The following is a 43,180-nucleotide window of genomic DNA, read 5'->3' as shown; positions in this document are numbered from 1 at the left end:
AACTTGTTTGATTTTAAATACGCTTGGTGGGGAACGATGGTTGTATTGGTCGGTATTAGACTTATCGATTCAATCTGGTGGCGCACAACACAAAAAGGCCATGAATATAATGGCAGGCATGCAACCTTACGCTTTATCAGTGGTACCTTTGCCACAGCCGCGATGTGGTGTGTGTATTGCTTAGGCGTTTACTCCACAGCGGATACCGTTGAGCTAGCCAGTACTATTATTATCATTGCCGCTATGGCTGGCGGTGCTGCCAGCGTGCTTGCCGCCCATAAAAAAACCGCTATGGCATATTCCTTTATCTTATTAGTGCCGTTTTCTGTTGCGCTGTTGCTATCCGATGAAAATTACCGACAAGTGTTAGGTGTACTGGGACTGTCGTTCGGCTTGGTTATGAGCGTAAGCGCAAAAAAAGCCGCGGAATTTACCTCCCAGGCAATTCGCTTAAAAAATGAAAATGCACTGCTTTTGCAGCATATGGAAACGGAGGTAGATAAACGTACCCGAAAAATTTACGAGCTTTCAAACCTAGACCCATTAACAGGCTTGTTTAACCGGACCGCTTTCTTAAATCATTTAAAAACCAGTTTGAATAGCTGTATTGAGACGCATCAGCCCATGGCATTGTTGTTTATTGATCTGGACGGCTTTAAAAAGATAAATGACACCATAGGTCATGACGCAGGTGACCAAATATTGACCCAAACTGCTCGTCGCCTAAAAGAGCACTGTGACGATCACCAATTACTGTGTCGCTGGGGTGGTGATGAATTTTTAATTGCCTTACCCAATACCCAACAAGCCGCAGCAGTTGCGCATTCCAAAACCCTGATAGACGTTATTTCACAGGCTTATCTGTTCGATAATGCCCAGCTGTCGTTAGGCGCAACCATAGGTATATCCCTTTATCCCCAGCACGCCGACAACGAGCTAAAGCTTATTCAACTGGCCGATATGGCGATGTACCATCAAAAGAAACGCGATATCTCTACATCTGGTGTCTTTTCCAAAGAGCTTGGGCGTATATCAACCCGTGAGCAGTATCTTAAGAACGGTCTAGCGAGAGCGCTAGAAAACAAAGAACTTAGCTTATCTTTTCAGCCGATTATGGCCGCTGATAACAGTGAAATATCAGCATTTGAAGCGTTGTTACGTTGGCAAAAAAACGAAGAGCACATTTCGCCAGTGGAATTCATCCCCATTGCCGAGCAACATGGTTTAATTCGAAAAATTGGCACTTGGGTGCTCAATAGAGCCTGTATTGTGGCGGCGTCGTGGCCAAAACCCATTGCCGTGAGCGTGAATGTCTCGGTTAATCAGTTACAAGGCGACGATTTCATTACCATAGTCGAGGAGGCGTTGCTGGCCAGCTCACTTCCCGCCACTTTGCTGCATTTGGAAATTACCGAATCCGTCTTTTCTTTTGATAAAGATATTATGATCGACCGTATAAAGATATTACAAAGTCGCGGCATTAAGGTCTCGATAGATGACTTTGGTACCGAATACTCGTCTTTGTCTGTGATGCAGGATTTGGCGGTTAACACGGTCAAAATTGACCGCTCGTTTATTAGTCGCCTCGACTCGAGCGGACTAGCCATTGTCAAAGCGGTGATCAATATCGCCCGTGCTTTTGACTATTTGGTGGTAGCAGAAGGGGTGGAAACCAAAGAGCAGGCCGTATTATTACAAATAATTAGGCGTACATTTTTCCCAAGGGTTCTATTTTTCTAGACCTATAATCGAAAAAGACGTGATTCAGTTTATCCAAAAGCCTTGTACAAGGTTAACAGACACTGCCACCCCTGTGATGTCAGATTAAAACCAAAACAGGCAAAGCACCTCATCAGCGCTTTGCCTAGTTATTGTTATTCTATTTTCAATTTCGCGCTATACGGTGGCCAACCTAAAGGTTTACCGGCTAAAACATGCAGATGAATGTGGTAAACCGTTTGTCCGCCATATTCATTACAGTTCATGACAGTACGATAACCCTGTTCCGCTAGGCCATGCTCTTTAAGTATTTTCGCCGCAACCCAGGACAGATGACCAACCACTTCACAATCTTGTCGTTCGATATCATTGATGGTGGCTATCGCTTTTTTAGGGATCACTAAAAAATGCATGGGCGCTTGGGGATTAATATCCTTAAACGCCAAAGAAATCTCGTCTTCGTATAAAATATCTGCTGGGATTTCCTTATTGATGATTTTAGTAAAAATGGTTTCACTCATTTTGATACTCCTTTCTCGTCGCAGTTAAGCGAAAACAAACAATAATAGGATCACGCCAAGTAACATGCGATAGATCACAAACGGCAACATACCGATACGTGAGATCCAGGCTAAAAATAAATAAATACACGCATATGCACTAACAAACGATAACGCAGCACCAAAGATCAATGCATTCCAATCAACCGCATCGGGGGCACTGAGTAAATCGAGTGTGGCTAACAAACCCGCCCCTAAAATGACAGGGATAGATAACAGAAACGAGAAGCGAGCTGCGCTTTCCCTATCAAGACCTAACATCAATCCTGCGGTCATGGTTATACCAGAGCGCGATGTACCGGGTATCAATGCTAACGCCTGTGCAAGACCCACAATTAACGCACTTTTCCACGTCATGTCGTATATGTGTTTATTCAATAGGGCTTTTTTATCGGCATACCACAGCAACAAACCAAACCCAATGGTGGTACAGGCAATCACCAATGCTGAACGAGCATATTCTTCAATAAACGCCTTACCAGCAAAACCAAAAATCAAGGCAGGGATGGTCGCAATGATAACCCACCAAGCTAAACGACTATCGTCTGTTTGCTCTCGGCTAAAGCCTGAGCCAAACCAAGCGACAAACATGCGTCCAATATCGTTGCGGAAGTAAATCATTACGGCTAATAAGCTGCCTAAGTGCACAGCCACATCAAAGGCTAGCCCTTGATTTTCCCAGCCTAAAAGCACCGATGGTAAGATAAGATGAGCTGAGCTCGAAATAGGTAAAAACTCGGTAATACCTTGGATAATTGCAAGAATAATAATTTCGGTAAGAGTCATCGGCGATTAGCGCTCCATGTAAATTCAATAGGCCATAACTGTTGTTGAGATTTATCGTATTGCTGCCAAAGAGCAAGGTAACTCTTTTTAACGAGCGGGTGATCAACATCAGGTGCAATTTCCGCTAGTGGCTGCAACACAAACGCATTATAGAGGATCTCCCCACGAGGAAGTTCCATTGGTTGTTGCATAATGACATCGTCGTATGTGAGTAGATCAAGATCCAAGGTACGCGGAGCAAACTTTTTACTCTCTCTCGTGCGTAGGTTTTTCGCTTCGATTTGTTTTAGTACATCCACCACATCAGCGATAGACAACGTTGTAGTGGTTTGAACCACCAAATTATAAAAATTGTTGCCATCAAACCCCACCGATTTACTTTCGTAAACCGATGATAGTGTCAGTTCACCAAATGCGGCATGCATTGCATCAAGACCAGATGTAATGTGCTGTTCTCGATTAATATTACTGCCCACACTGATGAATATATGATGCTGTTGTGCCCCTGCGTTCATTCTTCGTTACGCTCACGGGTAAATTCTACCGCAACGTTTTGCGCGGTAGGCAAAATGTCTGGCTTGCTTAATTTAAGGGTGATTTTTTGCACAGGGAATTGTTTGAATATTTGCCTGATCATCGCCAGAGCTAACGCTTCGATTAGCGCAAATTTGCTATGAGCGGCAACAGCCGTCACGGCATCGGCTACTTCGGCATAGTTCAGGGTATCTTTTACGTCATCACTCGTTGCAGGTGTAGACAAGTCGCTAAATAATACAATATCGACCAGCAAACGCTGCGTCGCGTCCCTCTCCCAATCGTACACGCCTATTAGAGACTGAACCTCTAAGCCTTCAATGTAAATTTTATCCATGAAAGATCCGCGCTGTTATTGGTTAACTTTTAAGGTAATCTTTATGAATTGTACCTCGTTTACAGAACATAAGTACATGACGTCACTTAGCATTTTAATTTTTTGTAGCGCCTATCTACTGGGTTCAATCTCCAGTGCGGTACTGATCTGTCGTTTGTTTGGCCTGCCCGATCCACGAAACACTGGCTCGAATAATCCTGGCGCAACAAATGTATTGCGTATTGGAGGCCGATTTCCTGCCGCTTTAGTCCTCATTTTTGATGTATTGAAAGGTACACTACCGGTTTATTTAGGATACTTTTTAGGATTATCCCCTGTCAGTTTGGGGCTGGTTGGATTAGCTGCATGCCTGGGGCATATATATCCATTGTATTTTAACTTCAAAGGGGGGAAAGGCGTGGCAACAGCCATAGGCGCAATGTTGCCTTTGGGCTGGGAATTATCAAGTCTCTTACTGACTTGTTGGTTAGTAATGATATTTATCAGTGGTTATTCATCGCTCGCGGCGATTGTTTCTGTCAGTCTTGCGCCAGTTATTACGTGGTTTGTTAAACCAGATTATACCCTGCCGGTTACTATGTTATGCCTGCTCATCATCTTGCGCCATAAACAAAATATTATTCGCTTACTCAATGGCCAAGAAAATAAAGTATGGGATAAGGGCAGAACCAAAGAATAGTGCTCAAAACCGTTTCCTTGTTAGCCCAAACCCCACCAAGCATTAGATTGCAGGCAGTTCGTCTAACGACCAACGAGGCTGAGCTTTTGTTGACAAGCCTTCACTTTCACCTGCTTTAAGACGCTGTAAACCAGCATAGGCAATCATTGCGCCGTTATCTGTACAGAACTCTAAACGCGGATAAAATACTGTACCTTGTAGTTTTTTCATCATCAATGCGAACTCGACACGCAATTGCTTGTTAGCGCTTACTCCGCCAGCGATAACCAATCTTTTGAGGCCTGTTTGTTTCAGCGCTCGCTTACACTTGATGGCAAGCGTATCTATTACCGCTTCTTGAAATGCATAGGCAATGTTAGCTTTGCTTTGCTCAGACTGGTCAGAACCGCGGATAGTATTAGCAGCGAAAGTTTTCAACCCACTAAAACTAAAATCTAACCCTGGGCGGTCAGTCATCGGCCGGGGAAATTTATAATGACCGGCTTCGCCCTTTTCCGCCATTTTGGCCAATAGTGGCCCACCAGGATAATCAAGGCCCAGCAATTTAGCTGTTTTATCAAAAGCTTCACCTGCAGCATCGTCCACTGACTCGCCGAGTATTTCATATTGTCCGATACCATCCACTCGCACCATCATCGAATGGCCACCTGAAACTAATAGCGCCACAAAAGGAAATTCAGGCGCTGGCTCATCAAGCACAGGAGCCAGTAGATGTCCTTCCATGTGATGCACGCCTACAGCCGGCACTCCCCAAGCAAAAGCCAAACTACGTGCGACGGATGAACCCACTAATAAAGCGCCGACTAATCCAGGTCCTTTGGTAAAGGCAATACCATCGATATCACTTTGTGTGCAGTTCGCATCCACCAACGCTTGCTTAATTAAAGGCACAATTTTGCGTACATGATCTCGAGATGCGAGCTCAGGTACCACACCACCGTAATCCGCATGCAACTTTACTTGACTATAGAGTTGATGAGATAATAAACCTTGTTGTTCGTCGTAAACGGCGATGCCTGTTTCATCACAGGATGTTTCAATACCAATAACGCGCATAGTAGAAGTGGTGTTCCGAGTTAAGTTAGGCCGCACATTCTACCTTTCCTATGGTGATTTCACCATATTAGAGTGAATAATCCGCGACTAATCCAATATTTCCCATATCGGGTCTTTACTTTGTTAGCTTATATGCTTAAAATTCCGCACCATTTTTAACCGAGCCGGTTATTTTTTGCGCTGGCAGACAAAGTATTTATTTTTGAGGTGAGATTTTAATGCCAATCGTTAAAGTTAGAGAAAACGAACCATTTGACGTAGCGTTGCGTCGTTTTAAACGTTCATGTGAAAAAGCAGGTGTTCTTTCAGAAGTTCGTCGTCGCGAATTTTTTGAAAAGCCGACTTGGGAACGTAAGCGTAAGAAAGCAGCAGCTAAAAAACGTCTTTTGAAGAAGTTGTCTCGCGAAAACGCACGTCGCATCAGATTGTACTAATTCTCTCCTAGGGTGTTTAACGTATTAAACACCCTTTGCAGTTTTATCTTAGTTTTATTTTAAGTATTTCTTCGAGTCGATTTCATGTCTTTGTTAGATGATTTAAAAAATGCCCTAAAAGATGCAATGCGCGCCAAAGACAAAATTAGTCTTAGCACTATTCGCATGGCGTTAGCAGCGGTTAAACAACGTGAAGTTGACGAGCGTATAGAGCTCAACGACAGCGATGTCATTGCTCTGCTTACTAAGATGGTAAAACAGAGAAAAGATGCTGCGAGTCAGTTCGAACAAGCAAACCGTCAAGATTTAGTAACGATAGAACTTGCCGAAATCGATATTTTGCAAACCTTTTTGCCCCAAGCACTAAGCGAAGAAGAACTTAGTGTGTTGATAGACCAAGCTATGGTCGAGTCGCAAGCAAGTGGAATGCAAGATATGGGTAAAGTGATGGCGTGGCTAAAACCTAAAGTTCAAGGTAGAGCTGACATGGGGAAATTAAGCGGTCAAATAAAAGCTAAGTTAGTTTAGCTAGAGCCCTTAAAATAGCCTTTATAGTTATCGGCCCCCACCTAGTTTATTGTAAACAAGCCGCATTTATTTGCGGCTTGTTTGTTTTTACCCAACACGTATAGTGCTGTGTTGCACCATTTCCTGCTTTTACGCGAAGATATTGAGAAGTTGACATGAACGGCCGTATACCTCGTGAATTTATTGATGATCTCATCGCTCGCACCGATATTGTTGAGGTAGTAGACAATCGCGTTAAACTGAAAAAGGCAGGCAGAAATTATCAAGCATGCTGCCCATTTCATAACGAAAAAAGTCCTTCTTTCACGGTAAGCCAAGACAAACAATTTTATCACTGCTTTGGTTGCGGCGCCCACGGCAACGTTATTTCCTTTTTGATGGAATATGACCGCCTCGAATTCCCGGAAGCCATTGAAGAACTCGCTCAATATCACAGTGTTGATGTGCCCAGAGAGAAAAACTCAACCCCTGCCCCCACCGCTGAACAGAAACAACAAAAGGCGGACGATTACGAGTTGATGGAAACGGTATCTCGGTATTTTTCACAACAACTCAAAGTGCATGCCGATAAAGAGCGGGCCATTGATTACTTAAAACGACGAGGCTTAAGTGGTGAGGTTGTTAAGGCTTTCGGCATAGGCTACGCCCCAACCGAGTGGGATGCGGTGCTCAGCACGTTTGGACGTAGCCCGGAAACCCAAGAACAATTGCTTGACTTGAAATTGATCACCCAAAACGATAATCGCCGTCGGTTTGACTTTTTTCGCGAGCGAATTATGTTCCCCATCCGGGATAAACGCGGACGTATTGTGGGCTTTGGTGGTCGTGTATTAGGTGATGGTACACCCAAATACCTCAACTCACCTGAAACGCGTATTTTCCACAAAGGCAATGAACTGTACGGCTTTTACCAAGCTAAACAAGCCCACCGTAACTTGCCCCGGGTCATGATAGTGGAAGGCTATATGGATGTGGTTGCCCTAGCGCAATTTGACATCAAATATGCAGTGGCATCACTGGGTACTGCGACGACTGCCGAGCATATACAAATGCTTTTTCGAACCACGAGTGAAGTGGTGTGTTGTTATGACGGAGACCGGGCAGGACGCGAAGCAGCATGGCGCGCCCTAGAAAATGCCTTACCCTATTTAAAAGACGGCGTAGAAATGAAGTTTTTGTTTCTACCCGACGGTGAAGATCCAGACACCTTGGTACGTCAAATCGGCAAAGAGGCTTTTGAGCAGAAATTGGTTACCGACTCAGTGCCTTTATCAAAATTCTTCTTTGATAATTTACTTCAGCGCCACCATATTGGCAGCGCAGAAGGAAAAGCGGCTTTAAAAGCGGAAGCCATGCCCATGATTGAGCAGATCCAAGGCGATAATCAACGTGCGATATTAACCTCTGAACTGAGCAACTATATGGGCGATCGAAATCGCCACCGGTTAGAGCAAGATGTTGCTAAAGCAAACCAGCATAAAGCAGGGGCAAAACTGGATTTCACGGCGCTTAATAAAGCCAAAATATCGCCGGTTAGAATGATGATCCGTTTATTACTTGATCAACCCGCCATTGCGTCCCAATGTCAGCACGCAAACCCAGCAGCACTGGGCAACATGCAAGTGCCTGGGCTAGATTTTTTAAGCGAACTTTTTCAGTTTTGTCTCACCAAACCTAAGGCGAATACCGCACAAGTATTAGAGTATTTTAGAGATCATCCGCAAAGTAAAAATTTAGCCAAGTTATTAAGCTGGGAATATGCAGAAGAGAACCAGGTTATGGTCTTCAAGGACAGTTTCGCCAAATTACTGGATTGGCATTTCAAGAGCAGAATGGATGAATTAATGTCCAAAGCACGCTTAGGCAATCTCAGTGTAGATGAAAAACAAGAGCTAAATCTACTTGTAAAAGAACAAAAATGACCCAACATCTAGCCCAAGGGTGGTCGAGTCTGCTATACTGGCTAATTCGCTACAGCCTCGAGCCCAAGCAAAGTATTTAGCATATTGAACGCGGTTTACCGTATTCAGGATGCATTTTTAACCCAAATCGAGAAGTGTAAGGTATATGGTGCAAAGCAAGCAGTCACAGATAAAACTCCTCATTGCCAAAGGTAAAGAACAAGGCTACTTGACCTTTGCTGAAGTAAATGATCACCTGCCTCAAGATATAGTTGATTCCGATCAGATCGAAGACATCATTCGCATGATCAACGATATGGGAATTAAGGTGTTTGAAAACGCGCCTGACTCCGATGAGCTTTTGATGCAAGAAAATGCGCCCGATGAGGAAGTTGCGGAAGCGGCAGCCCAAGCGCTAGCTACAGTGGAAAGCGAAATTGGTAGAACAACAGATCCAGTACGTATGTATATGCGTGAAATGGGTACGGTTGAACTACTGACTCGTGAAGGCGAAATTGTTATCGCCAAACGCATTGAAGAAGGCATCAATCAGGTACAGTGTTCAGTTGCAGAATACCCTGAAGCCATCACGTATTTGCTAGATCAGTGGGACATGTTCGAAGCCGAAGAAATTCGTCTAAGTGATATCATAGTTGGTTTTGTTGATCCTAATGAAGCAGACAATATCGCCCCTACTGCTACCCACATTGGCTCTGAGTTATCTGAAGAAGATTTAGATGACGAAGATGACGATGGTGATGACAGCGATGATGAAGACGAAGAAGAAGAAGACACGGGCCCAGATCCAGAAGAAGCTCGTGAGAAATTTTCTGAACTACGTGTGCAATATGAAAAAGCACGTGATGTTATCGCTTCAAAAGGCCGGTCACACGCAAATTCTCGTAAAGAGATTGATGCATTAAGCGAGATTTTTAAAGAATTCCGTTTAGTGCCTAAACAGTTTGATCGCATGGTTAAAAACATGCGCAGCATGATGGATCGCATCCGTGTGCAAGAGCGCATCGTGATGAAACACTGTGTTGTCACAGCTAAAATGCCGAAGAAAGACTTTATTAAAGCGTTCTCAGGCAATGAAACTAGTACTGATTGGTTATTTGAAATTTTAGCATCTAGTGTGCCTTATGCTGAAGAAATTAGAGTTCACCAAGAAGAACTAGAACGTAGTATCGGCAAAATGAATGCCGTAGAGGACGAAACCGGTTTAATCATAGCTGACATTAAAGACATCAACCGTCGTATGTCGATTGGCGAAGCCAAAGCTCGTCGTGCTAAGAAAGAAATGGTTGAAGCTAACTTACGTTTAGTTATCTCAATTGCAAAAAAATACACTAACCGTGGCTTACAATTCTTGGATTTGATTCAAGAAGGTAACATCGGTCTGATGAAAGCCGTTGATAAGTTTGAATATCGTCGTGGTTATAAGTTTTCAACTTATGCTACTTGGTGGATACGTCAAGCAATCACTCGCTCAATTGCCGATCAGGCGCGTACTATCCGTATCCCTGTGCACATGATTGAGACGATCAACAAGCTAAACCGCATATCTCGTCAAATGTTACAAGAAATGGGGCGCGAGCCAACACCTGAAGAATTATCAGAGCGCATGTTAATGCCGGAAGACAAAATCCGTAAGGTATTGAAGATTGCTAAAGAACCCATTTCAATGGAAACACCTATCGGCGATGATGAAGATTCGCATTTAGGGGATTTCATCGAAGACAGCACAATCGTACAGCCGCTTGATTCCGCCACTGGCGGCAGCTTGAAAAACGCGACGCAAGAAGTACTGGCTGGCCTAACCGCGCGTGAAGCAAAAGTATTAAGAATGCGCTTTGGTATTGATATGAACACAGATCATACCCTTGAAGAAGTAGGTAAGCAGTTTGATGTAACACGTGAGCGTATTCGTCAAATTGAAGCTAAGGCGCTACGTAAGTTACGCCACCCTAGTCGTTCAGAGCAACTACGTAGTTTCTTAGACGAATAGTCAAGACATGTAGATATGCTGTAATATTAAAAAACCGGATTTACTATCCGGTTTTTTTTCGCCTGCAATTAATGATTCAACTAATTTTTAGCCAATAACGACATGCCACTTTCAGGCTTCCGGTAACCTTCAGGCTTGCACTAGGTAAGTACTTATTTACATTGGGGCGTACGTTAAATATAAAAAAAGCGGCCTAAGTTATGACGTAACGCCATTAACTTAGCCGCTTTGTAGAACCGTCAGTGATTAAAACTCATCGCCTTTTTTATAGGGGATGTCTTGCTCTAATTTGTCTAATTTTTGCGTAATAGCCAGTGGTGAGCCCGTATTGCGTGCTAACCAGTAATATGCAGTAGGGATAATAAACAGCGTCAGTATCGTTGATACCAACACGCCGGCGAAAATCACCATGCCGATAACCGTTCTACTTTCAGAGCCGGCCCCACTTGCAAACACTAAGGGTAAAGAGCTAAATACGGTTGTAAAGCTTGTCATAACGATGGGACGCAAGCGAAGCATCGCTGCTCTTTTAAGCGCCAACTCGAACTCGACACCTGCATCGCGTAATTGATTAGCAAACTCAACGATTAAAATACCATTTTTAGCCGCGAGGCCTATCAACATAACTAAACCAATCTGACTGTATATGTTCAGGGTCATACCGGCAAAATATAACCCCACAAACGCGCCGACTAATGCCAACGGCACCGTCAGCATGATAACTAGAGGGTGAACCCAGCTTTCAAACTGCGCAGCAAGGATCAAATACACAATAACTAATGCCATAATGAAAATAAATAGGATTGAGTTACCTGACTCTTGATAAAGTTGAGACTCCCCTTTGTAATCAACCGACACGTCCTCAGGAAGTTCAGTGTCAACAATATTGTTTAAATACGCCAACGCCTGACCCACAGTGTAGCCTTCAGCTAAATTCGCGCTGATAGTAATACTACGCATACGGTTGTAGCGATTTAAGCGCGATGAGGTAGCGCGCTCCTCCACGAGCAGTAGATTGTCCATAGGGATAAGTTCGCCCGTTCGAAATGAACGCACATACAAATTATCAATACTTTGTGGGCTGCGATAATCTTCCCGGCGTCCTTCCAGTATGACGTCATATTCCTGACCACGGTCTAGGAAAGTCGATACTCGGCGTTGCCCCAACATGGTTTCCAACGTAGTACCTATATCACTGACCGATACGCCTAAATCGGCAGCACGTTCAGTATTTATATTAACCAGTAGCTGAGGCAGCGTTTCTTTATAATCAGAATCTAATCGCAATAAGTTAGGGTTTTCCTGCGCAATGAGGAGCAGCTTATCTCGCCACCCGACCAGTTCCTCATAGGTGTTACCTTGCAGTACAAATTGTACAGGTCGCCCTACCCCTCGTCCCCCAAGGCTTGAACGCATGATGGCGAAAGCTCTAACGTCTGGAATAACCGACAACTTCTGACTAATTTCATCCATCAATTCAAACGTAGAGCGCTTTTTATCATCTCCGATTGGCGTTCCCACAATCGCAATGCCAGCACTGCCCCCAAACCCAGGCAAGCGCACAAGTACACGATTAGCTTCGCCACTTTCTAAATAGGGCAGTACAATTTCCTCTACCTTCTTCATGCTTTTACTGTTTTCTTTAAAGCTCGCGCCCTCTGCCGACTGAATTTGAATAAAGAAATTGCCACGGTCTTCTTTTGGCACAAATTCACTTGGCAAAATCTCGACCAAACGAAGCAAGCTAGCGACGCTCACCAATATGAGTAACGCCATTAGGATTGGCTGATGAATGGTTTTACCTAGTACTTTAAAATAACCACCTTCAAACTTGGCAAATGACTTGTCCATCCATGCACTTAAACCTGTCGTGCGCTTAGTTTTCTTTAATAATTTAGAGCTCAACATAGGAATGAGCGTTAACGCAGTCACACTTGAAAACGCTACTGCAGCAGCAATTGCTAAAGCAAATTCGGTAAATAAACGACCGATATTACCCTGCAGAAAAACTAGAGGTACGAATACCGCTATTAGTACCAAGGTTGTGGCGATAACTGCAAATCCTACTTCCCGTGCGCCGCGATAAGCAGCCAGCAAAGGCGGCTCTCCCAACTCAATGCGCCTGGAAATATTTTCAAGCACAACAATCGCATCATCAACGACTAAACCGATTGCTAACACTAAAGCTAACAAGGTAAGTAAGTTGATTGAGAAGCCAAGGGCATACATCACAGTAAATGCAGCGACTAATGAAACAGGAACGGTAACCGCAGGAATGAGGGTAGCGCGCATATTTCCTAGAAACACATAAATGACTAACACAACCATAAACATAGCGATGGCTAAGGTCTCGTAAACTTCATTTATTGACGCTTCGATAAAAACGGATGAGTCATAACTAGGCACGATAAATATATTATCAGGCAAAGTTAGCTGAATTTCATCTATCGCCACTTTTGCGGCTCTTGCTACTTCCAAGGTATTGGCTTTTGATTGTTTAGTGATCCCTAAACCGATCATATTAACGCCATCGCCTCGGAACTCGGTTTCGTCGTCCTCGGCGCCCAGTTCTACAGTAGCCACTTCGCCTAAACGAATGAGATAGCCATCCGCGCCAGCTTTAACCGGTAATTTTGAAAAGTCGTCAGGACTCAAATAACTGCGTGCTACGCGTACATCAAAGTCCCGTTGATTTGATTGCACTTCACCTGCGGGAAGTTCGACGTTTTCTGCGCGGATGACCTGCTCTATGTCTGCAACGGTGATGCCTCTGGCTGCCATTGCGTTACGATCAAGCCATACTTTCATCGCGTAACTGCGCCCACCACCTAAACGGACATTTGCCACCCCCTCAACCACAGATAATCGGTCCACTAGGTAGCGATCAGCGTAGTCCGTTAACTCCATGACACTCATGTTGTCACTGCGTAAATTGTACCAAACGATAACATCGTCATCCGATGTTGATTTAGATACTTCAGGGGGATCAGCTTGATCCGGAAGATTGTTCAATGCACGGCTGACGCGCTCGCGCACATCGTTCGATGCCGCATCTATGTCTCGAGAAAGATTAAACTCAACATTGATTGAAGAGCGCCCATTTGTGCTGGTCGACTCAATGTTTTTAATTCCTTCAATACCACTGATGCGATCTTCCAATAATTGTGTAATCCGGCTCTCAATAATGGCCGCTGAGGCACCTGTATAGGTAGTGCTAATTGACACTATGGGTGGATCGACGTCCGGGTATTCTCGCAATGAAAGAAACGTGACAGCAACAATGCCAAACACCACTAAAAGTAGATTAACAACGGAAGCAAAGACCGGGCGTTTAATTGAAATATCTGATAACAACATTGAGATTATCCTTGCGACGTATGCATGGATAGCACGTTAACAACCGAGCCGTCCCGCAGACGAAGCGCCCCTTCAATAACGACCTTATCCCCGACTTCCAAACCAGACGTTATTTGTGCAATACCTGGCTTTCTCAAGCCCACTTTGACTTCTCGACGGACGACTTTATTGTCTTGAATGACGAACACAAATTGCTTGTCTTCAATGGGCACCAATGCGCCTTCTGGCAAAACAAGTGTTTCTAAGATTTCTTTTTGAAGTTTAATTTGCAGCAACATGCCCGGACGAAGCTTTAAGTCTTTGTTGTCAATGATAGCTCGAATTTGAATAGCCCGTGTTACTGGGTCAACCCTAGAAGCGATACTCGATATTTTGCCTTCAAATTTTTGCCCTGGATAGGCAACCGATGTAGCTGAAACCTGTTGACCTTTATGAACACTGGATAAGTGGGATTCCGCAATGCTGAAATCCATTTTAATTATATGTAAATCATCTAAAGTCGCAATCAGGTCACCTGGCATAACGAGTGCCCCCACACTGACCCGCCTCACCCCTAATAAACCGCTAAAAGGTGCGCGTAGTTCTAGTTCATCCAATTGGGCTTTTGCGACTTCGAGCTGGGCTTTAAACGCCTTTACATTCGCCTCTTGCTCATCAAGTAACTGGGCTGATGCGACACTTTGTTGCGCTAGATTATCGATACGCTTCAGTTGACGCTTTGCTTCTTGGAAATTTATATCCAGTTCATTTAGGCGCGCCCGTTCTTCTCGGTCGCTCAACTTAAGCAACAACTGGCCCTTTTTGACTAAATCACCATCATCAAAATTGATTGTTTGTACTATGTCTGATTTTTGCGCCGTTAGCATAACGGATTCATTTGCATTGGCAGTGCCTAATGCTTCTACCGTCACCGGAAATTTCACTTCAATCATGGTATATGCCGTTACAGGCGTAGCGTTAGGTTTACGTTCCTGTTGCTTAGTATCATTGGGCAAGTACAAATAAACTAGCAAGCCACTAACCAAAAGCAATGCGATTAAAATGGGTGAAAATGAAATTCCTTTGGGCATGGAGAAACCTTTTTATATATTAATATTCAGTGTATGTTTTCTACGACTAAAGTCGTTATATGTATTGATATTACGTTAATTTTTTGGCAATTATTCATAACATTTACGCTTTCTTACACTTTTAAAAAAAATCCGCTATTGGGCTCAAAAATAGGTAAATTCACCGCATTTGATGTTAAATACAATCAAAATACAGACTAACAATTGTTACTTAAGATAGTGAAATTTGGATTTTTAGTTACTAGAGAAGTCATTTAACCTAGGCACACATATAATAAAAAGGCGCTCGAGTGAGCGCCTTAGAAGGTTGTACTTGATGTTCTACTTATGACTTAATTCACCGCGCACCCTGAGCGAGTACACATACGTTGCAATAATCTAACGTCGGTGTAATTCACTTGACCATCATCGTTGAAGTCGAAACTTAAATCTATGTCTTGGCGAAGTTGGATAGCTCGTATCAAAGCACGTATGTCTGAAATATCAACGTCCCCATCACCGTCCCAATCACCAGAGACAGCAACGACTGCATTAGCGTTGATTGGACTGTCCTCAGTTTTTGTTCCTACATTGTTTGGCAATGACGACATTGCCTGTAATTGCACTGGACCACCGGCATTATCTTCCGTTACCTCAAGGCTAAAGGTTAATAACTTGGTATTATCAGGGTCTTGCAATCTAAAACATAGTTGTGAACCTGAAACAATGTCAGTCTCAATATTGCCAATTTGTTCCGCTGCGGCTCCTACATAATGAGTCGTTAAACCAGATTTTCCATCTATTGATTCATAACCAATTGAGGTTCCCTGTTGATCCGCCGTAACATGGGTAACATCGTCATAGCTAAATATGATGTCAGGCTCATTACCAACGGGGGCATTGTTGAAGATGACTTGAAAATCAAGATTATCACCAGTTACACCGCCGAATGGGCGCATGTTATCCCATTCAACAATAGTGAAAGGACCTGCGGTTGCAACAGTAATACCCGAGCCATTAGCGGTATCGAGTATCATATCTCGCCAGAATGGAGCGATTAAACCATTTGCTGGATTTTCATCAGGCATCAATTGGTTAACCCAAGGCGTTGCACCCACATCTCCCGTAAAGCTGATAAAACCATCATCCGTTACGCCAAATGAATCATATGCTTGACCCAGTAACGAAGCAGGACTATTAAAGTTTGCCGTTACTGTATCTCCGTCTGCACCAGAGAAGCCGATGCCGAATAAGGCTAAATCAAGGTAACCTGAGCCCTGACCAAAGTTAGGGTTTACGCAAGAGGCATCGTTTGCGTTAGTGGTAACAGAATAGGAAGGTGCTTGGCCTTTAATCGAATCCTGCAACACGCTCCATGTTAACGTACCACTTTCGGCAACCATGCCATCAACCAATGAGCCTTCTACCAGTTTCACTCCGTCAGGTAAGGTTAAGGAAATCTCATACTGACGGTCTGCGTCACTAAAGTTTGGTCCCACTTGTATGGCGTAATCGATTTGATCGCCGGGTACCAGCAATTCTTCACTGCCACCAACCACTTGAACATCATCAGCTGTTCTATCGAGATCAACCACCACTAAACCAAAGCTTCCTGCTGAACCAGCGCTGGCGCCTACATCAAATGCGCCATAGTATTTGTCACCTTCCACTGCATCAATATCCCAGCCAACACGAATGTCAAAGGGGGTAATTGCCGCAATAGAGGATGGTGCATCGACGGTTAGATTATCACCCAACTCGCCATCCACTATGGCTGTAGCGATAGTAAATTCATCGCTTGCACCTGAGGCTGACGCACTCCAGTTTTGCACGACTATCCAATACGTACCAGATAGGGGCTCAACTAGACTGACTTTTTCCAAAGCCGACGCCGTCGCACTGAATGCCACAACCTCGTTAGCTTCAGCTACGCCGTTTTCATTGGCATCACGTACAACAAACAAGTCTAAATCGGGCGATTCAGACGCGGTTATCTCGGCCACTAAATATTTGGCGTCATCGGGTACATTCATCGTGATAACGTGTACACCATCAGCCAAGTCGTCCAGAGCACTTCCATTATCGCTGTCTTCTAGAATACTTGCGGTAGTACTTGTCGCTTTGGTCAATCCATAAGACCGCGCAGTAAAGTCACTTATTTCAACCGCTAAAATATCAGATAACACCCGCGTATCCGCATTCCTGTCAGCAGAAATAGACATCGAGTCCGGAATATTACTGGTTGTAGCAATCACGGCAATGGGCATATGTAAATCAGGTGAAGTATTAGATGTCAGATTCAGTTGCGCGAATAAAAAATCATCTCCGCTTACATCCGCTGATGCTGTTACCGTAATTTCTTGGCTTGCTCCGGCCACGATATCAAATGAAGCAGGGCTTACCGTGACACTGACGCCATCAGAAATACCCACTCCTGAAACAGACCACAGACCATCTTTTGTTGCCGTTACAGTTCTTGTCCAACGACATGCTCCGACGCAGTTATCATCAGCCATACTAGGAATATTGAGTGTTTTGGGATCACCACCGTCATTAGGGTTTGCCGCAAGATAATTGGCGCCAGATTCATCCATCACCAAACCTGTTTGATTAGCTTGGTCGACCTGAATACGGCCCGATCCCATGTCAAACCAATCTGCTGGGGTAACACCATCTTCTTTGCGCATGTTAGTGGTGGCCGTCATCATCAATGCAGAACGAATGTTGTCCGGTGACCAGCTAGGATTAGCGGCCATTAATAATGCGGCAGCTCCGGCCACATGAGGGCTGGCCATCGATGTACCACTTAAAAAAGCAAAATCACTTGGGTCTGCAATATGGCCATCGTGACCAAACTTCTGGTCAGCGGAAGCGGCATAAATACTCACGCCGGGTGCAGCTACCTGAGGGGTAATCGTGCTAATTGATGGGTTGGGCCCTCTAGATGAAAAGTCGGCGATATCATCGCCTTCACTTAAAATTAATTCACCGGCAGAAGGGGTAATGGTTGCCATATGGCCTTCACCACTTGCTAACCAGTCTCGCAGTAATTCAGCTTGGGCTGCATCTATATGGATACCAGGTATCACGTATGCGTCATTATCAACCGTACTGCCACCTCCAGTGACATTACCTAATACAAATCCCTCTGCGCCACCAGCAGCAACATTCTGTGCCTTTTCAACACGTGCAATTGCGCCCCGGTCACACATCACGATTTCTCCGCTAAAAGTACCGACAGGGAAAGGTTGCAAACACTGAGCAGGATCACCGTCAGGATCATTTGTATTCGCAAAATCTCCTGCATACACGATAGAGGCAGTAATGCCAAGAGAGTTACTGTTGCCTGTTAATGTCCCAAGCTCATAGTCACCACCAGTAAATTCGCCAATTTCTTTGGCATAATCTATCTCACGCCCGTGAGTTGACGCAGCGACAGCGGTGTACCACGGGGCATGTTTAGAAGTGGTAGCGGCATCAGGACCTGAGTTACCTGCCGATGTGGCCACAAATATACCGGCATTTCTAGCCGATAGGAAAGCCATATCAACATCACTACTCCAAGGGAAACCACCCCCACTGATAGAGTAGTTAATGATATCAACACCATCTTCGATCGCATTATCTATGCCCGCCAGAATGGCCGCTCCAGGGCAATCCCCGTAAGTGTCGTTTGCATCGCTACGTCCTGGATAACAAATTTGATAAGCAATAATATTTGCATGGGGAGCAACACCAGAAATGCGTGCGAATTCAAACTCGCCAGGGATACCGTGGCTCTCTTCCCCTGCCCCAGGTGTAAGAACAGGTACGTCAAACAATATATTCCCCGCAAAAGTACCTGCGGTATGTGAACCGTGACCACTATAGTCTTCACCATTTCTGGGCAAATTAGGCGGGAATACATCTGTATCACCGTAATCGTCAGTTATTCTGGTATAGCTACGCACACCAATCAGTTTGTCATTGCACATTTCAGGGAAGTTATCTGCACAATCTCCTACATATACCCCTGCACCACGGGGGTTGGAATGATCATAGCCATCATCGCCAACATCGGCAAAAGATCGGCTGTCGGTATTCACACCAGAATCGATGGTAGCGATGACGATACCTTCGCCAAACGTGCCAACACCGCTATTGGTTACTGAACCGTCCCATATATTCGGTGCTCCTATCTTTATCGGCCCGGTATCCGTATCCATTTTGTAAGAGGCTTCGCGCTCAACGCGCTCAACACCAGGAAGTTTAGATAAGGCTTCGGCTTCATCAGGAGTCACTCGTACCGCTACACCGTTTACGCTGTATTTAAATGTATCAACAACACGCAGACTGTTTACTACTCTTGTTGCTCTGCTGATAAAAGTACTCTGTACGCCTTTCAGGTAAGAAACATATGCTTTAACCTCGGGGGCTTCAACATCAAGTTTGGGTGCTTTTTGGGGTCCTTGTACACGAGCGAATGCCGACGTTGCTTTCTTTGGATTTGTGGCCTTAAGATCTTTTATCCCCCCGTCATACGTTGCCACAGGTTGATCGGTTAATCTTACGATATAAACATAGGGTTTATTTTCGATGCCTTTTTCTACTACAAACCTTTGGGCAATGCTTGCTACTGGTTCTTTTTGATTTTTGTTTTTGTTGACCGACGTTGCAGCTACGCTTTTAAGTGCAGATGGCGAAACATCAAACTTTGATATTCCGTCAGCTAACTCACCAGCCGAGTGCGCCGACATTGACATTAATGCTGCAGATACAGCTAAGGACAGTGTATGTTTCATATTATCTCTGATTCCCTGTGGGGGTTAAGATATAACCCACTTATTAGAATTTCATTTGTATAATACGGATAATTATATTGGCTTGATATTTTGTTATCAGGACCAAAAAAGTCAATTAACCCGAACGGGTGTTAACGCTTTTTTAACTTAGATGCAACATAAATGCAACTTGATAGCTTGATTCTGTATTCACTTAATTCCCACCAAATCATATCACTATGTTTACAGCTTAAGATCAGCAGAGTGATCCTGGAGCATATGGGTTTACTTCGTCGAAATACCAAAAGTATTCCCAGTCAGCTAATACGGGATTGAAGGGAAAAAAAGGCGGTTGATGAATAATAACCGCCCTTTCTGCACTTAATAACTTCGCCCTATCTGTGTTCAGGTAAGGCTGCTAGGGATAACGATTAGGCTTAAGCCTTACGTCGCAAGCCAAATAATGCCAAACCTGCAAGCCCCATTAACGCCATAGAGCCTGGCGCGGGTACAGCGATGCTAGCACCAGAAGCACTGGTATCTAACGCTGTTTCTGGCCCGAAATCCGGTGCGAACAAAGAGGTTTGCGCCAAGGAAAATGAAGATTGCCCCTCACTAATAGCCAATAAATTAAAGCTTGCCACTAGATAATCTCCAGCACCATAAATTACTGGCGCAACAAAGTCCTCGAATAGATTAAGCGACAAAAGACCAGAAGAACTTGAATCGACATCCAACCCACTACCTGTAAAAGGGTCGTAGAGTGGAAAGTCAGAACTGACACTACCATCTACATATTCAAAGAGACTGCTATCAAATAAAAATCCTGTAAAAAAGGCCGTAAAGTCTTCTGTAATACCTGTCATATTAATATTAACTGACACCGTATCCCCAACCGATGGGTTCGGATCGCTTAAATCGATATTAATCATATTTGCGTTAGCACTGCCAACAAACATTGCACAAACTAATAAAAGTACTTTTTTCATTCTTATTTTTCCTACTGTTAGTTAATGGGTACAACCTATTAAATAGCGCAACGCGTGCGAGTACACATACGTTGCAATAATCTTACATCTGTATAACTTACCTGACCATCTTCGTTAAAATCAAAGCTGTTGTCTATAGTTTGACGAAGTTGTATCGCTCTTGTTAATGCGCGAATATCCATAATATCCACATCACCATCACCATCATAATCGCCTTCCACGACTTGTATTTCAGACTCGAGCTGTAACGAAATCACAACGGGATCATGATCAGACATGCGATAAGCGTCGGGTGCATAGTATTTCACTTGCTGAGCTTCAGACTGGAAATCAAGGTTATAGTCCAACACAACAGGCTCATCTGCATTGATGTGCCATTCGGTGGTATCCACTACGCTGTCCAGCATACTGGCACTGGCTAATGCGTGATCTAAATACCCTAACTCGCCATTAAAGGAGTAAGAGTACGCTTGGGCTCCACCGAAATAGTTGGCGAGATCTGTGTAACCAGCACCGATAATGGCGCTGATAGGATCTTCCTTCGCGTAAGAGTTCAAGTCACCGATAATTAGCACGGGTGTTTCGCCAAATTGCTCAGTAATAAAGGCCGTTAATGCTTGCGCTGCTCGCGTACGCGTGAGGTTACAGTTACCTTGCCCTGTAGTTGAATCATCGTCCCCTACACCACAGTTTGAACCTTTCGATTTAAGGTGATTAACACTCACAACTAACTCCGCACCGTTTTCAAGTAAGGCAAATTTTTGCGCCAAAGAAGGACGGTTTTTGCCATCATCAAACAACACACCGCTGTCGTCAGAAATCGAATTACTGCTATTAAGCACCTGCAACTCACCGCTTAGGGCTACTGAAGCGGGTTTGTAGATAAGTGCAACCGTAATGGCGTCAGTGCCAATGGTGCTGCCACCATTCACCACCGCATAGGTACCTTCCCCCATTTGCGCGTTAATACCATCAACCAATTCAATAATCGCGCTGTCTGTACCGAAACCGTCATTTTCGATTTCCATCAAGCCAACAATATCTGCATCCATTGCCACGATAGCAGCGACAGTCTTGCTTTTTTGACGCTCAAATTCAGTCAGTCCATTAGTATCAGTACCGTTATTATCTGCCCCACGACACTCAAAACCGCCAGTAGGACCACATATATCCTGCCCAGCATCTATGGTATTGAAAAAATTCAAAACATTGAGACTGGCGACTTTAAGGTTACCTAGCGTTAATTCCGGTTGGCTGGTGCGCGGATTAGTCGCAGCAAAAGTCGGCGCTTGCGTCGGGATAACACGATATTCGCTAAAGCTATAGTCAACGACTCCCGTCACGGCAGAAACCGTATCCCCCATTCTAAGCGTATTATCAGCAGATAAACCACCTGTGGGGAAAGGAACCACGTCAGGGTTGCTGGTGTCGTTACCGTCATCCAATATCAAACGATTCAGGCTGTTGCTGTCAGCTAGTGCTATCGCTTCTGCTGAGCCTGGTGTAAATATGTTAGTTGGATTGTAAAGACGCCCGTTAGACAAGGTAAGTTGACCAAAACGCCCTAGGGTGAAATTGTCTGTTACCGTCAACGCCGCTGAGCTGGTAACCAACATGCCTTCCAACGATTCAAGCTCGTCTAGTGATGCAACCGGTAGTGTGAAATTACTCGCCGATACTGTGGCGGTACCACATACCAATGGTGCTGAAGTAAGTGTGATTTGGGTACGATTAAAGAACTCAGATACCGTGCCTTTCACTGAGACCACATCCCCTACCACAGGCATGCTAAATGCGCCGCTGTCGTTAAACACCAATACACCTTCAGAGGTACTCTTATCACCATCAGTCTCTGCGTCTTCTTCTTGAATATAGAACACGTTGGAGTCAGGCAATACCGCCGTGACAACCGCCTGCACTAAAACACTTTGATCCACTAGAGTGCTTGCACTACCACTGCCTTGCACATCATGGATGAAGGTATCAGGCGCATTGCAAACTAACAATTCTGCTGTGCTGAAGCTACTGACAAAGTCATCTACTAGCATATCTGGGGAGCCATCTACATCAACGACTGACCCTGCGGTCAACGTTAACGTACACATATCGTTGCCACTTAAAGGAGTGACCGGTGTTAAGGTGAAATCTATTCCACTTAATGCGCCGTCTAAGGCCACCTCACCGCTTATATTGCAAACTAAGCTAGGCCATTGTGTCACAGTGACATCTTCACTAAATGTTAGCTTGATAACGCTATCCACGCCCACATCAGTTGCCCCGTCCACAGGGCTAATATTAACCACGGTAGGGGCCAAGTCTGGGACCGTACAGCCAGAGAATTTAGTTCCATCAAGCTTGGTTCCTGGTGAAAATAACGCATCATTGGCTTCGGGAACGACGGAATGCGCACTATAACTTTCACCGGTTACGTCAGGATTTAGCGTCAAAGACTGGTTGTTACCGCCTTCAGAACCATACACCACTTCAAAAGTACTGATACCGTTGGTTACTGTGATGGTATCACCACCATTATTAAACCCCACCGAGCCCGTAGATGCGGTTTGAATTAACGCACCACCGAACACACCTTGGGGTGTTCCGCCACCAAATACCACAGCGGCACAACCAGCTTCAATGACTGAGCCAGAAGGGAAGGTATGTCTCAAGCTCGCTCCATCACTAACCGTCCAGCCACTTAAATCAATTTCAGTATCACCAGTATTAACCAGCTCCACGAACTCGTCCTCACTAGAGTCACGCGTACCATCACCATTGGCATCACCGCTTATATCGCTCGCCGGATCCGCATGGAATTCATTTATCACTAAACTTACCGTTACGCCGCTGTCAATCACGGTAAAAGAAACGGTGATATCTTCGGCCATGTTATCTGGCTCGCCATCAATGTCAGTCACATCTGCAGCGCTGACAGTGAAACTACAACTATCTCCCGGTGCAAAATTTTGGTCAGGGTCGAGCAAATAGTTTGCCCCATCGCCCGTGGCCGAAACAGGAATTGCAACATCACTGGCACAATTGATGGTGTTATAAGCGCTAACAACTACCGGCTCACTAAAGGTTAAACTGATGTTAGCATCAACGGCAACGTTTGATTCGCCGTCTGCGGGACTAACCACAACGCTAGGTGCGCTGTCCGTTATTTCACCGCCAAAAGATTGGCCATTGTTAGTGTTTCCAGGCGTTTCAGTAGCTTCTGCTTGCCAGCTAAAATCGGCGTATTCACTTCCGCTTCCAGATAATTGCAAAGAATATGCTTCTGGGGTCCCGCCTGACTCAGCGACACCGATATCAACACTTGTCAGGCCTGCAGCTGGGCCGCTAGCTGCTTCGAAACTGCCTTCATAACTTAGGAATTGTACGACGTTTCCATTGCCGTCAACCAATGCCATACCGTCTGGCCCGCCATTTTGAATGCTGGAGGGATAAACAGTAGCAAAGCCGTAACCGCCACTTTGGTTTTCAACAACGCCAGAAAGCACTTCAGTCGCGTAATCACTGAGCTGTGTAGAGGATCCGTTGTAAAGCACAACCGACCAACCGGTTAGATCAGTGCCTTGAGGCGCCGCGATTTCAATAAATTCGCCAACATCCCCACCCGCATTGTCATAGTGAATTTCATTAATAAATACGCTGGTCGCTTGTGCCGTTGAAGCACAAAACAACGCCAGCAGAGCTGGGTATTTTAGTTTCATAGTTTCTCCTGAGAATATTATCGCCAGTTATCCGGCTTCTTATAATTTTTAAGGCGGCAATGTTCTTATATTTCTATGACATCTATATGACGGTCAACTAAGCGTCAATTCGCAGCACCTATTCTCGATATTGTCATAGCATTGTTCAATATTCCAGCAAAGTTGACCAATTAGTCAGCAACAACGTTTAATGCCGACAAAATTATTTACCCAGCAATCAAGGAGTAGCCGCGCAGTGGAGAACAAAATAGCGGATTGGTATCGGTGCGTACGGGAGAGACTCCAGTGAAACAAAGCAAGGTCAACAGAGAAAGATGGCACTGAGGAATAACGAGAGTAAGGGTTACGTTGACCAGATAGAGCAAACAGCAACCCAATTGAGGATATGCGTTAAACGAAAATAAATTCCTTAGCTGTGTTTTGGTAAGCGTGATGCTGCAAAAATACGGACCAGTGCGACAGGCACTAAAAACAAAATAAACCAACCTGTACTACCGCCGCTTGCCTCAACCACTAGGACATCAGGCTCTACATAAATAACTTCGTTATCTTGGCTTTCGATGCTTACAAGGTAGAGGTCGGCATCGGTATACCCATCAGCCACAGCCACCAGCTCATTGGTAACCGCATCATAAATTTCTATTAATATCTCGTAATCATCAGGATAGAAACCACTCAATAGTTCAGTTTCAACCGTTAATTGGTCGTCTGTGCTATCCCCATCAATGTGAAAATCAGCGGTTGTGTGGTACTCCCGAAATTCGTCTCCTGTGCCTAAATACAATCTAGCATACACGTCTGCATGGGCATATTGGGTATCCACATCGAAGTCCACACTAAAGTGATGATAATATCCATCATAATCGCTGTCGGTATACAGAGTGACATAGGCATCGTAAACCCAATATTCACCATTAACATGGGTGGCTGCCGGCCGAGCCGCAAGTTTTTTTGCTAACTGGGGGATGGCTAATGCAACGGCCTTTGCTGCGCTATTTAGGTTAGGGTTTTCATGGTTATCGCTGATGCCCACTTGCGAACTGAGTAGATTATTGGCGTCAGAGCCATTATGTTCAAGACTCTCAGGGGCAGGACTTTGGCTTACTTGTGTTGATGATTTTTGTAATGTCGCTAAAACATTACCCGCTTGACGGTCGGTTGATTTTGCAGACCAAGATACGTCTTCTGAGTAAGCAGAAAAACTGCAAATTGAGAACAAAACAAGATAACTGGATAATGGCATTTTCATGGTGCACTCCCTTAATAGATGGAGGGAGTGTCGGATTTTTTGCATGAACAAAGCCTGAAGGCAAACTTACTTGGCGTTAACACAGTCGCTTATGGCCGTTTTAAGCGCCTTTAATTAAGCGTCTTGCTCAATAAAGTATGTACCCCAACCATCAAAATGGACTTTGTGTTTATTGGCAATGACCAGTAATTTCAATGTATCTGCGTTAAGTAACTCAACGTCTAACAAACGCTCTACTACAGCATCGAAACAAAAAATAGTGCCTCCGTCATCGAGCATCAGCTCTTCAGCATCACCGACTTCAAAACCCGCTTTAAAAGCATCAACTGCTGCTTTTTCCAGCACATCAAAATCATTGCCGGCGAAGTGATATTCAATAGTATGTGGCTTGCTGCTATCACTACCGTCTTCAATCAATGCTTCGACTGTTTCTTGATTAAATTCAAACCATTCTGCTTGTTGCTCTGTACTCATGTGCTGTCCCTTATTCGATTTAAGGCGCTAGTTTATCTGTTGCTTGCGTCAACTTCACTGTCTAATTGTGCAATCTTCGCTTGCATAATCTGGTGAAAATACTCGGTCCACTCTTTTGTTGTTCGGCTGCCATCGAGTTCATAAGGCTTACCCACGTCAATGATCAATGTGCCATTGTCCCAACGATTCAGCTTTATCTTATTTTCAAGGTTGCTAGCGGCCACCACCACAACAGGGCGCTTGGCCAGTTTGGCAATGCGAAAGGCACCAGACTTGAAGGGCAAAAGCCCACGCCCATAGCTTCGCGTTCCTTCTGGAAAGAACCACACAGAAAGCTTTCGCTTGCGCATTTTACTGACCGTATTTTTGAGGGTGTCCATGGCCCGCCCCGAGTTTTTGCGATCAATCATAATATTACCTGACAACCAATAAACCTGACCAAAAATAGGGATCCATTTCAGGCTTTTTTTGCCCACGGTTACGGTACCTTTTAGCGCAGCAGCGCAAATGGTGAAGATGTCGTAGCTGTTTTGGTGATTGGCTATAAACACATAAGGTCCATCAAGCTCTGCTTCTGGCGCGATACGCACCTCTATCGTAAGGCCAAGTAACCTGCAAGTAGAGCTATATAGTTTGCCCGCTAAATGCACATTATCCCGATGAAAGGGCCGAAAAAGACAAATTAACACCAATAACAGGTTGATAAAAAGAAAGTAAAAGAAAATACTGACAATCCGTAGCAGAGCTAGCACACGCGATCCTATGGTTTAAAATGGCCGCTGATTATACCTACATTTTCCAATCAGGATGTCTGATCAGTGCATATTTTTAGTGTTATCGCGTTGATTTTAGTTTAAAAATCTCATCATTCTCATTTTATAGTCGATAACATTGAATATCGTATCGCAAACATACCAAGGTTAGGGCGCTAGCATACATGCAACAGTTTACTCATGAAGATCTTGATGATGACATTCTCACCGACTTGCTCGAGGAGATTAATGAACTCTATGAAGCCAGTGAACAAACCCTAATCGAACTGGAAATTAAGCCAAAAGATAAAGAGCTGCAGCGGGCCTTATTTCGTTCCATCCATACAATAAAAGGTGACCTCGGCTTGGTTAATTTCAGCCCGATGATCCCTCTGTTACAGCACGTTGAAGACTTACTCGATTTTTTACGTAAAAGCCAAATTGAATACACCAGCAACATGAGCGACCTGGTGTTATTAAGCATGGATAGAGTTAAAATCTTTGTCGAAAGTTGTATTCAAAATGGCAAAGCAGAATACGACGCTAGCCTATTTAACTTATTGATCATCCAAATATCGAAGATTTCTCCAGATAACAGCCCCGAGCATGAAAGAATTTTATCTGAAGCCGTGCTCTTGCTTGACCCAAGTTTAGATGCACAAGCATTTGATTCGAGACACGACTCTGGTGAACATAGCTCGATCCCTTCAAAGCTTGCCACCAGCGGGATACCCAAACACCTAAGTGAACAAAAACATGGCGACATATTGTTTTTCCGGGAATTGATGAAACCCATTGAAAAACGCTCGATGTATTGGAATGGTCGAGGGGATCGTATCGCGAAATTAGCAGCTTACGTGAATAAAGTTGCTGGCATGCCAATCGACGAAGACCAGTTAGCCGTCGCGTGTTATATGCACGATTTTGGCATGGCATTCATGCCCATCGAAATCCTGCATAAACAAGGACGTATGACAGAAACAGAATTTAATTTAATGCGCTCTCACGTATATAAAAGCGCCCGCTTGTTAGAGCATTTATCTCACTGGAATGAAGCACGAAAAATCGTTATGCAGCATCATGAGCGCATGGACGGAAGTGGCTATCCTTTAGGACTAAAAGAAGCAGATATTTGCGATGGTGCTAAGCTGATTGGTATTTTAGATACGTTTAATGCAATTACCCATAATCGCGCACATACCAGTCATGTGGTACATCCGAAAAAACGTGCAGTTATTGAAATAAACCGCATTAAAGACGGCCAATTTTGCCCTAAATGGCTAGGTATGTTTAATAAAGCGATGACCGTTTTACTGACCAAGTAGGTGGGTAAGGTATTCAGTGTTGGTAGACATTTGCTATCAACACTGAATAAATTTTCATTACATGTTCAATTCTTTCAACTTACGCGTCAGTGTATTACGTCCCCAACCCAGACGTTTCGCCGCATCCTGCTTATGCCCGTGGGTATGAAATAATGCGCGTTCGAGTAAGACCCGTTCAAATACCAACATAGCCTCATCTAAAATATTGTTGCGCCCAGATTGCAACTGTTCATCAGCCCAAGTGGCAAGCAAAGTTTGCCAGTCACCTGAGGCTTCTTGCTGATCTTTACTGAGCGGTAATTCATGAATCTCTGGTGGCAAATCGTGGGGTAACACTTCTTGCCCACTTGCCATAACCGTCAACCAGCGGCACACATTCTCCAACTGACGCACGTTTCCGGGCCAGGGTAATTGCATCAGAATTTTTTTGGTCTCTTTGCTTAAGCTCTTTACTTCAACTCCTAACTCTACACCTGCCTTTTGTAAAAAATGCGCGGCGAGTAAAGGCACATCTTCCCGACGCTCGGTTAAACGAGGAATATGGATACGAATAACGTTTAAGCGATGAAATAGATCTTCTCTAAATTTTCCATCCGCCACCCGTTGCTCTAAATTTTGGTGGGTTGCCGCGATGATACGTACATCAACACTAACGGGGTTATGGCCCCCTACTCGGTAAAATTGACCATCGGCCAGAACGCGTAATAAACGTGTCTGCACATCTAGAGGCATATCCCCTATCTCATCTAGAAACAAGGTTCCGCCATCCGCCTGTTCAAAGCGACCTTGTCGGGCGTTCTGCGCACCGGTAAAAGCCCCTTTTTCGTGGCCAAATAATTCAGACTCAATCAAATCGGCGGGTATCGCCGCCATATTCAAGGCAATAAAGGTTTGTTTGGCTCTGGGGCTGTGGCGATGCAAAGCTTGGGCAACCAATTCCTTCCCGGTACCTGACTGACCATTAATCAACACACTGATACTCGAACGAGACAAGCGTCCGACCGCTCTAAACACCTCTTGCATTGCCGGCGCTTCACCAATTATTTCGGTAGCGGTCGCTAAAATAGGTCGCTGACTACTTTTCGCTTGTTCACGCACGTGCGTTAGCGCTCGGCGCACTAATCCAACAGCTTCGTCGATATCAAAGGGCTTGGGTAAATATTCAAACGCGCCACTTTGATAAGCATTTACTGCGCTGTCGAGATCAGAATGAGCCGTCATAATAATAACCGGAATATTCGGATAGCGCTTATGCACTTCTTCCAGTAACGCCATACCATCCATTTGTGGCATACGTATATCTGACACTATGACCTCAGGAGGTTGGTCAGTTTGCAATTGTAAAAGTAAATCTTCTGGGTTTTCGAAACTAAAACAGGGAATGCTCGCTGCTTGTAAGGCTTTTTGTAACACCCAACGAATTGAACTGTCGTCATCAACTATCCAAACGGGTTCTGTGCTCATGAGGTAAGTTCCTTCCTGTTAATTGGAATATATAAAGAAAAGTCGGTGTGGCCAGACCAACTCTCTACGTCGATTTTCCCGTGGTGATGATCAATCAATGTCTGAGCAATCGACAGGCCTAACCCTGTACCTTCTTTTTTGCCAGTTACCATGGGATAAAATAAGGTATCTTTAAGCTCGTTCGGGATCCCCGGGCCGTTATCAACTAAGCTAATCTTCATACACAGAGGATGACGCTCACCGTGGATCGTCACTTGACGTTCTATCCGTGTCACCACATTTATTGTTCCTTCACTTTGACCGCTTTGAACCAAGGCTTGAACACTATTACGCATGATGTTCAAAACGGCTTGCTGCACCATATCTTGATCGATAATACTTTCAGGGATGCTCGGGTCGTAATCTCGCCCAATAACAATCTCGTGGCTTAAATCAAGCTGCACCAACGTAATCACTTTTTCTAATACGCGATGTACATTGTGACTTTGAAAATTTGGCCGAGAGTTAGGACCTAATAATCTGTCCACTAGGTTACGCAAGCGATCTGACTGTTCAATGATCATGCTAGTGAACTCTTTTAAGTCCGCTGAAGGTAATTCTTTTTCCAACAATTGAGCCGCACCGCGAATACCACCCAGTGGATTTTTGATCTCATGGGCAAGTCCGCGTATCAGTTCTCGGGCGGCTTGTTGCTGTGCCCATTGTTGCGTTTCCTGACTGATTTTTTTTTGCTGTTCGATCAAGCGTACTTCTAATAACAAGGTTACCCCTGAAGCAGTATGCAAACAGGTAACTGTCACGTCAGCGTGTGTGTGGCGGCCGTCAGCAAAGCAGATTTGCACATCACCGTCTGAATACCCTTCTCCGTGCTGCATGTCTTGGGTAAAACGAACGAAATCTAAGCTTGAATCAGCGATGAGCTGCTTAATAGGGCAATCTAGCAGTAAATTTAAACTGCGCTCAAACATAGCTTGAGCCGCGTGATTCGCTTCAATGATGGTGAGCTGCTCATCCAATAGGATGACGGCTGTAGAAAGATTATCTAACAAGGTGTCTGTTTTAATTTTAAACGGCATAGGGCAACAAATAATTACGCACCATTTTGGTGCTTCTATATCAATCTCAGCTCACTATTCCCATCGGGTCAAGTAAATGATCCTACTTAGGGCGATTCAGCGCTGAGGCTTGGTGCAAATAAAAGGTTTGCTTGGAAGTAGATGCAAGGATCTTGCCCGACTTGAGAGCAAATTCGATATAGAAGGTGTATACCCCACGATCTAAACTATTAAGTCTAAAAAGACCGCTATTTTGACTCATCACTTGATCATTTAAGTGCAAGGTATAAACCCCCTGAACTTTAGGGTGAAGGGATGTTTGGATGTTTACTTGCCCTATATTGCTACGAATGGTTTGCTCAGGTTTAGGGCTGACAACGTTCATTTGATAATGAGTTGAATCTGCGTGCTGTTTAACGAGCAAAGACCCAGCAGTCTTAGGTAGAGGTGTTATCGGGCTTGAGGCCATTTCTGAGCCCTGGGGCAAGGTGATTGGTACCGCATTTCCAGATGGATTGTCGGTAAATATCGTTTCCCCCTCAGGCGTTGTCACCCTGAAAACCTTATCGCTTTGCGCGTTAGCAGCAAAAACAAAACATAAAAATACACATAAATGAAGGGCGTTCATAATTTCCACTCGCAAGTAACGACTAGTTTATTCTATACCAATATTAAACCAGACGTTATGCAACGATTTTACGCAACCGCATGCCTAATGATTTACGCCAAAAAAAAGCCTGCATAATGCAGGCTTTTCAAATGATTATCATGTACTTGGACAGGTAAAGCTTTTACCACGGCCAAAGCAGCATGAAATATTAGACGCTGTAATACATGTCGAATTCAACAGGGTGCACTGAGGTATTCAACAATTCAACTTCTTCACTTTTAAGCTTAATGTAGGCATCGATCATATCGTCGCTCATTACGCCACCAGCGGTTAAGAACTCACGGTCACTGTCTAACGCAGCGAGGGCTTGCTCTAATGACGTTGCAACAGTAGGTATTTCTGCCGCTTCTTCAGCTGGAAGATCATAAAGATCTTTATCCATCGCATCGCCAGGGTGGATCTTGTTTTTGATTCCGTCTAGACCAGCCATAAGCATGGCAGAGAATGCCAAGTATGGGTTAGCTGTAGGATCAGGGAAACGCACTTCGATCCGGCGCGCTCTTTCACTGCTCACATGTGGAATACGAATAGAGGCAGAACGGTTACGCGCTGAGTAAGCCAGCATAACAGGCGCTTCGAAACCAGGTACTAAGCGTTTGTACGAATTAGTCGATGCGTTTGCAAATGCGTTAATAGCACGTGCATGTTTAATGATACCGCCAATATAGAACAAGGCGTCTTCAGACATACCAGCATATTTGTCACCAGCAAAAATGTTTTTGCCATCTTTAGAAATAGATTGGTGGCAATGCATACCAGAACCATTATCGCCAACAAGTGGCTTAGGCATAAAGGTAGCGGTTTGACCATATGCATGAGCTACGTTGTGAACAACATACTTATACATTTGAACTTCATCGGCTTTTTTAACTAATGTGTTGAAAAGAAAAGCGATTTCGTTCTGACCAGCCGTTGCCACTTCATGGTGATGAGCTTCAACAGTCATCCCCATTTCTTCCATAACCATACACATAGCGGCGCGCGTATCATGAGACGAATCAACAGGAGGAACGGGGAAGTAACCGCCTTTTACACCGGGACGGTGCGCCATGTTGCCTTCTTCAAATTCAGCGCCAGAGTTCCATTTTGCTTCCGCAGAATCGATTTTGAAGAAAGAACCAGACATATCAGTGTGAAAACGTACATCATCAAATAAGAAGAACTCAGGCTCAGGACCAAATAAAACCTTATCACCGATACCGGTTGATATAAGGTATTCCTCGGCGCGGCGAGCCACTGAACGCGGGTCACGGTCGTAACCCTGCATGGTATTCGGTTCAAGAATGTCACAACGAATATTTACTTGTGTTTCTTCAGCAAACGGGTCAACAACGAGTGTGTCAGTATCTGGCATCAATACCATGTCAGATTCATTTATGCCTTTCCAACCTGCTATAGATGAGCCATCAAACATTTTGCCTTCTTCGAAGAAGTCTTCATTTACTTGATGCGCAGGAATAGAGATATGCTGTTCTTTGCCTTTAGTGTCCGTAAAGCGCAAATCTACAAATTTAGCTTCGTTTTCTTGTATAAACTGTAAAGCCTTTTCTACTGACATTTCGTCCTCCAGATTAAACGGTAATGTAAAATAACCTTGATATTGGTTAACTTAATAAAGTTAGAAGCGATAATCATGCCAATCACAATATTGGCAGAATCGTTGTTAAATGGGCTTATCAAGTGGGCACAGCTTGCAATGCCCAACAATGACGCACCAACAAGGTGAAGTAATGCAACATAATAGTGCAACGCAGGAAATGTACCTCCTGCACCTAGTTTGACGTGACACTTAATAGTGCAAACCCATACTCAAAACGCTAAATATGCATAAACTCTAAATGGTGTTCGCAAAATGCACATTAAAACTGTACAATCCGCGCCCTATAAATTCCGTTAATGGTGGTTAAATCCACCCATACTAGAGAAAATATCATGAGCGCATCGCAAACCTCGACTGCCAACTTGAGGAACATAGCAATTATTGCCCACGTTGACCACGGGAAAACCACCCTAGTTGATAAACTTTTACAACAGTCCGGAACGCTTGAGAGCAGAGGCGCTGCTGAAGAACGGGTTATGGACTCTAACGATATCGAGAAAGAGCGCGGTATTACCATACTTGCTAAGAATACTGCGATCCGTTGGAATGATTACCGTATCAACATTGTAGACACTCCTGGACACGCCGATTTTGGTGGTGAAGTTGAGCGTGTAATGTCCATGGTAGACTCTGTGTTGCTGCTAGTTGATGCGCAAGAAGGCCCAATGCCTCAAACGCGTTTCGTAACACAAAAAGCATTCGCTCAAGGGCTTAAGCCTATCGTCGTACTTAATAAAATCGACAAACCAGGCGCGCGTCCTGATTGGGTTATTGATCAAGTTTTCGATTTGTTCGACAACTTAGGTGCTACTGATGATCAGCTTGATTTCCAAGTCGTTTATGCATCAGCACTTAACGGTTGGGCAAGTATTGATGCTGACAAACCTAGCGAAGACATGACGCCTTTATTCGAAACTATCGTTAAACACGTTAAAGCACCAAGCGGCGACATCGACGGTCCGTTCCAAATGCAAATTTCTCAACTTGATTACAACTCTTATGTGGGTGTAATTGGAGTGGGTCGGATATCACGTGGTTCTGCACGTATTAACCAAGCCGTTACCGTAATCGGTGCTGACGGCAAGAAGCGTAACGCTAAAATAGGCCAAATATTAGGTTATATGGGCTTGGACCGTACTGAAATTGAAGTAGGAACTGTCGGTGACATCGTTGCTGTTACCGGTGTAGGTGAACTTAAGATTTCTGATACTATTTGTGATCCAAATACTGTGGAAGCCTTACCTCCGTTATCAGTTGATGAACCAACGGTAACCATGACCTTCCAAGTAAACAACTCTCCATTTTGTGGTAAAGAAGGTAAGTACGTTACTTCACGTAATATCCTAGAACGTTTGCAAGATGAATTGATCCACAACGTAGCGTTGCGTGTTGATGAAACAGCTGATCCGGATAAATTCCGTGTATCGGGTCGTGGTGAACTACACCTAGGTATATTGATTGAAAATATGCGACGTGAGGGTTACGAGCTAGCGGTATCACGTCCAGAAGTAATCTTGCGTGAAGTAGACGGTAAGTTAGAAGAACCATTTGAAACTGTGACCATTGACTGTGAAGAACAGCATCAAGGTTCAATCATGGAGCAAATTGGCTTACGTAAAGGCGAGCTAACCAATATGTCTCCAGATGGTAAAGGCCGTATTCGTATGGACTTCATCATTCCTAGTCGTGGTTTGATCGGTTTCCAAACTGACTTTTTGACTATGACCTCAGGTTCTGGTTTGCTTTATCATACCTTTGATCATTATGGTCCCCATAAAGGTGGCAACATCGGCCAGCGTAAGAATGGTGTTTTGATTGCCAATGCAACGGGTAAAGCATTGACTAACGCCTTGTTTAACTTACAAGAGCGCGGACGTATGTTCATCGGTCACGCGACTGAAGTATACGAAGGCATGTTGATCGGTATTCATACCCGTGAAAACGATCTGACAGTGAATGCCCTTAAAGGTAAACAGTTAACGAACGTTCGTTCCTCAGGGACAGATGAAGCACAAACGTTAATACCGCCTATCGTAATGTCACTTGAACAAGCATTAGAGTTTATTGACAACGATGAACTGGTTGAAGTTACCCCTAAAAGTATTCGTTTACGTAAGAAATTACTGACTGAAAACGATCGTAAACGTGCGGGTCGCTCAAAAGAGTAAATGTTGTTAAAAACCCCCACTAAAAAACGGCTCATTTGAGCCGTTTTTTTATATTTCAAAACAGCGTCATTAGCTGAATATTCTGCGTCTAATACCTAAAACTGCCAAGCCTAATAATCCCCAAAACCCTGCACTGCCACCTGAGCCCCCCGAACTCGAACCACCATTGTCTTGTTCGATCAAGGTATTCGCCGTGGGGGTTAACTCGGCGTGCGTTACCGTCGCGGCATCTGTCACGACCACATCACTAATGAGCACCAAATGTTCGTCAGTAATATCAACACCTGCAGTAGCATCAGCTTGAGTATAATTGCGCAAAGGTGCCGCACTTGCTGCCCCACCTAAATTGAAGCGCTCAAGTGCCGCAATGGCATCGATGATGTCCATACCGTCGCCTAACACTTGTCCGAAAACAGTAAAGCCACCATTTTGCACATCGAGGTTAGCACTATTATTGCTCACATTAATAAACCACTGTGAAGTCGCACTATTAACACTGCCGCCTAACTTTGCCATGGCAATCGTGCCTCGCACATTGGAAAGCTCAGGCTCATTTTGCACTGCAGTGCCGGTGGGAACATTATCTAAAGGAAGGCTATTGTTATATTGAAATCCACCTGCTTGCACAACAAAATTGGGTTCGCTGCGATGTACAACGTTGTTGGCATAAGCGCCCGAATTAACATAGCTCAGAAAATTAGCTACTGTTTGCGGTGTCGCCGTATCAAATAAGTTAACGTTTACATTGCCCAGCACCGTTTTAATCTGTACTTCGGTGGCATTAGCTTGTCCAACTGACACACTGGTTAACGCAGCAACGACGGCTAGCGTGGAAAATTTTAATCTCATAAACAGCTTATACTTTGCGTAAATTAAGGTAGGTATAGAATAATCGAAATCCGCTCCAGGAAACTTAACAATTTGTAATCATTTTGCGTGTTAGCGCACAGAGGCTTGCCTGAAAGGTAGCTGACAGCCGGTTAGCCAAATATTAAGGCGAAGAATCATACGTTTTTTGCGCGATAATTGGAGTATTTTAGCGCAATTACAGCAACGAAAGTGGCGGTAAACTATCAAACAAAGCATGACTGGTTATCAAGCGCTTAGCGTTTTCTATATCCGGCGAAAAATAGCGGTCTTTATCATAAAATGCGACTTTACTGCGCAGTAGCTTGTGTACAGCTTGCAGCGGCTCGCTGGTTTCCAGTGGTTTTCTGAAATCGAGTCCCTGACAGGCCGCTAACCATTCAATCGCCAATATGCCCGCTACGTTGTCAAAAATATCCCGCAAACGCCTTCCCGCAAATGTCGCCATTGAAACATGGTCTTCCTGATTGGCTGAGGTAGGTAGAGAGTCAATTGATGCAGGATGGGCATAGGTTTTGTTTTCGCTTGCCAGTGCGGCACTGGTGACCTGAGCAATCATAAAACCAGAATTAACCCCACCGTTATCCACTAAAAATGGCGGTAGCCCGCTAAGATGAGAATCAATTAACAACGCCATACGGCGCTCTGACAATGCACCTATTTCAGACAATGCGATGGCGAGCGTATCCGCGGTAATTGCAACCGCTTCAGCATGAAAGTTACCACCCGATAGAATATCGTCCGTATCGGCAAAAACCAACGGATTATCTGATACGCCGTTTGCCTCAGTGACTAAGGTTTCTGCAGCATAGCGAATTTGCTGTAAACACGCGCCCATAACCTGCGGTTGACAGCGCAGGGAATAGGGGTCTTGGACCTTTTCGCAGCCGCCATGAGAAACGCCTATTTCAGACGCACTTAACATTATGCGAAATGCCGATGCCATATCAATTTGCGCTTTATGTCCCCGCGCTAAATGAATGCGCTCATCAAAAGGCACCCGAGAGCCGAGTGCGGCGTCGACACTTAATGCACCAATGGCTGTGGCACAGGTAATTGCATTTTCGGCGTAGAACAGCCCTTGCAGAGCAAAAGCAGTGGAAGCCTGCGTGCCATTGAGTAACGCTAGGCCTTCTTTGGGTGCCAGAGAAATCTTGTTGAGGCCAGCAATCATAAGACCCTTCTCAGCTGAAATACGATTCCCCTGATAAATGACTTCTCCTTCACCTAACAACACAGCACTCATGTGCGCCAATGGCGCTAAATCACCTGAAGCCCCCACGGATCCCTTTTCCGGAATAGCTGGGTACACCTGATGATTATATAGCGCGATGAGCGCTTCAATGACACTCAAGCGAATACCCGAAAATCCGCGGGAAAGTGAGTTTATTTTAAGTAAAAGCAACAATCTTACCGTAGCCGATGACATAAACGCGCCAATTCCAGCGGCATGGGACAATACAATGCTGCGCTGCAATAATTCTAATTCATCTACTTCAATTTTCGTGTTAGCCAACAAACCAAATCCAGTATTAATGCCATACACTGTGCGCCCCTGGGTAATGACATTGCGCACAACTTGCTCGGCTTTATGTATATTTTCATGGGCCGACGGGTCAAGCTCAATAGGACGATGACGGCGATACGCTTCACGGAGATCACTCAGCGTAAGTTGCCCCGGCTTTAATATTATTTTTAGTGCCATACGCTTATTCCTTATTTAACATGGGTAAATCGAGATGATTATCTTGGGCGCACTGCTGCGCAATGTCATAGCCGGCATCGGCGTGGCGCATAACACCGGTAGCAGGGTCGTTGTGCAAAACCCGGGCGATACGCTTAGCCGCGTCGTCAGTCCCATCACACACAATCACCACACCTGAGTGCTGACTAAAGCCCATACCGACACCACCGCCGTGATGCAAGCTCACCCAGGTTGCGCCGCCAGCGGTGTTAAGCATGGCATTAAGCAGCGGCCAATCAGAGACAGCATCCGAGCCATCTAGCATACTTTCCGTTTCACGATTAGGTGAAGCCACTGAACCTGAGTCTAAATGATCCCGGCCAATGACCACAGGGGCGGATAGTTCTCCCGCTCTCACCATCTCATTGAACGCCAAGCCGAGTTTTTGTCGCTCTCCCAAGCCGACCCAACAAATGCGTGCTGGCAAACCCTGAAATTGAATGCGCTTTTTCGCCATATCCAACCAATTATGCAGCTGGGGATTATCAGGAATGAGTTCTTTAACTTTAGCATCAGTTTTATAGATATCTTGCGGGTCGCCAGAGAGTGCGACCCAGCGAAATGGGCCAATTCCCTGACAAAATAACGGACGAATATAGGCCGGCACAAAACCGGGGAAATCGAATGCGTTACTTACTCCTTCATCGAGTGCTACCTGCCGAATATTATTACCATAATCAAGTGTGGCCGCGCCTTTGGCTTGTAAACCAAGCATCGCCTTGACGTGCATTGCCATGGACTGCTTTGCAGCTCGAATTACTAGCGCTTCATCTGCGGTGCGGGCCTCAGCAGCCTGGGCTAAGGTCCAGTTTTGCGGTAAATAACCATTTAGCGGGTCATGAGCGCTGGTTTGGTCGGTGACGACATCAGGTACCACATCCATGGCTAATATCTGCGTGAATACATCGGCAGCATTGCCTAATAATCCTATACTGATCGCCTGCCCCTGCGTTTTTGCCTGTTCTAATAATTGTAAAGCTTGCTCAATTGAATGGGCTTTTTTATCTAGGTAGCCCGTTTTGATCCGAAAATCGATACGGCTCTGGTCTACTTCCACCGCGATCATCGAAAAACCCGCCATGGTAGCAGCCAATGGCTGTGCGCCGCCCATTCCGCCAAGGCCACCTGTTAATATCCAGCGACCTTTTGCCTGCCCATCAAAATGAGCTTTTGCGATTGCCACAAAGGTTTCATAGGTGCCTTGCACTATGCCTTGAGAGCCAATATATATCCAAGAGCCCGCGGTCATCTGACCGTACATCATTAGGCCTTTTTTATCTAACTCGTTGAAGTGCTCCCAGTTTGCCCAGTGCGGTACTAAATTGGAGTTAGCAATCAACACTCGAGGGGCATTTTCATGGGTGGGGAACACCCCCACAGGTTTACCGCTTTGAATCAATAATGTTTCATCGTTATTCAGGCGTGTTAGCACTTCAACGATTTTGTCATAACATGGCCAGTCACGAGCCGCACGCCCAATTCCACCATACACCACTAAACTATTAGGATGCTCAGCAACCTCGGGATCAAGGTTATTCATCAACATGCGTAAAGGTGCTTCTGTTTGCCAACTTTTAGCGGTCAGTGCCGAGCCTCTCGCTGCCCTTATCATTCTATCTGGATCCAAACGATTCATGTTAACTCCTAATGGTGTTGGAGAAGTCGAGGTGTCCCCCGATGCGATATCTGTTGCCTGGGTGAAAGAGCAATGCATAACTCACCACCCCTTTAGCTGAAAATGTACGCCGGCTTATTTGCAAACAAGGTTGAGTGAGCGCAATGGTCAAAGGCTCAGCAATCTCTTTGCTTGGTAAAATAGCTTCGATTGAATGATCAGCTTGTGTCAGGGGTGCAACGTTACTCAGATAATGATTGGCGGTGATGTGCGTAAAGTCTTGCTGTAAATAATCCGGCGCCCACCTAGGGTTAACCAACCGGTCCTCTAGTTGTACAGGCAAGTCGTTTTCACTATGCACAATACGTGTATGAAAAAGTGTTTGCTGAGGCTTAACGTCAAACCAAGCTGCCTGTTGAGTATTAGCGGTAACCTGACGTTGCAATAAGATACGGTTTGAATAATGGTGACCACGCTGGGTTATTTCGTCATCGATACTACGAATTTCCAGCAACGAACTCATAGGACGATGATCACATACAAAAGTACCCAGCCCTTGGCTTCGTGCTAATACACCTTCATCCACTAGCTCAGTCAATGCCCGACGAGCGGTCATTCGACTGACCTGAAACGCCTCAGCTAACTGGTTTTCTGATTGCACCTTGTCCCCAGGTTTCATCCCTCCGGATTCTATCTGATCGAAAATGGCTGACTTAATTTGTACAAATCTGGGCGGCATTGGTTTATCTCCTTGCTCGTTTAGCAATGTACTGCAACATACTTGTATATACAAGTATGTACAAGTAAACTCTAAGCAGGTTTTTAGGAGAATGAAACTGATGACTAAAGCTGCCGATTTGTTAATACGCAATGTACATATCGCGTCAATGCAAGATAATGGGCAACCTTACGGGTTAATCGAAAATGCCTGCGTCGCGATTAAAGATGGGCTTATTAGCCACATTGGTTCGTCCCAAGATGAAAACGTACGAGCCAGTGCCGAATTTAATGGTGCCGGTCAGTGGTTACTGCCTGGGCTAATCGATTGCCATACGCACTTAGTATTTGGTGGTAATCGCGCATTGGAGTTTGAAATGCGTCAACAAGGTAAAAGCTACGCTGATATCGCTCGTCAAGGCGGCGGAATTCAAAGCACAGTCAATGCTACCCGCGCAGCGTCCAGCGAATCATTGTTACAAGGTGCGCTTAAACGTGCAGCACGGTTGGTCGACGAAGGCGTGACCACCATAGAAGTCAAATCCGGTTATGGCCTTGATACTGACACCGAAATAAAAATGCTCGAAACAGCTAAGGAGATAGAAAAACACCTAGGGGTCAATATTATTACGACCTATTTAGGGGCCCATGCTGTCCCTATCGAATATCAAGATAATCCCGATGAGTATGTGCAACTTGTCTGTAACGAACTGATCCCGCGCATCAAGCAACAAGGGCTGGCTAGTGCTGTTGATGTATTTTGTGAATCTATTGGATTTTCCCCTGCGCAGTGCGAAAAAGTGTTTATCGCCGCCCAGAAAAACGGGTTACACATTAAGGCTCACGTCGAGCAACTATCTGATTTGAAAGGCGCTAAGTTGGCAGCTCATTATCATGCACTCTCGGTGGACCACATCGAATACCTATCCAGTAGCGACGTGCCTGTTTTAGCCAAAGCAGGCACGGTTGCTATGCTGCTACCCGGTGCTTTTTACAGTTTACGTGAAACCCAACTTCCCCCTATTGATGCTCTGCGTCAACATAAGGTACCCATCGCGCTAGCGACGGATCTAAATCCCGGAAGTTCGCCTATTGCTTCATTGCTAACAATGTTAAATATGGGCTGCATCCTTTTTGGTCTGACGCCTGAAGAAGCATTGTTTGGCGTTACTAAAAACGCTGCCCGAGCATTGGGTTTAGTAAATAAGGGGCAAATTGCATTGGGTTTTACTGCCGATCTGGGCTTATGGGACATAGAACACCCGTCGCAGTTGAGCTATGGGATGAACCTTGTCAGACCGACACGAAAATGGTTAGCAGGACAGGAGCGTTAACATGGCTGAACAACCAGTGTGGCAAGGCAGAATAGACAAGGAAGATGAACAGCTAGGTTGGCGTTGGCATCAAGTTGTTAATCAAACTGCTGACCTTTTGCCTAACTGCCACCTCATTGGACTAGCCAGCGATTTAGGCGTAGCAGCCAACAAAGGCCGTATTGGAGCTAAGGATGGGCCTCAAGCCATCCGCAATGCTTTGGCAAATCTAGCCTGGCATACTCAGGCTAACTTGCTTGATGACGGCGATATCGTCGCCACTAACAGCCTTGACAAAAGCCAACGTGATTATGCACAGAAGGTACATAACGCCCTGCTAAACAAAGATTTCATTATTGGATTAGGCGGAGGCCATGAAATCGCTTGGGGTAGTTATTTGGGTTTGTACTCAGCTGTTGAGCACGCCCACATTAATAACAATAACCAGCGTCAAAAGCGGATCGGCGTGATTAATTTCGATGCCCATTTTGACCTAAGAAAACCCGCACCGTTTACCAGTTCTGGTACTCCTTTTAGGCAAATTCATCAGCACTGTACGGCACACAACATACCGTTTAATTACGCCTGTCTTGGCGTTGCAAAAACAGCCAACACCCAGGCACTCTTTGCCTTTGCACAGCACAGCGATACACGCTATTTACTCGACGAGCACTGCTCGTTAGAGGCGGCCCAATCTTTATTAGTGCCCATGCTTGAGAGCATAGATGAATTATATGTCACCGTCTGTATGGATGCGTTTCCACCTTACATGGCTCCTGGAGTAAGCGCCCCGAGCAGCCTCGGTATTTCAGCAGACTTTGTAATTAGCACCTTACGCTGGTTAGCTAAAGCCCAAGTGCAATATGACTTTCATTGGGCATTATCGGACGTAGCGGAACTGAATCCTGTCTACGATATTGACAACCGTACCGCTAAACTGGCGGCGAGAGTGATTTTTGAGATGTTACAGGCAAAATTTTCTCAGTAGAAAGCTTAGCCTTTTACCCTGTCCCTTTCAACGGAAGTAACATTAAACCGCCTCCCTATCTGATCCTATAAATTAACACTTTCGCACAATACCTATTGAACATCGGTTATCGAATGAAACAACAATAGAGAAGCTTGCCACATTAATATTGGTGTTTGAGCTGCGCTTACTATTTACGTTACCACAGAGACGAAAATAGTAGACCCATTAGGATGGCTTTGTTCTGAACGGAAGTAAGGCTAGTTTCTGTAGTAGCGAAACAACGACCAATAGCAAGACCTACAACGACGCAGAGTTTGGAACGGTTATAGAGAAGCATGTATTAGAGACAGCTACAGAGAAGACAGCCTGAGTAGGCGATGACATGGCGGTAGCGCATAGCATACCACGCTACACGCATTGGGCCTGTTTTCACGGCGAAGTTCGCCTAATACCAATCCGCATAAAGATGTGATCTAATGTGCTTATCTCAAAGCCACCTAATATTTCCCTTGAATAATCACACTGAGCAATAATTAAAAGCACTCTCTAACACAGTAAAAGATCATCGAATGCGTATGCGTTTATTAGCGGTAGCGCATTTTAAAGCAGGTAAAAATAAAGCTGAAGTTGCCAGAACTCTGAATGTTAGCCGAAGAATGGTCAATGAGTGGGTTGCCAAGTATCTCAAAGGTGGTATCAGCGCCCTTGAAAGTAAAAAACCATCAGGTAGACCCTGCCTCCTAACGGAGCAGCAAAAGGTAGCGTTGATAGATTATACCAATCACCT

Annotated in this window: 32 protein-coding genes; 11 read left to right on the top strand and 21 right to left on the bottom strand. The window is 44.8% G+C overall.

The annotated features are described in order from the left end of the window. Nucleotides 1–1,740 (top strand): putative bifunctional diguanylate cyclase/phosphodiesterase (locus tag GPLA_RS08250; protein ID WP_226993072.1); only part of this gene is annotated, 1,740 nt, incomplete at its 5' end. 134 nt (nt 1,741–1,874) lie between these two features. Here the strand turns inward: GPLA_RS08250 and GPLA_RS08245 are convergent. Genes GPLA_RS08245 through folB form a run of 4 tightly spaced genes read right to left on the bottom strand, consistent with a single transcriptional unit; the run spans nt 1,875 to nt 3,936 of the window. Beyond that, nucleotides 1,875–2,240 (bottom strand): histidine triad nucleotide-binding protein, encoded by a 366-nt coding sequence (locus GPLA_RS08245; protein WP_007104405.1) that lies wholly within the window; start codon nt 2,238–2,240, stop codon nt 1,875–1,877. Nucleotides 2,241–2,264: 24 nt separating this feature from the next. Then, entirely contained in the window at nt 2,265–3,065 is an 801-nt protein-coding gene (locus tag GPLA_RS08240; RefSeq protein WP_007104404.1) for an undecaprenyl-diphosphate phosphatase, read from the bottom strand. Continuing rightward, a complete protein-coding gene (folK, locus tag GPLA_RS08235) occupies nt 3,062–3,580 on the bottom strand; it encodes a 2-amino-4-hydroxy-6-hydroxymethyldihydropteridine diphosphokinase (protein WP_007104403.1) in 519 nt (172 codons plus the stop codon). The genes GPLA_RS08240 and folK overlap by 4 nt, the downstream gene beginning before the upstream one ends. Next, on the bottom strand, nt 3,577–3,936 hold the full coding sequence (gene folB, locus GPLA_RS08230) for a dihydroneopterin aldolase (RefSeq protein ID WP_007104402.1): 360 nt from the start codon (nt 3,934–3,936) through the stop codon (nt 3,577–3,579). The genes folK and folB overlap by 4 nt, the downstream gene beginning before the upstream one ends. A gap of 76 nt (nt 3,937–4,012) precedes the next feature. Between folB and plsY the strand changes: the two genes are divergently transcribed. Next, nucleotides 4,013–4,615 carry a glycerol-3-phosphate 1-O-acyltransferase PlsY gene (gene plsY, locus GPLA_RS08225; RefSeq protein WP_040514239.1) on the top strand — a complete coding sequence of 201 codons (603 nt, stop codon included), beginning with the start codon at nt 4,013–4,015 and terminating at the stop codon, nt 4,613–4,615. Nucleotides 4,616–4,657: 42 nt separating this feature from the next. On the opposite strand, the gene tsaD is transcribed toward plsY, so the two are convergent. After that, on the bottom strand, nt 4,658–5,671 hold the full coding sequence (gene tsaD, locus GPLA_RS08220; protein WP_007104400.1) for a tRNA (adenosine(37)-N6)-threonylcarbamoyltransferase complex transferase subunit TsaD: 1,014 nt from the start codon (nt 5,669–5,671) through the stop codon (nt 4,658–4,660). A gap of 218 nt (nt 5,672–5,889) precedes the next feature. On the opposite strand from tsaD, the gene rpsU reads away from it, so the two are divergent. The 4 genes from rpsU to rpoD all read left to right on the top strand — a co-directional run bounded on the left by rpsU (nt 5,890) and on the right by rpoD (nt 10,542). Then, a complete protein-coding gene (gene rpsU / locus GPLA_RS08215) occupies nt 5,890–6,105 on the top strand; it encodes a 30S ribosomal protein S21 (protein WP_006991319.1) in 216 nt (71 codons plus the stop codon). Between the two features lie 84 nt (nt 6,106–6,189). After that, nucleotides 6,190–6,633 (top strand): GatB/YqeY domain-containing protein, encoded by a 444-nt coding sequence (locus GPLA_RS08210; protein ID WP_007104399.1) that lies wholly within the window; start codon nt 6,190–6,192, stop codon nt 6,631–6,633. A gap of 155 nt (nt 6,634–6,788) precedes the next feature. Then, nucleotides 6,789–8,555 carry a DNA primase gene (gene dnaG, locus GPLA_RS08205; protein ID WP_007104398.1) on the top strand — a complete coding sequence of 589 codons (1,767 nt, stop codon included), beginning with the start codon at nt 6,789–6,791 and terminating at the stop codon, nt 8,553–8,555. A gap of 145 nt (nt 8,556–8,700) precedes the next feature. Beyond that, entirely contained in the window at nt 8,701–10,542 is a 1,842-nt protein-coding gene (rpoD, locus tag GPLA_RS08200) for an RNA polymerase sigma factor RpoD (RefSeq protein WP_193362936.1), read from the top strand. Nucleotides 10,543–10,788: 246 nt separating this feature from the next. On the opposite strand, the gene GPLA_RS08195 is transcribed toward rpoD, so the two are convergent. From GPLA_RS08195 to GPLA_RS08160, 8 genes are all read right to left on the bottom strand, one after another. Continuing rightward, nucleotides 10,789–13,899: an efflux RND transporter permease subunit gene (locus tag GPLA_RS08195; RefSeq protein WP_007104396.1), complete on the bottom strand. Its 3,111-nt coding sequence runs from the start codon at nt 13,897–13,899 to the stop codon at nt 10,789–10,791. Nucleotides 13,900–13,904: 5 nt separating this feature from the next. Then, nucleotides 13,905–14,969: an efflux RND transporter periplasmic adaptor subunit gene (locus GPLA_RS08190; protein ID WP_007104395.1), complete on the bottom strand. Its 1,065-nt coding sequence runs from the start codon at nt 14,967–14,969 to the stop codon at nt 13,905–13,907. A gap of 332 nt (nt 14,970–15,301) precedes the next feature. Then, on the bottom strand, nt 15,302–19,729 hold the full coding sequence (locus tag GPLA_RS08185) for a S8 family serine peptidase (RefSeq protein ID WP_007104393.1): 4,428 nt from the start codon (nt 19,727–19,729) through the stop codon (nt 15,302–15,304). Nucleotides 19,730–20,145: 416 nt separating this feature from the next. Beyond that, nucleotides 20,146–20,697 (bottom strand): PEP-CTERM sorting domain-containing protein, encoded by a 552-nt coding sequence (locus GPLA_RS08180; RefSeq protein WP_007104392.1) that lies wholly within the window; start codon nt 20,695–20,697, stop codon nt 20,146–20,148. Nucleotides 20,698–20,735: 38 nt separating this feature from the next. Further along, the gene (locus tag GPLA_RS22915; protein ID WP_007104391.1) at nt 20,736–24,410 is read right to left on the bottom strand and encodes an ExeM/NucH family extracellular endonuclease; all 3,675 of its coding nucleotides are present in this window, start codon (nt 24,408–24,410) and stop codon (nt 20,736–20,738) included. Nucleotides 24,411–24,819: 409 nt separating this feature from the next. Then, the gene (locus GPLA_RS08170) at nt 24,820–25,659 is read right to left on the bottom strand and encodes a choice-of-anchor H family protein (protein ID WP_007104390.1); all 840 of its coding nucleotides are present in this window, start codon (nt 25,657–25,659) and stop codon (nt 24,820–24,822) included. Nucleotides 25,660–25,773: 114 nt separating this feature from the next. Further along, complete coding sequence (gene rraB / locus GPLA_RS08165; RefSeq protein ID WP_007104389.1) at nt 25,774–26,133, bottom strand: ribonuclease E inhibitor RraB; 360 nt, start codon at nt 26,131–26,133, stop codon at nt 25,774–25,776. 32 nt (nt 26,134–26,165) lie between these two features. Next, nucleotides 26,166–26,885 (bottom strand): 1-acylglycerol-3-phosphate O-acyltransferase, encoded by a 720-nt coding sequence (locus GPLA_RS08160; protein WP_007104388.1) that lies wholly within the window; start codon nt 26,883–26,885, stop codon nt 26,166–26,168. A 185-nt stretch (nt 26,886–27,070) separates the two neighbouring features. On the opposite strand from GPLA_RS08160, the gene GPLA_RS08155 reads away from it, so the two are divergent. Beyond that, nucleotides 27,071–28,210, top strand: coding sequence for an HD-GYP domain-containing protein (locus tag GPLA_RS08155; protein WP_007104387.1), 1,140 nt, complete (start codon nt 27,071–27,073; stop codon nt 28,208–28,210). A 57-nt stretch (nt 28,211–28,267) separates the two neighbouring features. Here the strand turns inward: GPLA_RS08155 and glnG are convergent, their stop codons facing one another. From glnG to glnA, 4 genes are all read right to left on the bottom strand, one after another. Next, nucleotides 28,268–29,674 (bottom strand): nitrogen regulation protein NR(I), encoded by a 1,407-nt coding sequence (gene glnG / locus GPLA_RS08150; RefSeq protein ID WP_007104386.1) that lies wholly within the window; start codon nt 29,672–29,674, stop codon nt 28,268–28,270. Further along, nucleotides 29,671–30,750: a nitrogen regulation protein NR(II) gene (gene glnL, locus GPLA_RS08145; RefSeq protein WP_007104385.1), complete on the bottom strand. Its 1,080-nt coding sequence runs from the start codon at nt 30,748–30,750 to the stop codon at nt 29,671–29,673. Before glnL ends, glnG begins: the two co-directional genes overlap by 4 nt. A gap of 82 nt (nt 30,751–30,832) precedes the next feature. After that, entirely contained in the window at nt 30,833–31,357 is a 525-nt protein-coding gene (locus GPLA_RS08140) for a hypothetical protein (RefSeq protein ID WP_007104384.1), read from the bottom strand. Nucleotides 31,358–31,547: 190 nt separating this feature from the next. Next, nucleotides 31,548–32,957 (bottom strand): glutamate--ammonia ligase, encoded by a 1,410-nt coding sequence (gene glnA / locus GPLA_RS08135; protein ID WP_007104383.1) that lies wholly within the window; start codon nt 32,955–32,957, stop codon nt 31,548–31,550. A gap of 374 nt (nt 32,958–33,331) precedes the next feature. On the opposite strand from glnA, the gene typA reads away from it, so the two are divergent. Beyond that, nucleotides 33,332–35,167 carry a translational GTPase TypA gene (gene typA / locus GPLA_RS08125; protein ID WP_007104381.1) on the top strand — a complete coding sequence of 612 codons (1,836 nt, stop codon included), beginning with the start codon at nt 33,332–33,334 and terminating at the stop codon, nt 35,165–35,167. 69 nt (nt 35,168–35,236) lie between these two features. Here typA and GPLA_RS08120 read toward each other — a convergent pair whose 3' ends face one another. From GPLA_RS08120 to hutC, 4 genes are all read right to left on the bottom strand, one after another. Further along, a complete protein-coding gene (locus GPLA_RS08120) occupies nt 35,237–36,016 on the bottom strand; it encodes a peptidylprolyl isomerase (protein WP_007104380.1) in 780 nt (259 codons plus the stop codon). A gap of 196 nt (nt 36,017–36,212) precedes the next feature. Continuing rightward, a complete protein-coding gene (gene hutH, locus GPLA_RS08115) occupies nt 36,213–37,739 on the bottom strand; it encodes a histidine ammonia-lyase (RefSeq protein WP_007104379.1) in 1,527 nt (508 codons plus the stop codon). Between the two features lie 4 nt (nt 37,740–37,743). Beyond that, entirely contained in the window at nt 37,744–39,414 is a 1,671-nt protein-coding gene (gene hutU, locus GPLA_RS08110; protein ID WP_007104378.1) for a urocanate hydratase, read from the bottom strand. A 1-nt stretch (nt 39,415) separates the two neighbouring features. Further along, entirely contained in the window at nt 39,416–40,132 is a 717-nt protein-coding gene (gene hutC, locus GPLA_RS08105) for a histidine utilization repressor (protein WP_007104377.1), read from the bottom strand. Between the two features lie 100 nt (nt 40,133–40,232). Between hutC and hutI the strand changes: the two genes are divergently transcribed. From hutI to GPLA_RS08090, 3 genes are all read left to right on the top strand, one after another. Continuing rightward, nucleotides 40,233–41,444: an imidazolonepropionase gene (gene hutI / locus GPLA_RS08100; protein ID WP_007104376.1), complete on the top strand. Its 1,212-nt coding sequence runs from the start codon at nt 40,233–40,235 to the stop codon at nt 41,442–41,444. Between the two features lies 1 nt (nt 41,445). Then, nucleotides 41,446–42,411: a formimidoylglutamase gene (gene hutG / locus GPLA_RS08095; RefSeq protein ID WP_007104375.1), complete on the top strand. Its 966-nt coding sequence runs from the start codon at nt 41,446–41,448 to the stop codon at nt 42,409–42,411. A 551-nt stretch (nt 42,412–42,962) separates the two neighbouring features. Further along, the coding region (locus GPLA_RS08090) for a helix-turn-helix domain-containing protein (protein WP_040514227.1) at nt 42,963–43,180 on the top strand (218 nt) is incomplete at its 3' end.

It is taken from the genome of Paraglaciecola polaris LMG 21857 (assembly GCF_000315055.1).
GTDB classification, from domain to species: domain Bacteria; phylum Pseudomonadota; class Gammaproteobacteria; order Enterobacterales; family Alteromonadaceae; genus Paraglaciecola; species Paraglaciecola polaris.
This window is presented reverse-complemented; position numbering and strand designations above follow the sequence as displayed.

Excerpts from the sequence above, each read along its gene's own strand:
- GPLA_RS08245 (WP_007104405.1), bottom strand. The coding sequence starts at position 2,240 with ATGAGTGAAACCATTTTTACTAAAATCATCAATAAGGAAATCCCAGCA.
- GPLA_RS08240 (WP_007104404.1), bottom strand. The coding sequence starts at position 3,065 with ATGACTCTTACCGAAATTATTATTCTTGCAATTATCCAAGGTATTACC.
- folK (WP_007104403.1), bottom strand. The coding sequence starts at position 3,580 with ATGAACGCAGGGGCACAACAGCATCATATATTCATCAGTGTGGGCAGT.
- folB (WP_007104402.1), bottom strand. The coding sequence starts at position 3,936 with ATGGATAAAATTTACATTGAAGGCTTAGAGGTTCAGTCTCTAATAGGC.
- plsY (WP_040514239.1), top strand. The coding sequence starts at position 4,013 with ATGACGTCACTTAGCATTTTAATTTTTTGTAGCGCCTATCTACTGGGT.
- tsaD (WP_007104400.1), bottom strand. The coding sequence starts at position 5,671 with ATGCGCGTTATTGGTATTGAAACATCCTGTGATGAAACAGGCATCGCC.
- rpsU (WP_006991319.1), top strand. The coding sequence starts at position 5,890 with ATGCCAATCGTTAAAGTTAGAGAAAACGAACCATTTGACGTAGCGTTG.
- GPLA_RS08210 (WP_007104399.1), top strand. The coding sequence starts at position 6,190 with ATGTCTTTGTTAGATGATTTAAAAAATGCCCTAAAAGATGCAATGCGC.
- dnaG (WP_007104398.1), top strand. The coding sequence starts at position 6,789 with ATGAACGGCCGTATACCTCGTGAATTTATTGATGATCTCATCGCTCGC.
- rpoD (WP_193362936.1), top strand. The coding sequence starts at position 8,701 with ATGGTGCAAAGCAAGCAGTCACAGATAAAACTCCTCATTGCCAAAGGT.
- GPLA_RS08195 (WP_007104396.1), bottom strand. The coding sequence starts at position 13,899 with ATGTTGTTATCAGATATTTCAATTAAACGCCCGGTCTTTGCTTCCGTT.
- GPLA_RS08190 (WP_007104395.1), bottom strand. The coding sequence starts at position 14,969 with ATGCCCAAAGGAATTTCATTTTCACCCATTTTAATCGCATTGCTTTTG.
- GPLA_RS08185 (WP_007104393.1), bottom strand. The coding sequence starts at position 19,729 with ATGAAACATACACTGTCCTTAGCTGTATCTGCAGCATTAATGTCAATG.
- GPLA_RS08180 (WP_007104392.1), bottom strand. The coding sequence starts at position 20,697 with ATGAAAAAAGTACTTTTATTAGTTTGTGCAATGTTTGTTGGCAGTGCT.
- GPLA_RS22915 (WP_007104391.1), bottom strand. The coding sequence starts at position 24,410 with ATGAAACTAAAATACCCAGCTCTGCTGGCGTTGTTTTGTGCTTCAACG.
- GPLA_RS08170 (WP_007104390.1), bottom strand. The coding sequence starts at position 25,659 with ATGAAAATGCCATTATCCAGTTATCTTGTTTTGTTCTCAATTTGCAGT.
- rraB (WP_007104389.1), bottom strand. The coding sequence starts at position 26,133 with ATGAGTACAGAGCAACAAGCAGAATGGTTTGAATTTAATCAAGAAACA.
- GPLA_RS08155 (WP_007104387.1), top strand. The coding sequence starts at position 27,071 with ATGCAACAGTTTACTCATGAAGATCTTGATGATGACATTCTCACCGAC.
- glnG (WP_007104386.1), bottom strand. The coding sequence starts at position 29,674 with ATGAGCACAGAACCCGTTTGGATAGTTGATGACGACAGTTCAATTCGT.
- glnL (WP_007104385.1), bottom strand. The coding sequence starts at position 30,750 with ATGCCGTTTAAAATTAAAACAGACACCTTGTTAGATAATCTTTCTACA.
- GPLA_RS08140 (WP_007104384.1), bottom strand. The coding sequence starts at position 31,357 with ATGAACGCCCTTCATTTATGTGTATTTTTATGTTTTGTTTTTGCTGCT.
- glnA (WP_007104383.1), bottom strand. The coding sequence starts at position 32,957 with ATGTCAGTAGAAAAGGCTTTACAGTTTATACAAGAAAACGAAGCTAAA.
- typA (WP_007104381.1), top strand. The coding sequence starts at position 33,332 with ATGAGCGCATCGCAAACCTCGACTGCCAACTTGAGGAACATAGCAATT.
- GPLA_RS08120 (WP_007104380.1), bottom strand. The coding sequence starts at position 36,016 with ATGAGATTAAAATTTTCCACGCTAGCCGTCGTTGCTGCGTTAACCAGT.
- hutH (WP_007104379.1), bottom strand. The coding sequence starts at position 37,739 with ATGGCACTAAAAATAATATTAAAGCCGGGGCAACTTACGCTGAGTGAT.
- hutU (WP_007104378.1), bottom strand. The coding sequence starts at position 39,414 with ATGAATCGTTTGGATCCAGATAGAATGATAAGGGCAGCGAGAGGCTCG.
- hutC (WP_007104377.1), bottom strand. The coding sequence starts at position 40,132 with ATGCCGCCCAGATTTGTACAAATTAAGTCAGCCATTTTCGATCAGATA.
- hutI (WP_007104376.1), top strand. The coding sequence starts at position 40,233 with ATGACTAAAGCTGCCGATTTGTTAATACGCAATGTACATATCGCGTCA.
- hutG (WP_007104375.1), top strand. The coding sequence starts at position 41,446 with ATGGCTGAACAACCAGTGTGGCAAGGCAGAATAGACAAGGAAGATGAA.